Source organism: Arthrobacter sp. zg-Y1110 (assembly GCF_025244865.1).
Classification (GTDB): domain Bacteria; phylum Actinomycetota; class Actinomycetes; order Actinomycetales; family Micrococcaceae; genus Arthrobacter_B.
Genome location: NZ_CP104272.1, coordinates 969,364 through 1,027,034, shown reverse-complemented (window position 1 = coordinate 1,027,034; position 57,671 = coordinate 969,364). Strand labels below are relative to the sequence as shown.

Annotated in this window: 41 protein-coding genes and 1 tRNA gene (2 of these 42 only partly in view); 13 read left to right on the top strand and 29 right to left on the bottom strand. The window is 66.3% G+C overall.

Features of this window, described 5'->3' with window-relative positions; all coding sequences use genetic code 11:
* The 3 genes from N2K99_RS04775 to N2K99_RS04765 form a co-directional block, all read left to right on the top strand.
* Nucleotides 1-1,390, top strand: partial view of a LamG-like jellyroll fold domain-containing protein gene (locus N2K99_RS04775; protein WP_227934030.1) — the 3' end only. The gene continues 1,679 nt to the left of window position 1, outside the view; only the last 1,390 of its 3,069 coding nucleotides appear in the window; the start codon falls outside the window, past its left edge; the stop codon is at nt 1,388-1,390.
* Between the two features lie 48 nt (nt 1,391-1,438).
* Nucleotides 1,439-2,170: a hypothetical protein gene (locus N2K99_RS04770; protein ID WP_227934029.1), complete on the top strand. Its 732-nt coding sequence runs from the start codon at nt 1,439-1,441 to the stop codon at nt 2,168-2,170.
* 68 nt (nt 2,171-2,238) lie between these two features.
* The gene (locus N2K99_RS04765; RefSeq protein WP_231711919.1) at nt 2,239-3,705 is read left to right on the top strand and encodes a polysaccharide biosynthesis tyrosine autokinase; all 1,467 of its coding nucleotides are present in this window, start codon (nt 2,239-2,241) and stop codon (nt 3,703-3,705) included.
* 102 nt (nt 3,706-3,807) lie between these two features.
* On the opposite strand, the gene N2K99_RS04760 is transcribed toward N2K99_RS04765, so the two are convergent.
* The 4 genes from N2K99_RS04760 to N2K99_RS04745 are packed head-to-tail and all read right to left on the bottom strand — an operon-like array spanning nt 3,808 to nt 8,568.
* The gene (locus N2K99_RS04760; RefSeq protein ID WP_227934027.1) at nt 3,808-5,043 is read right to left on the bottom strand and encodes a hypothetical protein; all 1,236 of its coding nucleotides are present in this window, start codon (nt 5,041-5,043) and stop codon (nt 3,808-3,810) included.
* Nucleotides 5,043-5,843, bottom strand: coding sequence for a CDP-alcohol phosphatidyltransferase family protein (locus tag N2K99_RS04755; RefSeq protein ID WP_227934026.1), 801 nt, complete (start codon nt 5,841-5,843; stop codon nt 5,043-5,045). Before N2K99_RS04755 ends, N2K99_RS04760 begins: the two co-directional genes overlap by 1 nt.
* Nucleotides 5,840-7,276 (bottom strand): O-antigen polymerase, encoded by a 1,437-nt coding sequence (locus N2K99_RS04750; RefSeq protein WP_227934025.1) that lies wholly within the window; start codon nt 7,274-7,276, stop codon nt 5,840-5,842. Before N2K99_RS04750 ends, N2K99_RS04755 begins: the two co-directional genes overlap by 4 nt.
* A complete protein-coding gene (locus tag N2K99_RS04745) occupies nt 7,273-8,568 on the bottom strand; it encodes a glycosyltransferase (protein ID WP_227934024.1) in 1,296 nt (431 codons plus the stop codon). Before N2K99_RS04745 ends, N2K99_RS04750 begins: the two co-directional genes overlap by 4 nt.
* Before the next feature lie 547 nt (nt 8,569-9,115).
* On the opposite strand from N2K99_RS04745, the gene N2K99_RS04740 reads away from it, so the two are divergent.
* On the top strand, nt 9,116-9,931 hold the full coding sequence (locus tag N2K99_RS04740; protein ID WP_227934023.1) for an SGNH/GDSL hydrolase family protein: 816 nt from the start codon (nt 9,116-9,118) through the stop codon (nt 9,929-9,931).
* A 20-nt stretch (nt 9,932-9,951) separates the two neighbouring features.
* Here N2K99_RS04740 and N2K99_RS04735 read toward each other — a convergent pair whose 3' ends face one another.
* The 12 genes from N2K99_RS04735 to N2K99_RS04675 all read right to left on the bottom strand — a co-directional run bounded on the left by N2K99_RS04735 (nt 9,952) and on the right by N2K99_RS04675 (nt 30,895).
* Entirely contained in the window at nt 9,952-10,578 is a 627-nt protein-coding gene (locus N2K99_RS04735) for an acetyltransferase (RefSeq protein ID WP_227934022.1), read from the bottom strand.
* Between the two features lie 150 nt (nt 10,579-10,728).
* Nucleotides 10,729-12,312: a sugar transferase gene (locus N2K99_RS04730; RefSeq protein WP_227934021.1), complete on the bottom strand. Its 1,584-nt coding sequence runs from the start codon at nt 12,310-12,312 to the stop codon at nt 10,729-10,731.
* A gap of 332 nt (nt 12,313-12,644) precedes the next feature.
* Nucleotides 12,645-15,392: a LuxR family transcriptional regulator gene (locus tag N2K99_RS04725; RefSeq protein WP_227934020.1), complete on the bottom strand. Its 2,748-nt coding sequence runs from the start codon at nt 15,390-15,392 to the stop codon at nt 12,645-12,647.
* The gene (locus N2K99_RS04720) at nt 15,389-18,136 is read right to left on the bottom strand and encodes a LuxR family transcriptional regulator (protein WP_227934019.1); all 2,748 of its coding nucleotides are present in this window, start codon (nt 18,134-18,136) and stop codon (nt 15,389-15,391) included. Before N2K99_RS04720 ends, N2K99_RS04725 begins: the two co-directional genes overlap by 4 nt.
* Before the next feature lie 295 nt (nt 18,137-18,431).
* On the bottom strand, nt 18,432-20,675 hold the full coding sequence (locus tag N2K99_RS04715) for a LuxR C-terminal-related transcriptional regulator (protein ID WP_227934018.1): 2,244 nt from the start codon (nt 20,673-20,675) through the stop codon (nt 18,432-18,434).
* A 287-nt stretch (nt 20,676-20,962) separates the two neighbouring features.
* Nucleotides 20,963-23,659 carry a LuxR family transcriptional regulator gene (locus N2K99_RS04710; protein WP_227934017.1) on the bottom strand — a complete coding sequence of 899 codons (2,697 nt, stop codon included), beginning with the start codon at nt 23,657-23,659 and terminating at the stop codon, nt 20,963-20,965.
* Between the two features lie 29 nt (nt 23,660-23,688).
* A complete protein-coding gene (locus N2K99_RS04705; protein ID WP_374200066.1) occupies nt 23,689-26,292 on the bottom strand; it encodes an AAA family ATPase in 2,604 nt (867 codons plus the stop codon).
* Between the two features lie 442 nt (nt 26,293-26,734).
* Complete coding sequence (gene pth / locus N2K99_RS04695) at nt 26,735-27,322, bottom strand: aminoacyl-tRNA hydrolase (protein ID WP_227924292.1); 588 nt, start codon at nt 27,320-27,322, stop codon at nt 26,735-26,737.
* A gap of 66 nt (nt 27,323-27,388) precedes the next feature.
* Nucleotides 27,389-27,997 carry a 50S ribosomal protein L25/general stress protein Ctc gene (locus N2K99_RS04690; RefSeq protein WP_227934016.1) on the bottom strand — a complete coding sequence of 203 codons (609 nt, stop codon included), beginning with the start codon at nt 27,995-27,997 and terminating at the stop codon, nt 27,389-27,391.
* A 255-nt stretch (nt 27,998-28,252) separates the two neighbouring features.
* Nucleotides 28,253-29,236, bottom strand: coding sequence for a ribose-phosphate diphosphokinase (locus N2K99_RS04685; RefSeq protein ID WP_104104432.1), 984 nt, complete (start codon nt 29,234-29,236; stop codon nt 28,253-28,255).
* Complete coding sequence (glmU, locus tag N2K99_RS04680; protein ID WP_231709611.1) at nt 29,236-30,660, bottom strand: bifunctional UDP-N-acetylglucosamine diphosphorylase/glucosamine-1-phosphate N-acetyltransferase GlmU; 1,425 nt, start codon at nt 30,658-30,660, stop codon at nt 29,236-29,238. The genes N2K99_RS04685 and glmU overlap by 1 nt, the downstream gene beginning before the upstream one ends.
* A gap of 163 nt (nt 30,661-30,823) precedes the next feature.
* Nucleotides 30,824-30,895, bottom strand: a tRNA-Gln gene (locus N2K99_RS04675).
* A 127-nt stretch (nt 30,896-31,022) separates the two neighbouring features.
* Between N2K99_RS04675 and N2K99_RS19065 the strand changes: the two genes are divergently transcribed.
* Nucleotides 31,023-32,111 (top strand): TetR family transcriptional regulator, encoded by a 1,089-nt coding sequence (locus N2K99_RS19065; RefSeq protein WP_308036433.1) that lies wholly within the window; start codon nt 31,023-31,025, stop codon nt 32,109-32,111.
* Nucleotides 32,112-32,134: 23 nt separating this feature from the next.
* On the opposite strand, the gene N2K99_RS04660 is transcribed toward N2K99_RS19065, so the two are convergent.
* The 3 genes from N2K99_RS04660 to rsmA are packed head-to-tail and all read right to left on the bottom strand — an operon-like array spanning nt 32,135 to nt 35,897.
* A complete protein-coding gene (locus tag N2K99_RS04660) occupies nt 32,135-34,030 on the bottom strand; it encodes an ABC-F family ATP-binding cassette domain-containing protein (RefSeq protein ID WP_227924289.1) in 1,896 nt (631 codons plus the stop codon).
* Nucleotides 34,031-34,036: 6 nt separating this feature from the next.
* Nucleotides 34,037-34,993 carry a 4-(cytidine 5'-diphospho)-2-C-methyl-D-erythritol kinase gene (locus N2K99_RS04655; protein ID WP_227924288.1) on the bottom strand — a complete coding sequence of 319 codons (957 nt, stop codon included), beginning with the start codon at nt 34,991-34,993 and terminating at the stop codon, nt 34,037-34,039.
* A gap of 19 nt (nt 34,994-35,012) precedes the next feature.
* The gene (rsmA, locus tag N2K99_RS04650) at nt 35,013-35,897 is read right to left on the bottom strand and encodes a 16S rRNA (adenine(1518)-N(6)/adenine(1519)-N(6))-dimethyltransferase RsmA (protein WP_227924287.1); all 885 of its coding nucleotides are present in this window, start codon (nt 35,895-35,897) and stop codon (nt 35,013-35,015) included.
* Between the two features lie 249 nt (nt 35,898-36,146).
* On the opposite strand from rsmA, the gene N2K99_RS04645 reads away from it, so the two are divergent.
* Nucleotides 36,147-37,361: a helix-turn-helix transcriptional regulator gene (locus N2K99_RS04645; RefSeq protein ID WP_227934015.1), complete on the top strand. Its 1,215-nt coding sequence runs from the start codon at nt 36,147-36,149 to the stop codon at nt 37,359-37,361.
* Between the two features lie 30 nt (nt 37,362-37,391).
* Here the strand turns inward: N2K99_RS04645 and N2K99_RS19060 are convergent, their stop codons facing one another.
* Nucleotides 37,392-38,483 carry a resuscitation-promoting factor gene (locus N2K99_RS19060; protein WP_269436619.1) on the bottom strand — a complete coding sequence of 364 codons (1,092 nt, stop codon included), beginning with the start codon at nt 38,481-38,483 and terminating at the stop codon, nt 37,392-37,394.
* Nucleotides 38,484-38,911: 428 nt separating this feature from the next.
* Nucleotides 38,912-39,847: a TatD family hydrolase gene (locus tag N2K99_RS04630; protein ID WP_227924285.1), complete on the bottom strand. Its 936-nt coding sequence runs from the start codon at nt 39,845-39,847 to the stop codon at nt 38,912-38,914.
* A 192-nt stretch (nt 39,848-40,039) separates the two neighbouring features.
* Between N2K99_RS04630 and N2K99_RS04625 the strand changes: the two genes are divergently transcribed.
* From N2K99_RS04625 to N2K99_RS04615, 3 genes are all read left to right on the top strand, one after another.
* Nucleotides 40,040-41,104: a MoxR family ATPase gene (locus tag N2K99_RS04625; RefSeq protein WP_227924284.1), complete on the top strand. Its 1,065-nt coding sequence runs from the start codon at nt 40,040-40,042 to the stop codon at nt 41,102-41,104.
* An 82-nt stretch (nt 41,105-41,186) separates the two neighbouring features.
* Nucleotides 41,187-42,533 (top strand): DUF58 domain-containing protein, encoded by a 1,347-nt coding sequence (locus N2K99_RS04620; protein ID WP_227924283.1) that lies wholly within the window; start codon nt 41,187-41,189, stop codon nt 42,531-42,533.
* Nucleotides 42,530-44,872 carry a DUF3488 and transglutaminase-like domain-containing protein gene (locus N2K99_RS04615; RefSeq protein WP_227934014.1) on the top strand — a complete coding sequence of 781 codons (2,343 nt, stop codon included), beginning with the start codon at nt 42,530-42,532 and terminating at the stop codon, nt 44,870-44,872. Before N2K99_RS04620 ends, N2K99_RS04615 begins: the two co-directional genes overlap by 4 nt.
* A 95-nt stretch (nt 44,873-44,967) precedes the next feature.
* Here N2K99_RS04615 and N2K99_RS04610 read toward each other — a convergent pair whose 3' ends face one another.
* Together N2K99_RS04610 and rsmI are read right to left on the bottom strand one after the other, a co-directional pair.
* On the bottom strand, nt 44,968-46,449 hold the full coding sequence (locus N2K99_RS04610) for an NAD-dependent succinate-semialdehyde dehydrogenase (RefSeq protein WP_227924281.1): 1,482 nt from the start codon (nt 46,447-46,449) through the stop codon (nt 44,968-44,970).
* A 168-nt stretch (nt 46,450-46,617) separates the two neighbouring features.
* Complete coding sequence (gene rsmI / locus N2K99_RS04605) at nt 46,618-47,496, bottom strand: 16S rRNA (cytidine(1402)-2'-O)-methyltransferase (RefSeq protein ID WP_227934013.1); 879 nt, start codon at nt 47,494-47,496, stop codon at nt 46,618-46,620.
* Nucleotides 47,497-47,710: 214 nt separating this feature from the next.
* On the opposite strand from rsmI, the gene N2K99_RS04600 reads away from it, so the two are divergent.
* Both N2K99_RS04600 and N2K99_RS04595 read left to right on the top strand, forming a co-directional pair.
* Nucleotides 47,711-49,201 (top strand): dolichyl-phosphate-mannose--protein mannosyltransferase, encoded by a 1,491-nt coding sequence (locus N2K99_RS04600; protein ID WP_227934075.1) that lies wholly within the window; start codon nt 47,711-47,713, stop codon nt 49,199-49,201.
* Nucleotides 49,202-49,245: 44 nt separating this feature from the next.
* Nucleotides 49,246-51,054 carry a long-chain fatty acid--CoA ligase gene (locus N2K99_RS04595; RefSeq protein WP_227934012.1) on the top strand — a complete coding sequence of 603 codons (1,809 nt, stop codon included), beginning with the start codon at nt 49,246-49,248 and terminating at the stop codon, nt 51,052-51,054.
* Nucleotides 51,055-51,133: 79 nt separating this feature from the next.
* On the opposite strand, the gene N2K99_RS19055 is transcribed toward N2K99_RS04595, so the two are convergent.
* Together N2K99_RS19055 and N2K99_RS04585 are read right to left on the bottom strand one after the other, a co-directional pair.
* Nucleotides 51,134-52,882 (bottom strand): TIGR01906 family membrane protein, encoded by a 1,749-nt coding sequence (locus N2K99_RS19055; protein ID WP_312847329.1) that lies wholly within the window; start codon nt 52,880-52,882, stop codon nt 51,134-51,136.
* Between the two features lie 78 nt (nt 52,883-52,960).
* Entirely contained in the window at nt 52,961-53,953 is a 993-nt protein-coding gene (locus tag N2K99_RS04585; RefSeq protein WP_227934011.1) for a stage II sporulation protein M, read from the bottom strand.
* 54 nt (nt 53,954-54,007) lie between these two features.
* Between N2K99_RS04585 and N2K99_RS04580 the strand changes: the two genes are divergently transcribed.
* Entirely contained in the window at nt 54,008-54,808 is an 801-nt protein-coding gene (locus N2K99_RS04580; RefSeq protein WP_227924277.1) for an RDD family protein, read from the top strand.
* Nucleotides 54,809-54,818: 10 nt separating this feature from the next.
* On the opposite strand, the gene ahcY is transcribed toward N2K99_RS04580, so the two are convergent.
* The 3 genes from ahcY to N2K99_RS04565 form a co-directional block, all read right to left on the bottom strand.
* Nucleotides 54,819-56,285 (bottom strand): adenosylhomocysteinase, encoded by a 1,467-nt coding sequence (gene ahcY, locus N2K99_RS04575; RefSeq protein ID WP_227924276.1) that lies wholly within the window; start codon nt 56,283-56,285, stop codon nt 54,819-54,821.
* Between the two features lie 37 nt (nt 56,286-56,322).
* On the bottom strand, nt 56,323-56,508 hold the full coding sequence (locus N2K99_RS04570; RefSeq protein WP_227934010.1) for a Trm112 family protein: 186 nt from the start codon (nt 56,506-56,508) through the stop codon (nt 56,323-56,325).
* A gap of 97 nt (nt 56,509-56,605) precedes the next feature.
* Nucleotides 56,606-56,995, bottom strand: coding sequence for a DUF3499 domain-containing protein (locus N2K99_RS04565; protein ID WP_227924274.1), 390 nt, complete (start codon nt 56,993-56,995; stop codon nt 56,606-56,608).
* A 140-nt stretch (nt 56,996-57,135) separates the two neighbouring features.
* On the opposite strand from N2K99_RS04565, the gene N2K99_RS04560 reads away from it, so the two are divergent.
* Complete coding sequence (locus N2K99_RS04560; RefSeq protein WP_227924273.1) at nt 57,136-57,648, top strand: metallopeptidase family protein; 513 nt, start codon at nt 57,136-57,138, stop codon at nt 57,646-57,648.
* 7 nt (nt 57,649-57,655) lie between these two features.
* Here the strand turns inward: N2K99_RS04560 and N2K99_RS04555 are convergent, their stop codons facing one another.
* Nucleotides 57,656-57,671, bottom strand: partial view of a DUF5719 family protein gene (locus N2K99_RS04555; RefSeq protein ID WP_227934009.1) — the 3' end only. Its footprint extends 1,691 nt past the window's final position; only the last 16 of its 1,707 coding nucleotides appear in the window; its start codon lies off the right edge, out of view; its stop codon occupies nt 57,656-57,658.

Here is a 57,671-nt window from a genome sequence, read left to right as displayed (position 1 = left end):
GCTTTCCGGCGACACCAACAGGGCCACCAGCTTCGACGGTGTTGACGATTACGTCTACGGCCCGCAGCGGGTCACCCCGCCCAAGGTGTTCAGTGCCGAGGCCTGGTTCCGTACCGACACCACCACGGGCGGAAAGATCTTCGGCTTCGGCAGCGGCCAGCCGCGCCGAAACAATACTTCCCCCGGCCTAAGCAACAGCTACGACCGCCACGTCTACATGAACAACGCCGGCAACCTCATCTTCGGGGTCTGGAACGGCAGTGCCCAGACGCTTATCTCTCCCGCGACCTACAACGACGACGCCTGGCACCATGTAGTGGCCACCCAAGGACCCGACGGCATGGTGCTCTATGTCGACGGCGAGCAGGTGGGTGCGAACGACGTGACCACCAACGAATCAGTCGCCGGTTCCTGGCGGGTCGGCGGAGACCAACTGGGCTCGACCTGGCCGCAGATGCCCCGCAGCCGGTATTTCCAGGGCAGCGTTGATGAATTCGCCGTCTACCCCTCGGCCCTGAGCGAGGCCATGGTGCAGGCGCATTACGCAGCCGCGGGCGGAGGCGCTCCGGCCCCGGACAGCACGCCGCCGTCGGCGGTGGCTGGTGCAACTGCCACCCTCTCCGGAACCGCCGTGAACCTGGGCTGGACCGCTGCCACCGACAATGTGGCAGTCACCGGGTACCAGGTCCACCGGTCAGCTGTGGAGGGTTTCACTCCGTCCGCAGGAACCCTGCTGGCCACGGTGCCCGGGACGGCGCTCTCCTACGAGGACAGGGAACTGGCACCAGGAACCTACCATTACCGGATCGTGGCCGTGGACGCGGCGGAGAACAGCGGACCGGCCTCGGCACCGGCCTCCGCAACAGTTCCCGACGCCGAAGTCCCTGCGGAGCCGGTCACGCTGACGTTGACGCCGTCGGCGGACACCTATGTCAATCAGTCAGCGCCGAACTCGACGTTCGGTTCCCCCGTCACCATGGCCTCCCGCGGCAGCCTAGGCTACACCTCGTATGTGCGGTTCCTGCCCGGCGCCGAGGTGCCGGACGGGATGCGCCTGCAATCGGCCACCCTCCGGCTCTACACCACCACCGAGTCCATCGCGGGATCACTGGACCAGCACACGATCCACCCCGTTACCGGCAGCTGGTCGGAGGCGGCAACCAGTTGGAACACCCGGCCGGCATTGGCGTCGACCCTGCTGGGCAGCATTGCGCCTCTCGCTGTCAACAGTCCCTACACCGTCAACCTTGATCCGGAGGCCATCTCCGCGATGCTGGCCGGATCCGTGGACCTGGGCATCACCAGCACCGGTACGGACAATGCGTGGTTCTACACCAGGGAAGCATCATCCACCCGCCGTCCGGTCCTGACCCTCGTCTTCGCCCCCTGACATCCGGCCGGCGGGCACAGGTTCCGCCTAGAAGAGAAAGCACATCGAATGAAAACAGGTCTCGGTAAACCCGTGGCGGCACGTCTGCTCGCCGCCGGGCTGTTGGTTCCGTTGCTGGGGACGGCCACAGCCTGCAGTTCCTCCGACCCCGGACAGGGAACCCCGAAGGCTACGGCCAGCTCCATCCCCTCCGCGCCGTCTTCCCCGTCCGGCGGCGGCAGCGCTGCGGGCGAATCCCCGTCCGGCGCCCCGTCCGCGGCCCCTGGCGGGGAGGAACAGCCCACAGGCGAGCAGTCCCCGCAGCCGGCACCGCAGCCCACGTTCAACGACGCCGAGAAAGTCTTCCTTGAGGGCAAGGTGCCCGAGGGCGTTGATCCTAACGCCGTGCTGCAGGTCGGCCAGGAACGATGCGACGTTCTGTTGAGCGCAAAGGCGTCCGATCCCGAGGCCGTGGTCAGCGAGCTGATTACGAATCCCTCGGCCGAGATGACCGACGCGATCAATGCTCTGTGCGCGGACCTGCTGCCGGAGCTCGAGGCATCCGCACTCGGATTCCCGGACGGGGTCTTCAACGTGGGCGAGCCCGCACCGCACGCAGAAGAACCCTCCATTGCTCCGGGCACCTACCGTGCCTACACAGGCATCGACGGATGCAGCATCTCGATCTATACCGGGTCCGGCGCGCTGATCGGAAACTACGACGGCTCCGCACCGGTCACCATCGGGACAGATGCCGCGCGGGTGGATTCCAGCCAGTGCCACTCATGGTTCCGCTCATGAGGCGCCGGATCCACCAAGCACCGCAACCAACCAGCCATCTTATCCAAGGGAAGGGGTAACCAATGGATATGCGCGAACAGATTCTCGTCCTGCGACGAAATTGGATGCTTATCGTTTCATTCGCTCTCATTGGCCTGATCACGGCCGCCGTGGTGTCTGTCATCATGCCGAAGGCCTACACCGCCAACAGCAGTATCTTTGTCTCGACCCAAAACGTGGAGTCATCGGCCGAACTGCAGCAGGGCAGTGTCTTCGCACTGGCGCGCGTTCAGTCCTATGTGGATTTGGTTCGGAAGCCGCAGGTCCTGGACCCGGTGATTGAAAAGCTCAACCTTGACACCACCGCACCGGAGCTGGCAAAGAACGTCAAAGCCTCAACCTCCCGCAACACCGTGCTCATTGAGATCGAAGCCGTCGATTCCTCTCCTGAGCGCGCCGCGGAGATTGCCAATGGCGTCGTCTCAAGCCTGATTGTGTCCGTGGCAGACCTGGAGCGTCCCACCAACGGGCTGCCCTCGCCGGTCCGGCTGTCCTCAGTGGACACCGCGCAGGCACCTGTCAGCCCATCCAGCCCCAAGACTTCCCTGAATCTGCTGCTCGGCCTGCTTTACGGCCTGGCCACCGGGTTGGTGGTAGCCATCCTGCGGAACGTCCTGGACCGGCATGTCCGAACGGAAGCCGATCTGCGCAGGTCCACCTCACTGGCGCTGCTGGGCGGTATCACTGAATCGGCGACCCCCGGGGTCTCCTCCGCACCGTTCGTGCTCGGCGGCTCGGGCAGCGATGCGTTCCGCCAGCTGCGGACCAACTTGGAGTTCGCCGCCGTCGGGCATGAGATGCAGTCCGTAGTCGTCACGTCGTCCCAGGCCGGAGAAGGCAAGAGCACAGTGGCGTTGAACCTGGCGCTGAGCATCGCGCAGAGCGGCCGCAGCGTCCTGCTGGTCGACGCCGACCTGCGCCTCCCTTCGGTGGCCGCTGCCACCGGCCTGGAGCAAACCGTGGGACTGACCACGGTGTTGATCGGGCGTACCAACCTCTCCGATGCGGCGCAGCACTGGGGCAACGGCGGCTTGTCCGTCCTGACCTCGGGTCCGTTGCCGCCAAACCCCACGGAGTTGCTGGGTTCGTCCACCATGCAGAAGCTGATCGGGGAGATGGAGGAGGCATACGACGTCGTGATCTTTGATGCCCCGCCGGTGTTGCCGGTGGCCGACGCCACTATTCTGACCCGGTACACGGACAGCCTGCTGCTGGTGGTCGGTGCCACAAAGGTCAGCCAGCACAATCTGTCCAAGGCAGTTGAACAGCTGAACCTGGTGAAAGCCAACGTCATCGGGGTCGTCCTGAACCGCATACCGCGGAAGGGCCCGGATGCGAACTCGGCGTACCTCGCCGGTTACGGAGCGGTTCCTGCGTCACCGTTGGACGGAGAGCAGAGCGGCCAGCCGTCGTCGCCGATCGCCGAAGCTGAAGCTGCTATCGTGCACGGCGGTGAGGGCCGCAGCGCCCGCCGGAAGCACCCTGTAAAGAGCTGACTCCCGTCCCCCGCGGTCCCGACGGACCGCACTGTGTAATGCGGCAGGCAGAGGCCCGGCACCTGGTCACCCTGATCAGGTGCCGGGCTTTTTGCCGGGCGTCTACCTGCTGGAGACCTGCTGCGCCGTCGCTGCCTCAGCTCTGCTGCGGCGCCTGACGACCAGGCTGAGCAAGCCGCAGACCGAGGCCAGAGCGACGGCGCCCGCAAAGCCCCACGCTGTGGCCGCCACTGATTCCGTCAGGGCGAAACAGAGCGGCAGTACGAGGGTTAAGCCGGCAAGGACTGCACGCATAAGCGTGGAAAGCCGGTTGGCCTCGGAGGCCCGGAAATAGGCCAGCATGATCGTGTAAGGGACCATGGCCAAATAGTGAACTGCATACGGCCAGCGCAGCTCCGTGGCGTTGGACCAGGTATCACCCAATACAAATTCCCCGGCAGCATCAGGCAGAAGCAGCACGGCAGCACCCCAGGCCACAGCGAGTACGCACACCACCGCGGAGGCTTCCAGCATCCGCCGCCGGAACGCTGCCGTCCCCCGCGAGCGCACCAGCTCTGGAATGATCGCCGTCTTCACTGCACCGAAAACGGTGTTCAGCGGCGAAAACAGCAGCTGCGCCGCACGCAGGGCCCCAACACCGGCGGCACCCAATGGAAAGACCAGCAGATACAGCACCGCGAAGCTTGAGGCGTTTAGGGCAGCGAACTCTGCCAGGTAACGGAATGCGCAGTCCCGGTTCAGCCACAGCCAGCGTGCTCCGGCGATCACGGCCGGAACACTGCGGGCAAGTATCAGGCCAACGACCAACGCTGCGACCGCACCCGCGATCCACCATAAGAGCACCGGAACCAGGGACCAGCCAGCGTTCGCCGCCAGCAGCATGGCAGGAATGGACAGGCCCGCCCAGAGTCCGTCTATGGCCAGCGCCCGTGCGGGCAGTCCCTGACAGATGAAGAGGTACCGCAGGCTGTCCTGCAGCAGGATAAACGGTGCTGCCAGCGCCATGATCATCCACAGGAGTGCGTCCTGCCCTTCTGCCAGGCCAGCACCTCCCAGCAGGAACAGTGCCGCGGGTACGGCCACGAGCACCGAGCCGCCGAGGCTGGCGGCGATAACCTGTGCGTTGAGGGCACCGGTGCGCGAGTAGCGCACCAGCAAAGTTTCGCCCACGAATGCGCGCTGCGCTCCGAGGAACAGCAGCAACCCGGCGTACGCGAGCGAAAACTGGCCGAACTCGCCGGTGCCCGCCACGTTCGCCGCTACGGCGACGGCTACAAAATTGGACACACTCGAGACGCCCTGGTCGGCGAAGGTGGCGAAGCGTCGCAGTGCTCCCATTAGCGCAGCCGGAGGAGCTTGGACCGCCAATGCCGCACAAACGCCGCACCGAGCACAACATGCGCGGCTGCCAGGATGAGGTAGACGGTGAGGAAGACCGAAGGCTCGGGCACCGCCAGGAAAGCCAGGCACGTAATGCCATAATCCGCCGGGAGCATCACCACCGAACGGATAAACAGGCGCCGGTCAGCATCCGGCTTCGCGTCGGCGGCTGGTCCGGAACCCCCATCCGATCCGGCGCCAGGACCGGGATCCGTCCGGGCGTTCCTCGCCAGCTGGTCGAAAAGCATTCCCCCGAAGAAAATCACTGAGCTGGCCAGCAGGAAAACACCGCAGCCGAGAGCCAGCAGCACGACGTCGTAGTCCGTTGTCCGCGCCAGAAAGCAGAAAGCGGCAATATGCATTACCGTTATCCGGCCGTTGTCCAGCAGGTGGTCCAGCCACTCACCATAGGCCGAGCTGCTGCCCTGTAACCGGGCCAGCTGCCCATCCGCGGAATCAAGTACATACCCGGCCGCGAGCAGCAGGCCCGCCAGTGCGGCCGCCGGCTCGGGCTGCGCCCACAGCGCCAGCCAGACCAATGACCCGTAGGTGAGGACCGCTCCGGCCCAGGTCACGTGGTTGGGGGCAACCCGGGTGCTCCGAAGGGCCGCTGCGACCGCGCGGCCGGCCGGCCGGTTCACGTAGAGCAGATACAACGGAACGCCCTTGCGGGTTTTCTGTGCCTGTCTCAGCTGGTCAAAGGACGCACGGAACCCCGGGCGGTCCGGTGCCTGGGGCAGTGGCAGGGGCCCGCTCATCGTGTGCTCCTTTCGCGGCCGTTGGCCACCGTGGTCAGGATGAGGATGGAAATCGCCAGGATCATCAGCCGGCCCATGGACTGAAGCAGCGATCCGCGCATCAGGATGAAGAGGTAGCCCGCAAAGATCGAGATCCCCAGATACCCGACGGACCCCATGCCCAGTACGTCCGCTCGGTACGCCGTGTCCAGGCGGCGGGCCAAGACGCCGAGGCCGACGAAGGCCAGCACCACGCCGAGCAGTCCGAAATTGATCCAGGCCTCCGCCCAGAGCGGCGCCGACAGGTTGAGATTCGAGTTGTTCATCCAGATGCCCACCTCAACACCGGTGTCGTACGGCTTATCCGGCCAGCCCACCCGCGGCACCCAGAAAAGCAGCGGCCCAAGCGCCTGCATACCCCAGGAGAGTCCGTGGTCAGCGGTATAGCCGAGGGTGTTGGCCAGCATGGTGAACTGGTCATAATCCTTCGTGGCAATCATCGTCCACACCGAATCGACCTGCAGCGGCGCCTGCGTACCGGCGGCCCGGCGGGTGATGTCCGACAGCGGGAAAACGAAGATCGAGGCAAGTGTTCCGCCCAGGATGGCAAGGTTGAACAGCGCCTTGCGTCCCCGGATCAGCGGGAGGACCAGGCCGAACAACACAGCCAGGACCCAGTAGCGTGAGTTGGAAATCGGGTTGTTTACGACGACGTTCATCAGCACCAGCGCCACCATGAGGATGACGTCAAGGATCGCCAGCGCATGTTCCCGGGTACGCACCACGTGAATGTAGAAGATAAGCGCGCAGAGGTTGGCCACCGACCCTGCGCCCGAGATGATCGCCCGCAAGGCCTGGCCGCTGTCCGGGTTGATCGCATCAAGTGCCGCACCGGCCTCCTGCCGGCTGAGGAAAAAGACGGCCACACCGCCCACTTGGACGATATAAAACAATCCCGCTGCCAGCGCAGCAATGGAAAATATGCGCAGGACCCTGATGCCGCGCAGCCTGTGCACACGCATCCTGGTCATATCTGCCGGCGGCCGGCGCAGCCGTGAGTGGTAGGCGATGTCGAAACAGACGCACCCCAGAAGGGTGAGCAAGCTGGCCCCCGTCAGCATCTGGTCATCCACTTGGATCGCGAGGGCTGTGGACCGCCCGGTGGTCAACTGCGCGAGCGGTGCCACCCCCATACAGGTGTAGACGAAGATCCAGAACACACCGGAGACGGGGCGGATCGCCCGCTGGCTAAGCACGAGGGCAAGTTTCACGGCGGCGTAAAGCACGACGGCGTAGCGGATCAGGAAATCCGTGTCGGTGTAAAAAACGTTGCTGGCGCCGCGGACCAGCAGAGGGAGCACCACGCCAAAGGCGAGGAACGCCACCATGGCGGCGGCGGACCGAGCGCTCGAGCGCTTCTCTATCTCGGTACCGGCGGGCAAGAGGGTTGTCACGGCTGCCTTCCCTCCGACGCGGCTACGCCGCGATAGGTTGTGAGCAGGTCTTCGGCCAGTGCGCGGGTGGACCAGTTATCCCGGTGAACCCTCCGGGCGTTGCCACCTATCCGCACGCGGGCAGCGGGGTTTCGTGCCAGCTCAAGCATCGCGTCCCGAACGGTGGAAACATCCGGCTCCACCACCACGGCGGCGTCCTGCCGGGCCATTAGGGGAGCCAGTCCGCACTGCACAGTGAGGATCAGGGGTGTGCCCAGCGCAGCCGCTTCAAGCACCGTCATGGGGTATGGCTCGGATAGGGCAGGCAGGACGTAGGCCGTGCACGCCGCCATCCGCGCCTGGACGCCGGCCGCCGGCAGCTCTCCGACGAACTCGAAACGGTCCGCGTGCCGGGATGCAGCAATCAAGGCGCGCACCTTCGCTGCTTCGCCCTGATCAGGTCCGACGACGACGAACCGGGCGTCCAGTCCCGCGTCCAGGGCCTGTATGGCAGCCTGCACGAAAACCCCGGGCTGTTTGCGCGGTGCAAGCCGGGCCGCGAACAGGAACACGGCCGTGTCCGGGTCCGACCATCTTTGCCGAGGCTCCGCCGACGCATTCACGACACGGTGGAAACGGGCAGGATCCACTCCCAGCTCAGTCAACCCCCGTTCCTCGTCCTCGGTGAGGGTCAGCCAGAGAGTCGGGATCCGCAGGATGCGGCGGGTGATCAGCAGGTCGAACGCCCGCAGCAGGGGGCGCCGGGAAGGCTGGAGCATCCCGTGCGCCTGGGCCACAACCGGTACCTTGGCCCGGACCAGCAGGAACGCCGAAGCGCAGGTCACGAAGTCCCGGCAGAGGTGCACGTGCGCGACATCGGCCCCTGCTGCGGCCCTGCGTACGTAGCGCGGCAGTGCCAGACTGACCGGGGCCCGCAGCCCGGCTCCCGGTGCGGGCCGACGCATCCGGAAGAGGCGGGGTACCACCGCCGGCCGGCCCCGGTCCGCCGGGATGGACGGAGCCTGCGGCGCCGCGGCGCCGGCGTGCGTAGCCGGCGGAACGCCTAACCAGCCACCAACCAGGTCGACTTTTACTCCCAGTCCGGCCAGAGCATCACTTTGCATCTGGGCCACTACCCATACGCCGCCGGCTGCCGCACCCGCGAGCCCGCCGATCTGCAGGACGGCCGGGACCGGACCCGAACGGTCCCGTCGCCGGTGCTCTTGAATAGCCGGGCTCGCGGCAGGTCCGTCGGCGGTCTTGGGCACGGAGGTAAGCAGTCCACCGGCGGCACCCTGACCCCTCGCCTTCACTTGCCGCTCCCCTGGTCTGCGGGAGAGGTGGACCCCGCGTTTCGCTGCTGCCCGGCCCGGCAGTCTCCGTCCACCTCGGGAATTCCGCGAATATCGGTAAAACCGAATGAGAGGAATGCATTCTGCACCGCCCGGTGGCCAGATTTCAGCCCCCGTCCGGCAAAACGGCAATAAGCAGGTGAATCAAGGGCAGCACGCCGCATAAAACTCTCCGGAGCATATTCCCCGACTACCCGCCCGCCCCAAATCCCGACGTTTTGATACCGGCCTCGCTTTTCCCGCTGAACTCCGTTATTAACGGAGAAGCGACCGAAAGATGCACGGTATGGCGCGGCAGTCGCAGCGGTTCGACCCATTCGCGCGGCGCCCTGAAGGAATGTTTGACCGGACGTCCCGTGTGCTCCGTGGAACATTACAGAGGCATTTCTTGCATAGCTTGTATCGCTCAAAAGATAAACAGGTATTTTACTCACGTACTCCCCCTGGATTAAGTATTTATGGACCGAGTTAGTATCAATTTCCGGGACTATTCGATTACGATTCAGGAATGCCTACTCGACATGGACGCCACATATCCAAGCGCCGTTCCCGGAGGAGACGGCAGGGCCGGAAGTTCGTCTGGTTCCTGGTCCTTGCCGTGACTGCCGGACTGGTTTCGGCGTACGCACTTTCCCAGGCCCCGGGGACCACCAGCCGGACTCTTTCCCCGCGTCCGTCCTCGACGTCCACGCCCGGAAGCCCCGGCACTGGCGAGGTTTTCGCAGATTCCGTGGTGAAAATCGATGTCCTGGGCGATTCCTACACGGCGGGTTCCGTGGAAGGCGGCCGCGGCGCGGCAAACTGGACCCGGCTGGTCGGCACCCGGTTCACGGACCGCGGCGATACCGTCGAACTGAACGTCATGGCGCAGCCAGGGTCCGGCTACATAGCCCGCGGCAACGAGGGTCTGGCCTTCCGGGAGATCGCCACTCTCCGGCTGAGGGAGGATACGGATGTCGTCCTGGTTTTCGGCAGCAGGAATGACGGCCTCCAGACGGACGATGCCATGTACGCGGCTGCCAAGTCGCTGTACTCGGATGTCCGGGACCGTGCGCCGGGGGCCCGCATCGTCGCCGTCGGACCCGTCTGGCCCCAGGACACCGCTCCGGATTTCATCCAGGCCAACAACGAGGCCATGGCTCGGGCCGCCAGCGAGGAAGACGTCCGTTACGTTGATGCCCTGGCGGCCGGCTGGTTTGCCGGCGACAACACCGGATTGATCAGTGAAGACGGTGTCCATCCCACGGACGTTGGCCATGACTACCTGGCGGGGAAGATCTTTCCGCTGCTGGAGGACGCACTGCGCGAAGTCCGCGCCGCGTAGCGGGTACCCGGCTGCGGTCCTCACGACGATTTCCGATCCACGTTGCTGCTCTCCGACGCGGGGAGGAACCGTTCCCCCAGCTCGGTCGGTCCGACGGCGCTGCCAAAGACCTGTCCCGGCGCGACCGCCCCCTTGACCACGGTCATTGGCTGGATGACTGCGGACTTACCGATTCGGGCTCCCCCCAGCACCATGCAGCGTGACGTGACCCAGGCGCCGTCGTCAATCCGGATGGGGCTGGTCACCAGCCCCATGTCGGTACGGACCCGGTGGCTGCCCGTGGTCAGGAAACTTTCCTGCGATATGACGACGTCGGCTCCGATCCAGATGTTGTCCTGGTTGTGGAACCACACGCCTTCACCGATCCAGGACCGGGGGCCGATGTGGAGTTTCCACGGTGACTTGACGCGGGTGCGCGGACGGAAGATCACACCGTCGGCAATCTCTGCCCCGAAGGCCCGCAGCACAGCGACCCGCAGACGGGAACTGATCTGCCACGGGTTGGTGACAAAGACCAGTTCACACGCGGACCACAGAGCCACCGCATACAGTGGCTTTCCCCAGGATTCCTTGGATCCGGGCGCCTTGGACAAATCGATGACGGCGCCGTCGTCCTCCCCCTCCGGACGGGGTTTATGCCGCAGCATCGTGCGGCCTCCGGCGTATCCCCCGGGATTGCCGAGGCCGGTCCCCCCGGGAGGAGACGACCAGCCGTGATCCGCCGGGTCCGGTAACGAAACATTCCATGGTTTCCGCTTTCTGCTTAGGGAGACCAGCCGAAGCCGGCGGGGAACGCTCTAGTAGGCGCCCACTGGCCGGCGGAGCATCTGCACCGTCCGCCAGAGAATGATGAGGTCGCCGGCAAGCGACCAGTTTTCGACGTAGTACAGATCCAGCCGGACGCCGTCTTTCCAGTTCAGTTCCGACCGCCCGTTGATCTGCCACATACCGGTGAGGCCGGGCTTGATGTAGAGGCGGCGGTGCACCCGGTTGCCGTACCGGGCCACTTCGCGGGGCAGCGGGGGCCGCGGGCCGACCAGGGACATGTGTCCCATGAATACGTTCCAGAACTGGGGCAGCTCATCGAGGGAGTACTTGCGCATCCATCGACCCACCTCGGTGACCCTCGGGTCGTGCTGCATTTTAAAGAGCACGCCGTCTCCGTCATTACGGTCCAGCAGTCCGGCAAGATCGTCTTCGGCGGTTTCCACCATTGACCGGAATTTGTACATGAGGAACTTCCGGCCGCCCCGCCCTACGCGTTCCTGGCGGAAGATGACGGGACCGGGACTGTCCTTCTTGATCAGCACGGCCAGGATGAGGAAGATCGGCAACAGCACCAACAGGGCCAGCCCGGAGAGGGTTATGTCCAGGGTCCGTTTCATGGCATGCCGGGCACCGGCGTACTGCGGGAGCTCGACGTGCATCAGGGGCAGTCCCTCCACCGGGCGGGCGTGAATCCGCGGGCCGGCCACATTGGTCAGTCCTGTGGTGAGGATCAGTTCCGTGGCTGATTCCTCCAGCTGCCAGCCAAGCTCCTGTACATACCTGCTGCCGCCCTTGGTGGGACCCGCGACAATGACGGCGTCGGCACCCACGCGCCGCACGGCGTCGACCACCGAGTGCTCATCCGACACCACGGGAACACGCGTGCCGTCCACTTCCAGCCAGGTCCGCGGCTTTCCAGTCAGCGCCACCCCCACCACCTGGTAGGCGGCCCGTGACTTCTTCCCGATCTGGTGGGTCACGTAGCGTACGTCCCTCGGCCTGCCCAGAACCAGCACTTTCGAGAGGTAGCGACCGCGTTGCCGCTGGCCGGCCAGCCATTGCCGCAGGAACCACCGGCTACAGACCAACCCGGCAGTGCCGGCGAAGAGCACGAAGCCGAAATAGCCCCGCGCAAGGTCGAACTGGAAAGCTACCGAGGCAAGGGCGAGCCCGCCCAGAAGGGCCACGGTGGCATTCACCAGCCGCTTGTATTCGTCGGTGCCCATTCCGGTTATTCGTTTATCCCGGGTCCGGTAGACAGACAGGGCCAGCAGCCAGGCGCAGCCCGTGACCGCCGCTACCACCAGGTAGCTGGTCTCGAACACGCCGACCGGCAATACGGCGGGCTCCAGCCCGAACCGCACGAGATAGCCGCCAAAGACAGCAGCGAACACAATCAGTGCGTCACAGACCGAAAGGATTCGGGCGTAACGGCGGTTCCAAAGTACTGCTGCGCTCCTGGTACGCCCGGTCCTGCTGAACGGCTTGGCCGTGGTGAAACTGGGAAAGACGAAAGGCTGCGCCGGCAGCACGGATCCAGCTGCATCGCGGACCTGCGCCATGACGGAGCCGTCGGAAAGCGCCCCTTGAGGACCTGTGGCGGAAAAAAGCACCAGATCGGGCGCCTTGCGTTCCGATACCGTTCGTTCGGCTGCCCTGTGTTTTGCCTCGGCATGCACAGCGTTCGGCGCCTTACGACGGAGCTCTTTCGGCAACAGACGAGTGCCCATTTTCCCCCCATAACGAGACCGTCGTCCCTTTTCCGTTCCAACGTCTACTCAGCTGACATCAACTTAGGAGCGGCAATGCATGGCGGACACGCGTAACGGATACTCAACTGAGCGGGCGGAACTCGCCCTGGAAAGCGGCGGTACCTGCCTTATACGCGGTACCTGTACGTGTACGTATTCCGGCACGCTCCGAGAGCGGCTTTCCGGACGGTCGATTACAGCAGAGGCGCAGTTCGGTGGCCCGGTTCCAGGGCGCGGTAGGCAGATTCCAGATCCGCCCGCCGGCTGATCCCCAGCTTGACGTAAATCCGGTACACATGCCCCTCCACGGTCCGCTGGGACAGCGTGAAGTGGCCGGCAATGTCCTTGGTAGTTGCCCCGGACAGCAGCAGTGCCACAATCTCGTGTTCCCGTCGGGTGAGCCGGACCAGGTGCAGAGACGGACTCAGGTAGGAGACGGTTACTCCCGCCAGTTCCTCCCGTCGCCGCCGCAGCTGCTGGATAAGGGCGCGCTGCCGGCGCAGGTTTCCGTGGTTTCCGTAGAAGCGGATCGCATGGCCGATGCTCTCCACGGCCACCAGGTACTTTTGTGCTCCGATCGCGTCCTCGGCGGCGGCAACCATGCGGTCCGGATTGCCGGAGGCGACCGCCGCGGCATAGGCGTGCAGGGCCTGGGCCTCTGCACCCTCGAAATCCGCCGTCAGCTCGGCCAGCCGTCCAACCTGGGTCAGGTCCCCCACGGCAAGGCACAGTTCCAGGATGTCCTTTTCGCTGCTGCGCAGCCCGGCCGCCCGGGCCTCGGCCGCCAGCACCGCCAGCCTGCCGGAAGTGGGGCCCTCGGTGGACTGGGAGGCCTCAGCAGCCGCCGCATAAGCCTGGGCGGTAAGCCACAAATGCCGGGGACCCGGGTAGCCCGCGGCGGACACCTGAGTGTCCAGCCCGGCAGCAGGAGTTCCATCTCCGACCACCGTCGAGGCGTAGCAGGCCAAGCCGAGGGCGTAGGGAAGCATCAGCTCGGGGTCCTTGTCGCGCAGCGCTTCCACGGCAGGGCGCAGCCTCTGCAGTCCTTCGTGCAATCTCCCCCGGTGGATTTCGAGGGCGGCCTCAAACACGCCCAATGTTCCTCCCAGCACGGTCAGCAGAGGCTGGGGTCCGGTGTGCATCTTGGCGATCAGCTGTTCCAGCTGGGCAAACCGGCCGCCGTGGAGCAGGGCGAGGGCATGGCGCACAAAAACGAACCCGGAATAGCAGCGGAACCGGCCGGCACTGCCTGCGAGGAGGTTCGCGGCGGCCTGCGCCTGTTTCAGTGCCGGTCCCACCTCGCCGCACGCCCCCAGCACTTCCGCATAGAGCCCGTGGATGATCAAGGCCCGCTCGACGTCGTCGGCGGACTGCGGTTCTTCCCCGTCGCCGGCGAGGGCGGCCAGCCGGGTGCGGGCTTCGGCGTAGTCCCCGTTGAGCACCAGTGCCGCGGCCGCGAGCACTCCAGCCCCGGCGGACACTCCGGGCGGCGTTCCGGCGGACGCCATCTCCCTTGCGGCCATGACGGTGGCCACCTCGGTCCATCGCTGCGCCAGGGCATTCAATTCCTCGGCGTCCGCGTTGCTCTGGCGGAGCATCAGCGCACTTGTGAAGGCAGCTCGCTGCAGGCTCCGCTGATCCCAGGTATCGCCCGCACCCGTCTTGAGTGCTTCCAAATGGGTCCGGGCACGTCCGTAGCTGCCCTGTTTGGCAGACGAAATGGCAAGCTCCACTTCTGCGGCCTTCCGGAACGCAGGCAGGTGGACGGCGGCAGCGAAACGCTGGCCGCGTGCTGCGTCCCACATTCCGTTTGCTGCACGCGCCGCCGCCAGCAACTCCTCGGCGGAAAGCCGTTCGCCGCAGTCGAGTGCCCACTCCGTGTACCTCAGCAGGGTGTCCAGGCGGGCCGGTTGCACCGTATCCAGCAGCGATCCGGGCTCGTAGCGGCCCAGGACCCGGGCACGGATTTCGGCGCTGCGGGCGGCCGGAACGAGGCTGCGGATGATCTGCTCGTGCAGCGGCTGCACCAGATGCACGGATTCATCCCGGTCCGGCAGGATTTCGAGGATCCCGTCGATCAAGAGCGAGCGGACGGCCTCGTCGTCGGACACCGCCGACACAACGGACCGCGGCAACCGTTCGGCGAGCGCCACCGTCTCCAGGACATTGCGTTCTGCGGGGCTGCGCGAAGCCAGCATGCCCTTGACCAGATCCACCAGCGAGGTGTCGAGGCTGTCGGGCTCTTTCCCCAGATACCAGGCACCGTTCACTTCCAGAAGCCGCTGCTGCCGCTGGGCCCGGGTCAACAATTCCTTCACGTAAAGCGGGTTGCCGCCGGACATCCGGCTCAACAGCGTGCTCGAGGCCTGGAGCACGGGGCCTCCGAGGACGCTGACGCAGAACTCGTGAACGGCGTGCCGGGACAGCGGCCCCAGGTCTATCCGGGCCAGCAGACCGTCCCGGGCCAGTGAGAGCAGCTCATGGATCCGCGGTGCCCGGGCGCGGGAAATGACCATCAGACGTAGTTCTCCGGACATGGCCAGCTGGGTCAGCAGGTGCGCGCTGGCCTCGTCTATGTGCTGGGCGTTATCCACCACCAGCAGGGTCTGCATGCCGCTGGTTTCCGTCAGCCGCTGGAAATGCGCCCGCACCGTCCGCAGGACCGCGAGCGGGGACTCCATTTCTGCAGCCGTGGCGGAACCCAGATACGTGGACAGGATGCCGTACTGCATCCGGGACAACACCGGGGACCCGCAGACATAATACGGAACCATGATGGAGCTGAGGCGCTCAGCCGCCAGTTCGGCGAGGGAGGACTTGCCGATCCCCTCGGCTCCCAGCAGGACGACGCCGCGCAGCCCCGGGTCCAGGAGCCTGTTCGTCACCTCTGCAAGTTCACGTTCGCGGCCGAACAATCGGCGGCCCTGTCCCCAGTGCGTCATTTCTTCGCCCCTGATTGCTCGGCAATAGTTCGGGCCAGTTCCCGCCGGCTTCCCACATGGAGTTTGGAGTACACCTGATAGAGATGTCCTTCGACCGTCCGGACCGAGATGCCCAGTTCCTCTGCGATCTTTTTGTTGCTGGTGCCCGCCACGGCCTTCCGGGCAATGGAGCGTTCCCTGGCGGTGAGTGCTCCAAGGAATTCGTCCGCGGCTTCGGTCGGAGAATCGGGAGCTGCCACCCGGCGGCTGCGGTGGATAAACCGGACGGTGGCGCGGTCCCCGGCTCCGGAGGCAATGCTCAAGGCATGTTCCGAGATTTCCCGGGCCAGCAGCACATGCCCGACCCCGGCGGCCACCTCAGACGCCCGCAGCAGCACCTGGGCGTCCCCGTTGCCCAGCCCCTTGGCATAAAGCTCGCACAATGAGGCGAAGTCCCCTTCCTGGTTGGCCGCCACCGAGAGGACGTCATCCAGGCTTTCCTCATCGCCCAGCCGCATGGCGGTGAACCGGGCCAACAGTTCATAGGCGTAGGCCCCCCGCCGGTGGTCCTGGGCCGCGAGCGAGGAAAAACGAGAACTGCCGGTCTCCGATCCAAGCGCTGCTTCGGTCAGGGCCGCGAAGTGCCGGGCACCGCGGCGAACCGTCCAAGGGCCGCCGTCCGCCGCCGAGCGCTGCACCTGGAGGTACCGGCGCGCTTCCTCGCTGCGCCCCTCCAAAGCGTGGCAGTACGCTGCCGCGGCAGCGGCGAGCGGAAGGAACGCCGCGGGTCCGCTAACCGTCAGCTGGCTGACCCCGGGGGTCAGTGCGGCGAGCGCCGGTTCCGGCTTGCCGGCGAAGGCATGCAGCAATCCTTCAGCCAATTCCGCGTACGTGCCCTCCATGCCCTCGGCGGCAGACCGCTCAAGCAACCGCTCGCAGGCGGGCAACGCCCCGGTGAGCGCATAGGTATGCAGCAGCCTGCTGACCACGCGGGCACGGTTACCGGCAGTAAGCTCCGCTCCTTGGAGCAGCCGCTCCACCTTCCCCGCCTGCTCGACGGCGTCATCCTGGCGGTTGGTCATGCTCCACGCCTCGGCCTGCCAGGCGGCACGCAGTATCCGGAAGCCCGCATCGGGGATGTCCAGATCAGCCAGGTAGCTGGCGTTGGCCACGAACCGGCCATGAGCGGAATGGCATTCGGCACGGGCCAAAGCAAGTTCCCTGACCAGATCGGCAGTATCTCCCCCATTCCCGTCACGGAGGTCAGCGATCTCCCGTTCCGCCTGCTCAAAGAGATCCGTATGCCGCATTCGGGCCGGCTCCGCGGGAGCTTCCGCGGAGCGGGGATCGCGCAGTCCGGTGGCTTCAATGCACATCACCTTGCCCTCAGCGAGCAGCAGTCGGATCCGGTCCTGGCCGGACGGAACCGAATCGCTGCCGCGGAAGCGCGCAAGCACCCCCATTGCTGCCCCGTATTCGCCCTGGGCTGTGCGTGCACGTGCAAGTTCGACGACGGCCCCGGCGCTTTCCTCACCGTGTATGACCTCCGAAAGCAACCGGACAGCTGTCTCCGGCTGCCCCGAGGCGGTGGCAAGACGGGCGGCCCGAAGCACCAGCTCCAGGGCCGGCTCTTCGCCGATGGCACTCAGCCAGCGGGCCAGGACGAGCGGATCCAGGACGAGGCCGGTGTTCAGCGCCGGTGCAAGTTCCTCGAAGAGCTGCCGCTGCCGCGCCGGTGTCAGGCTGGCCCGCACGGACCGTGCCACTACGGGATTGGAGATCAGCACGTCAACAACGGGACGGGCATCGAGTGTCACGATTCCCTTTTCCTGCAGCGCGTCCAGATCCGCGTTGTCCAACCGTGCAAGGACCACGGGCAACGGGAGCGACTGCGCCATTGACAGCAACTGGAGAAGTTTGGTCTGGGCGGGCGGCAGGTCGGCGAGGTTGCCCATGACAGCTGCAGCCACCCGCCCTCCGCGGATTTCTTCACCCGGGGCAAGGATCCAGCTTCCGTTATGCAGTTTCAGCCGTCCCGCATCCTGGAAGTCTGTTCGGGCCAGTGCCAGCAGATGCGGGTTCCCTCCGGCGTGGTCGTGGACTGCGGCTGCTGCTGCCCGCGAGACCGTACCGCCCAGCAGGGAACCGAGGTAAGCAGCGGTTTCGGGTACGCTCAACGGCTCAAGATCCACCCGCTCCAGGATGCCGTCCCGCCAAAGGCCGGCAAATTCCGCCGGAGCCGAACTGAAATCGCGGAACGCCACGAGCATGCCGGCACTGCGGTTAAGCACCATCTGGGTAAGCACCATGGCGGAAAACTCGTCCAGCTCCTCTGCGTTGTCCACGGACAGGAGCACCGGCCGGCCCCCGGAACGTTCCGACACCAGCTGCGTGAGCCCGCGCAGGATCATCACCGGATGGCTGGAAAGCTCCGGATCCAGGTCCGAGAGCAGGAACGTCAGTGCGCCAAACGGTGTCCGCCCCGCAAATACCGAGCCGCGGACCTGCACGATGTACGTGTCTTCCTGCAGGTTGCGGAGCACGTGCTGCATTACGGCGGTCTTGCCGATACCGGCCTCTCCCACAAGCAGGCATCCGGTTCCCTGCGCGCCTCCGGACAGGTTCTGCAGTATTTCTTCCAGTACCTGTTCCCTGCCGACGACGGCGGGCTGGGCCTGCTGTCGGGCGTCCGTGCCCGCTGCCGCGTCCGGCGTATCTGCGGCGGTAAGACGGGGAAAGGCCGGCTGATCATCATGAGGCTGCACTTTGAGACCCGTTTTCTGTCGGTTAACGTTCTTCGGTTCACGTACAAGCGGTTCTGGAACACGTTCGGCAGGGAGCTGTCGCATCCAGGCACCGTTGGTGTGCGGATTCCGCGTAGGACTCGGCCCTGCTGCCGTGCACCAGAGTAGAAAGGGTGCGTGTGCGCTACACGAGTAGCACTCCCTAGTGATGCCACTTGGGTTACTTGGAAATATAGTGCCGGGGCAGCTCGTGCCTACGTGGTTTTTCCGTACAAACCACCCGTAACGCTGCCAACACTGGGCAAGGGGCGACTCATCAGTTACGGGGGCGCTCCGCCTCGAGGCACTCCCTCAGTTCTGCCCGCCCCGAAACACGTAGTTTCTGAAAGATGCGGCCAAGGTGCCAGTCCACTGTTCTTGGCGAGAGGTGCAGGCCACCGGCCAGCTGTGAACTGCTCTTCCCTGCTGCTGCCCCGAGTGCCAGCTCCCGTTCAAAGTCGGACAGTTCCGGTAACCGGTCGGCCACCGAGTTGGCCGCCCGCAGCAAACGGTAACTGGCGTTCTCAAGTCGACGCGCTGCACGGAGCCGCACACGGTCAGACTGCGTGCGTGCCAGGCGGACTGCCTCGCCGGCTGCCCCGTGTGCCATCAGATACTGGCCCAGGCCGTGCGCCCTCTCCGCTGCCCTGAGCAGGCTGGCGGGACGGAGCGCCGTGAGCCCCTCGGCCAAATCCAGGTACATCTGCGCGGATTCCCCGCTGCAGCCGGCCGCTGCCTCGCGCAGTTCCTCGGCTGCCCCGGGCCTGCCGTGCAGTGCCGCAGCGGCCAACACCGGCATGGCCTCAGGAAAGCCCTCGGGTCCTCCGTCGGCAGCGACCGTAGTGAACTCCCCGTCGCCTCCGGGGATCGTCACTCCGTGAACGGCGCACAACCCGGAAAAGCTTCGGGTGAGCGCGGTTTGCCAGTCGAAGGTCCGTGCGCCGGCGGAAGGAGCATTGGCACCGCCCGTACGGTGCCCGGTGCCTGCGCCGGCCGCCGAAAGGTAGCCGCGGGCCGCCTCGCCGTCGTCAAGCAGGACGCATGCATAAGCCGCGGCCGTTTCCGCGAGGGGAACCAGGTCCTCTGTTCCTTCTTCTTCCTCGAACTGCACGATCGCCCGCTGCAGGAAATCCAAGGCGCGGTCGGCGCGGCCGCCCAGGACCTGCACGATGCCCTCACACAGGTCGTTGCCTCCTCGAAGCTCCATTCCCTCGACTGCCTCGCCTGTTTTGGCCAGGACATCGGCAGCATGCCGCAGCTCGCCGCAGCGCAGGAACACGCAGAACAGCTCCGACAGGAGGTCCCGCCGCCAGCGACCGGTTATTCCACACCTGTCCGCCAGCTCCAGCCCTGCCTGCGCGGCTGCGCTGGCTTCCGTCCACCGGCCGGAGCGGGACAATTTCCCTGCTTCCTGCGCTGCTACCCATGCAGCGGCCATTTCCGCAGCATGTGAGGGTTCCCGGTTGTCTTCGGCTGCCTGCTGCCCCTGGGCCGACGCGAGCCGGGACCGGATCTCTGCAGCGCGGCCCGGCGGGACCAGTGCCGCCGCAGCCTCGGCGAGCAGCGGATCCTTGAACCGAAGGATACCGGCCGATCCGGAGGAGACCAGGAGATCCTGTTCCAGCCGTTCCACCGCTCGCGGGTCGGCAACCTGCAGGAGCAAAAGAATAGGCACGGCACCGCTGACCGCGAGCACGTCTGCAGCGAACCGTTCCGCCGTGGACAGCCCGCCGGTCTCCGCCTCCACCCGCTCGGCCAAGGCACCGGAATATGACACCGATCCTGTCCATACCCATATTCCACGGCGGCGAACCACTGTCCCGGCGTCCATCTGTTCCCGTAGGAACACGGCAGAAAGCAGCGGGTTGCCCCGGCTCCGCGACTGCACCTGGGCCACCAGCCGGCTGGAAACCGTTCCCCCGGCCAGTCCTTCGAGCAACACCCGGGTTCCGCCGGGACGCAACGGCCCCAGGGCTTCCCTGTGCACTGACTCTTCGGACCACCATCGGACGAACTCGCTGGTGCAGGCGGAGAGATCCCGGACAGTTGCCAGCATCAGGGCACTGCCTGTCCTGCACAGTTGGAGAAGGACAGCGACGGTTGCCGCATCCATGTCCTCAACGTTTTCGATTGCAAGAACAAGACGCCGTCCGGCGGCCTTGCCCTGAAAGACCCGCCGGAGGAATTGGAGCACGTAAACCGGATCGGACAGTGACTCAGGCGGCAGCTCGCTGAGCAGCCAGAACAATCCGGCGAAGGGTTTTTCTGCCCATGAGGCCGCCCCGCGCAGCTGCAGCACCGAATAGCGGTCGCCGAGGCCGGCCAGGATGCCGGCCATCGCGGTGGACTTGCCTGTTCCTGCTGCCCCCGTCAGCACCACGCTCTGGTCTTCGGACAATGCTTCAAGGGCTCCTGCAACCGCGTTTTCCACCTGCGCCAGCAGGGGTTCGCGAAGTTGGTTTCCCGTTTCCCTTCCAGGGTCCCGGCTGCTTGGAGTCAGGGTGCGTCCGGCAACTTCCATCGAACGTCTCCTTCACCGGCGTCGTGCAGGCTTGGCGTCACGCGCATAGTGCGGGGTGCGGGCGCATGAATGCGCCCGGGAAGGAGCCGACGGCGGCTGGGGGGACGCCCCGGTCTCAGAGGGCATCGACGCCGCCGGCTCCGTATGTGGGACCCGAGGTACCGGTGCGGCAGAACCGGATGGAAACCCGCTGCCGTAACCAGGTTGAACCTTGAGTAACATGCACAAGGCTACGAACCCCGGAATGGCGGCGCCCGAGTAAAACCTACTGGTGTTCCTTGCGGAAATTACTCGGCCGGAGTGGTCCGGTTCCAGCCTCCGGAAGGGCGGTCAAGCAGGGGAAACCGTTCCCTCAGTTCTTCCCGGCGGCTGATCCCCAGTTTTTCGTACGTCCGGTAGATATGCCCTTCGACCGTACGGACGGAAAGGTTCAGCGAGCTGGCTATTTCGGCGTTGCGCTGGCCGGCGGCGACCAGGGCTGCAACGTCGCGCTCCCGCCGGGTCAGCTCCGGAAGCATGCCGCGGTTCCCGCCGCCGTGCCGTCCGGTCAGCCGGTGGATCCGGTTCAACAAGGCGCGGTCGTTGTTCCTGCGGGCCAGCCGCTGGGCTTCGAGCAGGCATTGCCGGGCCAGCTGCAGGTCAAGCTCCGGCTCCGGGTCCGAGGCCAGTGCCACCAACGCCGCACTGTCCTGGTCGACGACGGCCCGGGTCACCCGGTTCAGCACCAGAGCCTGCGGTCCCTCGAATCCCTCCGTCACCTTCAGCAGCCGGCCTGCCTCGGAAAAGTCCCCGAGCCGCATGGACAGGTGGCGCAGGGTGAACTCCACCGCTGTGAAGGAACGCTCCTGCGCCGCAGCCGCCGTGTCGCGCAGCTTTTGCAGGTAAGTGCCGTCGGAGTCCAGTGCGAACCGTCCCCCGGCGAGAATGCCCTCGGCCAGAAGCCGGTATTGCTCCGGTCCCCGCGGCGGAGTCCTTCCCGCGGCGGCCAGCAGCCGTCCGGCGGCTTCCCGTTGCCCAAGGCTCGCAGCGGCAAAGGAAGCCATTGCCAGGGACAGCGGAAGGATTCCTTCGGGATCGTTGCCGGTCGATGCTTGAACTGCAGCGGAAAAATCCTTCACGGCCTCGTGCAGGGCATTGGAACGCAGGTGGCTCAGGCCCATCGCAAAATCGGCGACACCGCCGGAATGCAGCAGCGTGCGCTGAACGGGTGAATCCGCGGAGGCAACGGATCGCTGCAGTTGTTCCCATTCCCCAAGCCAGAGCAGCGCGGTGAGATGCCGGTGCAGGATAAACGGGCCAAGGAGCTTTGAACCGGCAGTGGCTTCCGGTAACAGTTCCATGGCAGCGGTGCTGTGAACGAGCGCGGTTTGGGCGCGCCCCGTTGCCACTTGGACCTCGGCCGTCATCGCTTCGGCAAACAGAATTGCCTCGGTGTCTGCGCTTTCATGTGCTTTGCGGAGCACCTCCGCCAGTTCCAGTTCCGTTTGGGCGTATTCGCCCGCCCAAACCCGGGACAGCAGGCGGAGCATCTGTGCCCCGCAGCGGGCCGCCTCAACCGCTTCCGCCGGCTGGCTCCCGGACAAGCGGTCTATTGCCCGGTTCCACTGGCTGGCCAGGGGAACCTCCCAGCCGGTCCCGGATGTGGACTGCTGCGCCAGCTGGACGTGCACCATCATCGACTGCTTCACGGTGCGAAGGTCCGCTGCCTGTTCGAGTGTCCCTTCCAACGTCGCCGTCGCCTGGCCCGCTTCGCCGAGCAGCAGCAGTGCACGCGCTTCCTGTACGCGTGCCGGTATGCGCAGCGCCCCTCTTCCGGCAGCAGCGGCAGCCCTCAGCGCCAGCCGGGGATCGGATCGGTTGTTTGCCGTTTCTGCGGCATACAGCAACTCCTGCTCCGGGACCTGCACCCCGAGCGCCAAGGACCATGAGACAAGGTGGAGCTGCCCCTCCTCCCCCATGTCCACGCCTGCCAGCACGGCCTGCAGCTGTTTAAGCAGGCGCGCACTGCGGGCAGCCGGAACCATCCCCCGGACAACTTCTCCATAGATCGGGTGCAGCGGACGCACAACCTGTCCGGCGTCGGACGCCCCCGACACCATCACCAGGAGGAAATTCGCCAGACGGTCCACGGAGGCATGCAGCCCCAGCCGGAAGGCAAGCCGCAGGGGCAGCGGTTCAGCAAGCGAAATGATCTCCAGCGCCGTGCGGTCTTCCGGGCCCAGACCCCTGATCTGGGCCTTGACGAGGTCTCCCACGCGTCCTCCGACGGGCGTCTCGCTGTCCGTCGTTCCCCAGATGCCCTGCCGCTGGACCAGGAAACCGCTGCGCACCGCCTCATCAAGCAACGCGAGCAGGTACATGGGATTTCCACCGGTGAGGCGGGCCAGCTCAACCGCGGCCGTGGTGCTGACCTGGCCTTGGAGCTCCTGCTGGCACAGCTGAAGGACCTCCAGTTCGTCCAGCGGCAGGAGGTGGTGGCGGGTCACCTGACCATCCCACACGTGCGGCAGCACGCCCGAAATGTCCTGGAAGGTCCGGGTCAGGACGAGCAGCCTGATGTGGCGGGCGTCAAGGAGCTGGACGAGTAGATCGAAGCTGGGACCGTCAATGTCGTGCGCGTCGTCAACTACCACCAACGGTGCCGGGCCCGGCAGGACCGCGGGTGCTCCGTCCGCGGGTGCCTGGGGAATGATGCGAGCCATCAGGGCACGCATCACCGCAAGGGCAGACCCAGTCTGCCCTTGCGCGAGGTCAGGCAGGAGGGCAGCCAGTGCACCGTACGGCACGGACTTCAGGGCGGGGCTGGAGTACACCCAGTAAACGGGCATTTCTGCCTGCATCTCCTGGACGGCAGCCGTTGCCAGGGCAGTTTTGCCAAGCCCGGCTTCCGCCGCCACGGCGGCACCGTGGCCGGCGGGGCGGCGCAGGCTCTGGAGCACGGAGGCGAGGACGGTATCCCTGCCCGTCAGCGACCGTGCGTTCAACCCGTGCATCCCATTCCCCCCGTTGGTCCCTAGGCCAGGATCTCGGAGAGCTCGATACGGCCGGAGACATGGAGCTTCGCGAAGATCTTTCCCAAGTGCCACTCGATGGTTCGGGGAGACAGGTTCAGTTCCCTGGCTATCTGCGTGGTGGTGGCCATCGTAACCGCCCGATGCGCAAGATCTGCCTCGAATTCACTCAGTTCTGCCAGCGTTTCTGCGCGGCCGCCGGAATGCTCCATGCGGCGCATGCTCGCATTTGCCACTTCACGGGCGGTTCTTGCCAGTCTTTTCCGCTCATCTGCGCTGCACTCTGCCAGGCTGTGCTCGACAGCCCTGGCGGCATCCCGTGAGAGCAGGTACTGCCCGCAGTCGAGGAACCCCTTTGCCGCAGCGACCAGCCGGACCGGATCATCGTTAAGCAAACCGGCAGCGAAGTCCGCCATCCGCTCGCTGAACCTTCCGCTCACGTCCTTGGATACCCTGATGACATCGGCGGCAGCGTCCCTGTCACCGGCCCGCACAGCTGCAGACAGGAACAACAGCGCCGGTGCCGCGTACCCTGCCGCGTGTGCGGACGCAGCTTCGGCGCGCAGGCGTCCGCAGCGGATTCCGTCGTCACCATCGGACAGGATAGAGAAATAGCGGAGCAGGAACCCCCGGAAGTAACTGGGAGATTGCCTGCCGGCGGCTGCCTGCCGAAGCAGCTCGGCGGCTTCCGGGCGCCGCTCACGATGGATATAGGCCGTCAGGGTTCGGGCCAGGGGAAGCATGTCTTGCGGGTCGTGGACGCGGAGCTGCCCGATAGCGCCGGTTAGCGCATCCCGGGCCATGCCCTCCTGTCCTTGCCAGGCAGCCAGGACGGCCACGGCCAGTTCACCTGCGCTGCCCTGGTAGGAAGGGCGGACCCCGGTCGCGTCGAAGGCCTCGACGAACGTGGCAGCCCGGTCCAGCTCGCCCGAAAGGACATAGGTATCGAATATGCGGGTGCATGCTTCCCCGGCGTTCCCGCCATTGACCGCGTAATTCTCCGGCGGCCCCAGCTGGTCGAGGATGTGCAGTGCTTCATCGGTCCGCCCGGCCAGGGCGAGGACATGGGCGGACAACGCGGCTGCCTGCATCCGGGTGGCCTGCCCCAGTTTCCCGTCCCCGGCGAGGCTGGTGAGCCGCTCCGGGACCAGCGGAAGGCGCCCCCCGTCCGCAGCCAGTGCGCTGCGGGCCAAGACCAGCGCCGCTTCCAGCTCCGGCGATTCCCCTTCTGCCGGGCATGACTCCTCAACCGCGGCAAGCGCCTCCTGCGGGTCTCCCGATCCGGGAACACGGGCCAGGGTATAGCTGTAAAGCAGCATCAACGGCACGAAGCTGGAGCGCTTCTCCGAGGCCAAGCGGGGCTCGGCTTCGCGGAAGACGCGGAGTACTTTGTCGAGATGGCCCACACTGTGCAGGGCGCGGACCTCTTCAAGAACCATTTCCTGGCCGGGCGTTTTCGGGGCCACCGCCCGGACAAACCGGAGCGCGGCCGCTGCATCCGCACGGTCGTTGGCCGCACGTGCGGCGCGGAGGGCGTCCGCCGGACGAATCTCCTCGCCGCAGGACAGGGCCCAGCCCAGGAACCCGGTCAGTTCCTCGCCGTCCATGTCCGTTGGGTCAATCCGGACTCCCACGTCTTCCCACAGTTCCCGCCTCCGGCCGGGCGCCATGCTCGCCGCTATCACTGACCCCGGATTTCCACCTCCGAGCCGCACTGACGGCGGATTGCCGCCAACAGAGATAATCTGCTGCTCTTCGAGTGCCTCGACGGCGGTTGCCGGTACCAGCTCCAGGACGCTGGACAGAGGCAGGCTGACGCACAGTGCCAGGACCTCGACCAGCCGGCGTTCGTGTGCACCCAGCCGGTCCAGCACGGTGTCGAAAACCTCGCTGACCTCGCCGGTGCGGACGAAGGGGGCGGTCCGGACCCATACGGCTTCCCGCCGCACCAGGGTTCCGGAGCGCACCTGTGCACCTGTCATGAGCCGGATGAGCCGGGGGCTGCCCAGTGTTTCCTTCCACATTGTGCCTGCGGCAAGGGAGGAAACGGGTCCCCCGAGCAATTCCTGCATCAGCTGGCGGGTCTGCCGCTCGGTAAGCAGTTCAAGGTCGACCCGTTCCAGCAGCCCTTCGCTCCAAAGGCCCACCAGCTCATGGTCCGTTTCCCAGTCGATGGACGCCGCCGCCAGCACGGCAATCTTTCCCCGCCGAAGCAACTGGGACAGCACCATGATGGAAAACCGATCCAGCCGATCCGCGTTGTCCACCGTGACCAGCACGCGGTTTTCCCGTGCCTCGGCGTCAAAGGAGCGGCTAAGTTCCTGCAGCAGCTGGAGCGGATCCTGCTCCGCGCCTTCGGGCAGGCCGCTTATGAGATAGGCCAAGGCTCCGTAAGGAGTCCCGGCGGCGATGGCCGTACCGCGGACCGGAATTATATGGAAGTCTGCGCGCAGGCGGTCGGCTACGGCGTGCAGCACGGCAGTTTTCCCGGCGCCGGGTTGACCGAGGATGACGGCTCCGGCTCCGCCGGCAGCAAGTGCCGAACACAGATCGTCAAGAAGCTCAGTTCGCCCGATCAGCCCGGCGACAAGTGAAACACTTTCCATCAGCCAGCCCACGCCCCCCACAACGCCTGCACGGATCCGGATGCCGGATGCCGCGGCTATCGGTAGCAACCGCTCAGTGGAATGGAGCTTACGCGCGTGCGCAGGCGGCGTCTAGATACAAATACATGTATTTGGACGCGCCCGCGCTGAACGCGTCGAGCAGGCGTGGAACTGGGCCATGAAAACTGGGCCCTGGAACATCAGGCTGGGGCGGACATGTCTGACTGGGCGGAAATTCGAAAGAATAATTCGGAAGAATAAGGGACCGACGCCGGGATGGGGGTGGCCCAGTCTCGGAGGCCTCCCGACGTCGGCCCCGCTTTGGGAGCCCTTGAGGCTGATTCCATTTTAGGCCCGGTAACCGAACCGAAACAATGGTCACCCGGCATTCGGGACGCTGGAAAACTACTCCATTCTGCCCCGCTGCTACCTAGCTCTGAGGTCAGGCGCCTGCGGCGTGAAATTTCTGCTGAGCGGTGGTAAGGCCCTCGGACAGGAGGAGCTCCACGGCATCGGCGGCGTCGTCGACGAGGAACGGAAGCTCCTTGGCCTCGGTACCGGAGAAATCCTTGAGCACGTAATCCGCGGTGTCCATGCGCCCGGGCGGGCGTCCGACGCCTACCCTCACACGGAGGTAGTCCTTGGTGCCCAGGGCCTTGCTGATGTCCCGGAGACCGTTGTGTCCGCCTTCTCCCCCGCCGAGCTTGAGCTTCACGGTGTTGAAGGGGATGTCGATCTCGTCATGCACCGCCACCACGTGTCCGGGGTCGATATCGAAGAACCGCGCCAGGGAGGAAACCGGGCCGCCGGACAGGTTCATATAGGTCAGCGGCTTGGCCAGCACTACGCGCGGACCGCCGATGCCGAGGCGTCCTTCGACAATGGACGCGTGCGACCGGTGGGTCTTGAACTTTCCGCCCATCCGGGAGGCCAGCTCGTCGAGGACCATCTGGCCGATATTGTGCCGGTTACGGCTGTAGCCGGGCCCGGGGTTTCCGAGCCCGGCTACAAGCCAGGTGTTGCTGTTCACTACGGGTACTGCTCCTTCACTAAGAACCGGACGGCTCCGTTACGGGGAGCAGACCCCGGAAGTGGGTTACGCTTCAGCGCCGACTTCAGCAGCTGCAACAGCAACCTGCTCGTCGGACGGAGCGCCCAGGTCCTGAACGGTGGGCTCGGAGATGTTGATGATCATGGTCTCGGGATCCAGCAGGAGCTCGACGCCGGCAGGCAGGACGAGGTCGGAGGCGTAGATGTGCTCGCCGGCCTTGCGGCCTTCGATGCTGACCACGATGGTTTCCGGCAGGTCGGTGGCGTCTGCGGCAACCAGGACGGTGTTGGCTTCCTGGTTGTAGACGGAATCGCCGGCAGCCAGTTCGCCTTCAACGTGCACGTTGACCTCAACCTCGACCTTTTCACCCTTGCGGACGGTCAGGAGGTCGATGTGCTCGATGATCTGCTTGATCGGATCGCGCTGGATGTCGCGGGCCAGGGCCAGGTGCGACTCGCCGTCGACATCGATTTCCAGCAGGGCGTTGGAGGTGCGGACGGCCAGCGTGGTGGCCTTGGCCGGCAGCAGGATGTGCATAACATCGGCGCCGTGGCCGTAGATGACTGCCGGGATCTGGCCTGCGACGCGGGCCTTGCGGGCTGCACCCTTGCCGAACTCGGTGCGGACGGTTCCTGCGAGCTTCTGCTCAGACATTGCTACTCCTGTAAGTGGTGTTCCGTGGTTGCCTCAGGCGCCGGTTTCGGAACAGTGCACCGTACGGACCGGATAACGGTCCTTTGTACGATCAGAAGTTGCCAGCCACCGTCGATAACGGAGTTCGTCCGGAGTTCTCCGGGCCGCTCCCTCGCCTAGGCATCGGTCTCAATGCTACCAGCACAAGTCCGCCCGCCCGAACGGCACTTGAGGTGCGGTCCGGGCGGGCGGTTGGGTTCACCGGTGCTGTAAGTGCTAGGCCTTGCCGTCGAAGAGGCTCGTGACGGATCCGTCCTCGAAGACTTCCTTGATGGCCCGGGCAATCAGCGGGGCAATCGAGAGCACCGTCAGCTGGTCAAAACGCTTGGCGGCCGGAATCGGCAGGGTGTTGGTGACAACTACCTCGCGGGCACCGGATTCTGCCAGGGTCCGCGCGGCCGGGTCGGAGAACACTGCGTGCGTGGCGGCGATGATGACGTCCTTGGCACCGGCTTCCTTGAGCACGCGGACAGCGCCGGCAATGGTGCCGCCGGTGTCGATCATGTCATCGATCAGCACGCAGGTGCGCCCTTCAACCTGGCCCACGACCTGCTTGGACACGGCCTGGTTCGGGACGGTGAGGTCGCGGCTCTTGTGCACGAAGGCAAGCGGCGCGCCGCCCAGGCGCTCGGCCCACTGCTCGGCAACGCGGACGCGGCCGGTGTCCGGAGACACCACGGTGACGTTGGAGACATCCACACGGGTGCGGATGTAGTCGGCCAGCAGCGGGATGGCCATCAGGTGGTCCACGGGACCGTCGAAGAAGCCCTGGATCTGGGAGGTGTGCAGGTCCACGCTCATGATGCGGTCTGCGCCGGCGGTCTTGTACAGGTCCGCGATCAGGCGTGCCGAGATGGGTTCGCGGCCGCGGCCCTTCTTGTCCTGCCGTGCGTACGGGTAGAACGGGGAGACCACGGTGATGCGCTTGGCAGAAGCCCGCTTCAACGCATCCACGGTGATCAGCTGTTCCATCAGCCAGTTGTTCATCGGGGCCGGATGCGCCTGGATCACGAAGGCGTCGGTGCCGCGGACACTCTCACCGGGACGGACGTAGATCTCGCCGTTCGCGAAGTCATAGGACGCCAGCGGGAGCAGGTCGGTGTCAAGACAGCGTGCAATCTCCTCCGCCAGCTCCGGGTGTGCCCGGCCAGTGGCAAGGACAAGCTTCTTTTCACCTTGTGCGGTGATCTCGCTGCTCATTAATGATCGCTTTCTCGCGTGGGGGAATCAGTTTCGGAGGAAGAAGTGTTGGTGGTGGAAGCCGCGGCGGCTGCAGCGGCGGCCGTACCGGGGCGCTTATCCAGCACCCAGCCGTCGAGGTTGCGCTGAGGCGCCACATTGATCGCCAGGGCACCGGCGGGGACATCCTTGCGGATCACCGTTCCGGCTCCACTGTACGCTCCGTCGCCCACCGTGACGGGTGCCACGTACATGTTGTCGCTGCCCATGCGCACGTGCGAACCGATGGTCGTATGGTGCTTGTTTACGCCGTCGTAGTTCACGAAAACGGAGGCTGCACCGATGTTCGACTGCTCGCCGATGGTGGCATCCCCCACATAGGAAAGGTGGGGAACCTTGGACCCGGCGCCGATGTCGGCGTTCTTGGTCTCCACGAAGGTTCCGATCTTGCCCTTCGCGCCCAGCACCGTTCCGGGGCGCAGGTACGCGAACGGTCCCACACTGGTTCCGGCACCCAGTACGGCATCGCTGCCGTGGGTCCGCACCACTGAAGCTCCCTCGCCCACGGACACGTTGGTCAGCGTGGTATCCGGTCCGACGACGGCGTCCCGGGCGACGCTGGTGGAACCGTGCAGCTGCGTGCCCGGCAGCACCGTGACGTCTTCAGCGAGAGTCACTGTGGAGTCGATCCAGGTGGTGGCCGGATCAACGACCGTGACACCGGCGCGCATCCACCGATCCAGGTTGCGCCGGTTGTGTTCTGCGTTGAGGGCAGCGAGCTGGACGCGGTCATTGGCGCCCTCCACCTGCCAGGTGTCGTCGGTGACAACGGCGCTGATGCGTCCGCCCGCCGCGCGGGCGATGCCCAGGACGTCGGTCAGGTACATTTCCCCCTGCGAGTTGGAGGTGGTCACCGATTCGAGCGCGCTGCGGAGCACCGCGGCGTCGAAGGCATAGATGCCGGAGTTGATCTCGTTTACGGCACGCTGCTCGTCGGTGGCGTCCTTGTGCTCGACGATGCCGGTCACGGTTCCGTCTGCTGCCCGCAGGACCCGTCCGTAGCCCGTCGGGTCCGCAAGCCGCGCGGTCAGGACGGTCACGGCGTTGCCGTCCGTTTCGTGGACGGCCACCAAATTGCGAAGTGTCTGCGCTTCAAGCAGCGGGGTGTCCCCGTAGGTGACCACGACGGTGCCTTCGAGCCGGGCGACGGCGTCCAAGGCCGAGAGTGCCACCTGGACCGCGCGGCCGGTGCCGGGAACCTCGTCCTGGTCGACGATGACGGCCCCGGGCGCCTGTTCGGCGGCATGCCCGGCGACGAGGTCCCGCTCGTGGCGCACCACGACGGCCAGGAAGCGGGGGTGCAGCTCGGAGGCTGCGGCGAGTGCATGGCCGAGCATCGAGATGCCGCCCACGGGGTGCAGGATTTTCGGGGTCCGGGACTTCATCCGCGTTCCGGCGCCGGCGGCGAGGACAATCACCGCGGACAAAGCGCCGGCGGAAGCCTCATTGGTTCGGACATCGTTGGTGGTCACGAAAATGGCGCTCCTCGGTGGTACGGCCGGCGTATATCGGCTCCGCGGCAGCCCGTCACAGGTCCACCGCACAGCGTTCCGCCCATAGGATTCGAACCTATACTCCACGGCTCCAAAGGCCGGGGTGCTGCCATTACACCAGGGCGGATCATGTGCACGGCTAGCCGCGCACACAAGAGTTTAGTCTGCCATGGGAGCCGATGCGTTCGCGAGTTGAGTCCCGCAGGCGCGGCGTTGCCGCCGAGCAGGCAGCGGTGCGTGGGTAGACTGGTCCGGTGGTAAAGACTTCCGCCGGCGGTACACGCCTGCGTATGACCGGCGTCCAGCGCCGCGCCCAGCTGATCGAGGTGGCACGCGGGCTGTTTGCCCTGCGCGGCCTCGACGGCGCGACCATCGAGGAAATTGCCGCCGCGGCGGGTGTTTCCAAACCGGTCGTCTACGAGCATTTCGGATCCAAGGAAGGCCTCTACACGGAGGTGGTGGACATTGAGTTCCGCCGCCTGCTGGAAGTGATGACCGAGTCACTCAGCGCCGACGCCGGCCCCCGGGTGCTGCTCGAACGGGCCGCCTACGCCTTGCTGGACTACATCGAGAACTACACCGACGGTTTCCGGATCCTTACCCGTGATGCGCCGCCGTCGCAGCCGGAGGGGACGTTTTCCACCCTGCTGTCCCGGATCACCCGCCATGTGGAGCACATCCTGTCCAAGGAGTTCGGCAGCCGCGGCCTGAGCGCCGAGGTGGGCGGGATGTATGCGCAGATGCTGGTGGGCATGGTGGCCATGACCGGCCAGTGGTGGCTGGACACCCGGACCCCGGATAAGGCCACCGTGGCCGCGCATCTGGTGAACCTTTCCTGGAACGGCCTCGCCGGCCTGCAGAAGGATCCCCGGCTTTCCCACATGCCCCACCTGCCCGCCGGCACCGCTGTGCCGGAGGCCGGCTACGGCGGGCAGGCCCCGACCGTCCTTCGGCTTTCCGCGGTCCTGGTCACCGACGACGCCGGCCGGATCCTCCTGGTGCGCAAGCGGGGCACCTCGCGCTTCATGCAGCCCGGCGGAAAGCTCGAGCCCGGGGAAAGCTTTGCGGAAGCAGCAGCCCGGGAGGTGGGCGAGGAACTCGGACTTTCCGTAGCAGCCGCCGATCTCGAGGATCTGGGCCGCTGGTACGGTCCGGCGGCGAATGAGGAAAACACCTTCATTGACGCCGGCCTGTATGCCTGGACCCTCCCCGCAGACGGTCCGCAGCCCGCCGCCGCGGCGGAGATCGAGGAACTGCTGTGGGCGGCACCCGCGGCCGCCGCGGAACGCACCGATCTCTCGCCGCTGCTGAGCACCTACATCCTGCCGCGGCTGCTGGGCTAGCTGCCGCCTCAGGGCAGCGGTTCCTACTCGAGGATCTCCGAAGCCTCGAGCCACTGGATTTCCAGCTCCTCCTGCTCGGCCGCCACGGCCTGCAGCTTGGCGTTGAGCTCGCCGATGAGTTCAAAGTCCGCGCCGCCGGCCTTCTGGGTCGCGTCGTTCATCTGCGCGTTGATCTTTTCGGCCTGTGCGGTGAGCTTGCTCAGCTGCCGTTCGATCCGGGTGAGGTCCTTCTTGGCCGCCCGCTTTTCAGCTTCGGACGCACCGGAGCCGGCCAGCGCCGTCGTCGTTCCGCCCTGGGCGCCGGCTGAAGCAGCCGCGGAAGAGCCGCCGGGACGCGTGGCGCCGGCCGCAGCGGCGCGGGCCGCCTGAGAGGAGCCGCGGGCAGCAGTGGACGCCGAGGAATTGGCGGCCAGGGCTTCGCCGCGCAGTTCCAGGTACTGGTCCACGCCGCCGGGCAGGCCGCGCAGCTTGCCGTCGCCGAGCAGCGCCATCTGGTGGTCGGTGACGCGTTCCAGCAGGTACCGGTCGTGGGAGACGACCACGAGCGTGCCGGGCCAGCCGTCCAGCACGTCCTCGACGGCAGCCAGCGTGTCGGTGTCCAGGTCATTGGTCGGCTCGTCGAGCATCAGCACATTCGGTTCACCCACCAGCAGGCGCAGCAGCTGCAGCCGGCGCCGTTCGCCGCCGGAGAGCTCGCGCACCGGTGTCCACTGGCGCTGGGCGCTGAAGCCCAGCTGCTCGACCAGCTGGCCGGCGGACAGTTCGCGGCCGCCCACGTTGAAGACCCGCTTCTCGTTTTCAATGACCTCGATGACGCGCTGGTCCGCTACCTCATCCAGTTCCCGGACCTCCTGCGACAGGACGGCGGTCTGGACCGTCTTGCCGCGCTTCAGCCGGCCCGACGTAGGCTCGATGTCGCCGTTGAGCAGGCGCAGCAGGGTGGTCTTGCCGGCACCGTTGACACCCACCAGGCCCAGCCGCTCCCCCGGGGCCAGGCGCAGGGTGATGTTGCGGAACAGGTCGGTATCCCCGAGCGTCAGGGAGACGTTCTCCAGGTCCAGGACGTCCTTGCCCAGGCGGGCGGTGGCCATCTTGTTCAGGGACAGCGTGTCGCGGGGTTCGGGGACGTCCGCAATCAGGTTGTTCGCGGCCTCGATGCGGAACTTGGGCTTGGCGGTCCGGGCCGGGGCGCCGCGGCGCAGCCAGGCCAGTTCCTTCTTGACCAGCTGCTGGCGCTTGCCTTCCACCACGGAGGCCATCCGGTCACGCTCGGCGCGGGCCAGCACGTAGGCGGCGTACCCGCCGTCGAACGGATCCACCATCGCGTCGTGGACTTCCCAGGTCCGGGTGCAGATTTCGTCCAGGAACCAGCGGTCGTGGGTGACCACCAGCAGGCCCCCGTCGGAGGGCCGCCAGCGCTGCTTCAGGTGCCGGGCCAGCCAGGCCACGCCTTCGACGTCGAGGTGGTTGGTGGGCTCGTCCAGCATGATGACGTCGTCGTCGCCGGTGAGCAGCTTGGCCAGCGCCACGCGGCGCTTCTGCCCGCCGGACAGGGAGGAGACCTGCGCGTTCCAGTCCACTTCCTGCACCAGGCCGCTCATCACGTCACGGATCCGTGCGTTGGACGCCCATTCGTAGTCCGCCGCGTCGCCGACGATGGCCTGGCCGACGGTCAGGTCCCCGTCCAGTACGTCCGTCTGGTCCAGGTAGCCCACGGTGACATCACGGCGGCGGGTCACGCGGCCGTCGTCGGGGGTCTGCCGTTCGGCCAGCAGGCTCATCAGGGTCGACTTGCCGTCGCCGTTGCGGCCGACCATGCCGATCCGGTCGCCTTCCTCGAGGCCGAGCGAAACGCCGTCCAGGATGGTGCGCGTGCCAAAGGAAATGCTGAGGTTTTCAGCACCAAGCAGGTGTGCCAATCGGTACTACTTTCTGTGCGTCTGAGGTGCGGTGGTGTCGGCAGCCGTCACGGCGCCGTCGGCCGGCCCGTAAACGGCCAGGGCCGAGTGGCCTTCGGTGCGCAGTGCGGCGGCCAGGGCGGTCGCAGCTGCTTCATCCGCGGCCAGGAAGGCCAGGGTGGGGCCGGAACCGGAAACCATGCCGGCGAGGGCGCCGAGCCGGGTCCCCGCTTCAAGAACGGTCCCAAGTTCGGGTGCAAGCTCCAATGCCGCCGGCTGCAGGTCATTCTCTAGAACGCCTGCCAGCGCGGCAGTGTTCCCGGCGGCGAGGGCGGCGAGGATCGCCGGGTCAGCTTCGGTGGGCTCGGCGACGTCGGTTCCCGTGCGGAGGCGGTCGACGGCGGCGTAGACCTGCGGGGTGGAAAGCCCGTAAGGTGCCGGGACGAGGACCCAGTGCAGCCGGTGCGGTGCCGGTACCGGGGTGAGCCGGTCCCCCACGCCGAGCCCGGCAGCAGCACCGCCGAGCAGGGCAAACGGTACATCGGCCCCGAGTCCGGCAGCCAGGCCGGCCAAGTCAGCCGGAGACAGGCCCGCGTTCCACAGCTCATTGCAGGCGACCAATGCGGCGGCGGCGTCCGCAGAGCCGCCTCCCATTCCGCCTGCCACCGGCACCCGCTTGGTGATGTGCAGGTGGACTCCGGGATGCTCCCTGCCGATCCGGGAAGCCACGGCCCGGGCGGCACGGGCGGCCAGGTTGTCCCCGTCCAGGGGTATGCCCCCCTGCGGAAGGCGGCCGTCGGGATCGCTGAGCGTCAACCGGATCCCGTCGGTTTCCAGCGCCGTGGCCGTGACCTCCTCGAAGAGGGACACCGCAAGGTAGACGCTGGCCACGCTGTGGTAACCGTCCGGACGCAGCGGTCCCACCTTCAGGGACACATTGATCTTGCCGGGGGTCCGGACAGTGACGGAGCGCGGTGCGGCCATCTCTTCGGTTTCCTTTCGCTCAGGCAATGAGCGGCTTCCGTGCCTCGGCGATCCGGGCAAATGCCGTGATGTCCAGGACCTCGCCGCGGGCGCTGGGATCCACTCCCGCAGCACGCAGGGCCTTTTCGGCTTCGGCAGGACTGCCGGCCCATCCGGCCAGGGCGGCGCGCAGGGTCTTGCGGCGCTGCGCAAAGGCAGCGTCGATAACCGCGAAGACCTCTTGCCGGGTGGCACGCGTCTGCGGCGGTTCGTGCCGGACAAACCCGACCAGCCCGGAGGCGATCTTGGGTGCCGGCCAGAACACGTTCATGCCGATGACGCCGGCCTTGCGCATCTGGGCATACCAGGCGGCTTTCACCGAGGGCACCCCGTAGGTCTTGGAGCCGGGCTTGGCCGCCATCCGGTCCGCCACTTCGTCCTGGACCATGACCAGGCCGTGCTGCAGGGACGGGAAATGCTCCAGCAGGTGCAGCACCACCGGGACGGCCACGTTATAGGGCAGGTTCGCTACCAGCGCGGTCGGCTCCTTGGGCAGCTCGGTGATCCGCATGCCGTCGCCAAGCACAACGTGCAGCCGGCCGGCCGCTTCCGGCCGCCGCTGCGCCACCGTGGACGGAAGCTTTCCGGCCAGGACGGGATCGATCTCCACAGCCACCACCGACTCCGCTGCGTCGAGGAGCCCGAGGGTCAGTGACCCGAGGCCGGGGCCGACCTCCAACACGGTTTCCCCTGGAGCGATGTCCGCCGCAGCCACAATCCGGCGGATGGTGTTTCCGTCAATAACGAAGTTCTGGCCGAGGGTCTTAGTGGGGCGGACTCCGAGTTCCTCTGCCAGCGCCCGGATATCCGAGGCACCGAGGAGTGCGGGAACTGGTGTTCGGGGGGCAGGTTCGGATTCTCTCACCCAGTAATACTAGCCGAGCGGGCGTGTCCGCCGACGCCGCGGGTACCCCGGTGCGGCCCTCCGGTCCACTCCCCTCACCGTCTTCCCGCTGCCTGAGTGGTGCGCCTCGAAGGTGCGGGAATCGAGTTCGCCGTTTTGCCTTCCATAAGCGGGGACTGCTCTGCCGACGGCCGGTTTCCACCGGTAGCATCGAGCGCATTGCCGGCACCGGTTACAGAGTGCCGCACCCGGGGATCGGCGGTATCGACGATGGGCAAATCATTCGGTGAAAAGCTGCGTTCGGCGCGGCAGGAGCGAAACCTGACGCAGGCCCAGCTAGGAAACGGGGCTTTTCGGCCCCGTGAGATCTCGCTTCTGGAAGTCGGCCGGAGGGAACCCGTTCCGGGTGCGGTCAGCCTGCTCTCCGACCGCCTGGCCTCGGGCGCGATCCCGGGCCGGCCAGGGCAACAGACGGCCCTGTTCCTGGAGCTTTCCGCCCGGCAGGCGCTGGATGAGCGCGACTACGGAGCGGCATGCTCACTGGCAGATGCCGCAGCGGATGCGGCACTCGCGCAGGGGCATCCGCGGTCCTGGTGGGATATGACCTATCTGGCAGCCCGCTGTCTTTGCACCACGCACGCCTACCGGGACTGCATCGGGAAGGCGTTCCTGCTGGCCAGCCATCCCCTGGCTGCGGAGTACCCCGGCCTCCGGGCACAGGCGGAAACACTGCTCGCCACCGCCTTCCAGGGCGCCGGCGAACTGGGCTCGGCTGTGGCCCATGCCCGCAGCGCCGTGGCGCGGGTGCAGGAATCCAGGCTCGGTGCGGCTGCCTTCCTTGACGCGTGCGGAGCGCTGGTCACCGCACTGGCCGAAGCGGGCGGACTGGACGAGGCATGGACCTACTGCCGCACCCTGCTGCTGCCGCTGCTGGAGACGGGGGTTGGCAGGCAGATCGAGGGTAAGGCCCGCTGGGCAGTGGGCACTGTGGCCTTTCGCCGCGGGGACATCTCCACCGGGCTGATGCACCACCGTACTGCTGCGGACCTCCTGGAGCCGGGCGTCGACGTCGAGCTGTGGGCCCGCTTCAATAACGCCACCGCTGCCATGCGGCTCGGGGCGGGCATCCACGATAACGAGACGCTGACCTGCATAGAGCATGCCGAGGCGGCCATGTCGGTAGTCGGACTGGACGGTCCCGAGCGGCTGGAAGCGGACCACAGCCGGGGAATCTGGCTGGACCTCAACGGCGAGCATGCGCGGGCTGTCTGGATGCTCTCGGACGTGTATGCCCACCGGGGTGAGCTCTCACCCCAGGACTCGGGCGAGCTGGCCCTCCACCTCGGCCTGGCCTTGGCGCGAACCGGCAGGCCCGACGCCGGTTCCGCCTATCTGGCGGATAGCGAACAGCGCTTCCGCTCGGCCGGAGCCAAGGACCGCGCAGCTCACGCGGCGGCCCTGGCCCACGAGATGGCGACCGGGTGAGGCAGGGCAAGCCGGCGTTGAGCAGTTGGGTTAGAGCAAGCCGAGCTTCGAGGCACAGGAGGGCCAGTGGCCCCATCCGCCGTTGGCCCGCAGCTTCTCGGCTACCGCGATCTGCTGCTCCGGGGTGGCGTCACTGGCAACAGGAGCGTAGGCACCGCCGCCGGCACCCAGCCAGCTGCCGGAGCTGAACTGCAGGCCGCCGTAATAGCCGTTGCCGGTGTTGATATGCCAGTTGCCACCGGATTCACACTGCGCCAGGGCGGCCCAGGTTCCGGAGGCTGGTGCCTCGCCGCCGCCGGCACCCGGAGCGGCGGCAGGCTTGGGTTCAGGGCGCTTCTTGGTGCCCTTGGCGACGGCCTCGGCTACCGGTTCCCTGGTCATGCTTTCCTTCACGAGGGTACGGCTGACTTCCTTGCCGTCTACGCGGGTGACCGAGAAGACACGGGAACGTTCCCCGTCCACTCCGGCAGTGGTGACCTTCTTTTCGCCTTCCAGCAGGTCCGCGTTGGGAACCTCGGAGCTGGTAAACGGAACCGGTTCCGTGACGGTTTCCTCAACGCCGGCGGAAACACGCGTGACCTTCAGGCCCATGCCGTCCACCAGGCCGGCGCTCCGCGGAGCCGAAACCTGGTCCGCGGTGCCGAGCTGCACCCCTGATTCCTTCAGCAGGTCCCGCACGGTTCCCGCTGTGGTGCTGTGTTCGTGGGTTTTCCCGTCCACGGTGACAAACACCGTCTTGGGAGTGGAGATCGAGATCCTGCCGTCCAGCCCGTCCAGCGAGGTATCCATCGGGGCGGAGACTGCGGAGTTGGTGGCCACCCGCAGCTCCGAAACCAGGTCCTCGACGGTTTCGCCGGTGGTGTGGACCGTGGTCCCCTTGCCGTCCACCACGACATCCACTGCGAGGGCCCGCTGGACTTCGATGGTGGCGCCGTCTTCCAAGGCTGCCGTTGGCTCCGGTGTCACCCGATCAACGGAGGTTACAGTCACATCGGCCTGTTTGAGTACATCCGCAACGGTACCGTCGAAGGTCTGCACCTCCTGGCTCTTACCGTCGATGGTCAACACCACCGACTTGCTGGCGCCGACAAAGGCGACCATGCCAAGCAGGAGGCACACCATAACGGTTGCCTGGCCAACGAGCTTTATCCCACGCCTTGCAAGTGTTCTTGCCACGAGATTCCAAACGGTCAAAGAATCCGGGCACGGGGACTTTAAGCGCCGTGCGCATTCCGTTGCACCTGCCGGAGGGCAGGGAAACGAAACGCGGCCAGGCACAGGCTTGGCGAACAAAACCAGAGCCGCAGCAGCGAACTGAAGCGGACATGGTTTCACAGGTCCGTGCCGCCGCTCGGCGCCATGGGCCCGCAAATTGTTGCAGTTTGCAGTGTTTATGCAGTGTTTATGCAGTGATAGTCCGGATGCCTTCCCCGACCCCGGCTAATTGCTCCCTACCGTAACCGAACCGTGATGTGAGGGCAAACAGGGGTCCCCGGGTAGTTTGGCGGCCCGCGGCGCGGCACGATCCTCGGCGGGTGCTTCCTGGTGTCCTACTGCTCGGCCCAGGAGCCGTAGGCCCGGACAGTGTTCGCGGCCAATCCTGCTCCCAGCTCGGAAAGGTCGACACCCATGCGGTCTGCCATGGACCGCACCGTATACGGGACCATGTAGCTGGCGTTGGGACGCCCGCGGTGCGGGTGGGGCGTCAGGAACGGAGCATCCGTTTCGACCAGCAGCAGGTTCCGGTCCGCGATCGAGAGGGCCTCGTGGAGATCGTGCGAATTCTTGAAGGTCACAGTGCCGGAGAACGACATGTACCAACCGTTTTCGTTGCAGATACGGGCCAGCTCGCGGTCCCCCGAGAAACAATGGAAAACCACCGTGTCGGGGGCTTCCTCCTCCTTCAGGAGGCGGACGACGTCGTTATGGGCATCGCGGTCATGGATCTGTAGTGCCAGGCCGAGGCGCTTGGCGATGTCGATGTGCCGACGGAACGAATAGTGCTGCCGTTCCCGGCCGTCTTCCCCGGTCCGGAAGTAATCGAGCCCGGTTTCGCCGATTGCCCGGATGCGCGGATGGGCTGCGAGCGCCTCGATCTCGGCGAGTGCCGGCTCCAGCGTCCCTTCCGCTGCCAGCACGGGGGCGTCGTTCGGGTGGATGGCCACTGCACCAAGCAGGCGCGGATCGGCGTCGACAGCGGACGCCGTGAAGCGGGAAGACTCGAGATCGGTGCCCACCTGGACGGCACCTTGGACGCCGGCCGCCTCCGCCGCGTCAAGGGCAGCGGCGAGGGCAACCGTAAAATCACCGGCAATCTCACCGGCGGGAAAGTCGAAATGCGTGTGGTTATCCATTACGGGCACGGGCAGCGGCTCAGGCGCCGGCGGATAGCCTTTGCCCTTGTGCCGGACGGTTCCGGCGTCTTCGGCGGACGGGAGGTAAGCCGTCGGTGTGCTGCCGGGGACAAATCCACTTCGATTAATCATGTTCTTAAGCCTAGGTGAGCTAGTAGCCTGATCAGACAAACTGCTGTTGGAGCTCCCGCAGGTCGAATCGAATCAGGCCGAATCAGGTCGAATCAGGTCGAATACGGCTAGCGGGGCCTACTCGCACCTGCCGTGTCACCGCAGGTGCGGTCTGGTTGCTGCAGCTGCAACCGCCGAGTATGGAAGGTGTCCATGGACGCTCCGATCCCGTCTGCCGCCGCAGCGTCCCTTAACGGCTTTCCTTCCCGGCCATCGGCCACCACGCTCCATTCCCCTCCCGCCACGGTCGACGCCGAATCCTTCTCCGAAGCGGCAGAGGGGATCCTGGCCGCCGTGAATACGGTGATTGACGGCAAGGAGGACGCGGCCCGGCTGGTGCTGACGGTCCTGCTTGCCGAGGGGCATGTGCTGCTCGAAGACGTTCCCGGGGTCGGCAAGACGATGCTCGCAAAGACGCTTGCCCGGACCATTGACTGCACAGTCAGCCGTATCCAGTTCACCCCGGATCTGCTTCCGTCTGATGTCACCGGTGTGTCCATCTATAACCAGGACAGCCACCGGTTCGAATTCCGTCAGGGCCCGGTGTTCGCCAACGTGGTCATCGCCGATGAAATCAACCGGGCTTCCGCAAAGACCCAGTCCGCTCTGCTGGAATGCATGGAGGAGCACCAGGTGACCGTCGACGGCGGCACCCACCGGCTCTCGGCCCCCTTCATCGTGGTTGCCACGCAGAATCCCATCGAGATGGAGGGGACCTATCCCCTGCCCGAGGCGCAGCGGGACAGGTTCATGGCCCGGCTTTCCCTGGGCTACCCGGACGCGCGTTCCGAAGTGGAAATGCTTGGGAACCATCAATCCGGCTCGCCCCTGGACAGCATCACCCCCGTGGTGGGAATACGCGAGGCCTCGGCCATGATCGCCAGGGTCCGCGACATCTACGTTTCCGACGCCGTCAAGGAGTACACGGTTTCCCTGGGCCGGGCCACCCGTGAACACCCGGATCTCCGGCTGGGTGCCAGCCCCCGGGCCCTCCTGCAGCTGCTCCGTGCGGCCAAGGCCTATGCAGCGCTTGAAGGCCGGGATTTCGTGCTGCCTGACGACGTGACGAGGCTGGCGGATCCCGTCCTCGCCCACCGGCTCCTGTTGCAGCGCAAGGCCGCCGGAGCGGGGATCAGCGCCACGAGCATTATTGCGTCCATGATTGCGGCTGTGCCGGTTCCGCGGTCCGCCGGTACACCGCAGCGGCTGCACCGCTAGCCTCCGCTGACGGTTTCGCCCGAGCCTGTTTCCCGCCGCACCGAGTCCGCACTGAGTCCGCACCGCCGAGCGAAAGGCTCCCATGGACACCTCATCCGTTACGAGGTTTTTCACCCCGCGCGGCTGGGGCCTGGCGTGTGCCGGGGCGGTGGCGCTCCTTGGTGCAATCAGCCTGGGCCGCCGGGACCTGCTGGCACTCGCTGTCCTGCTCATCGCGCTGCCGGTCCTGGCCGCAGCACTGCTTCGCCTGTTCAAACCCGGCTTTGAGGTCGAGCGGACGTTCTCTCCCCCGCTGGTGGAAACGGGCACGGCGGCCACGGTATCGCTGCGGGTGCTCAGCCGCGGAACGCCTGCGTCCGGAGCACTCATACGCGAGGGACTGCCGTTCCGTTTCGGACCCAGCCCGGTGTTCCGGTTTCCGTCCGGTTACGCGGCGGAGAACGGCTCCAGTACCTATGAGTACCGCCTGCGGTCGAGCCGTCGCGGCCTCTACGGCATCGGCCCCGTAACCGCGGACTTCGTCGATCCCCTGGGCCTGGCACGGACAATGCACACGCTGGGCGGAACCGACCGGTTGGCAGTGGCGCCGGCCCCGCTTGAGCTTCCGCCGTCGTCGCTGTTCGGTGCCATGGGCACCGACGGCAGTGCGCCGAGCAGGCGCCGCGGAACACCCAGCGAAGATGATGCTTCCACCCGCGAGTACCGCCATGGAGATCCCATGCGCCGGGTGCACTGGCCGGCGACGGCCAGGCACGGGGAGTTGATGGTCCGGCAGGAGGAACCGGTGACCGCTCCGACCGCTTCCATCGTGCTGGACCAGCGCCTGGCCTCCTACGATGACGGATCACCGCTGAATCCCGAGAACGGCGAGCTGCTGACCTCGGAAACATTCGAATGGGCGGTTTCGGCTGTGGTTTCCTGCGCCGTTTTCTTCTCCGAGTCCGGCTACGGCGTGCGCTTCACCGACGAGCTCTCCCGGCCCGGGCTGGCCCGTTCCCCGTCTGCCGTAGACGGCGGCGAGACCGACTTCCGCGGGTTTGACGGGGTACAAAACCTCGCCGAAGGGTTGGCCGCCCTGGGCCTGGAATCTCCGCCGCCCGCGCCGGCGGCCCATCCCCGGGGCACCGATGCCGCTGCCCCCTTTGCCGCGCTGGACGTTTCCGGCCAAGCGCCCGGCCCCCTGCTCGTTGTCGCCGGCCGGATCGACACTGCACAGGCGCATACGCTGGCTCCGGCTGCCCGGTATGCCCGCCAACCGCTGGTGCTGCTGGTTACGGATCGGCCGGCCGCCCTGCGTCCTGTCCTGCAAATCCTGCGGGAGGCCGGATGGATTGCCGCGGCAGTAACACCGGCAACTCCGGTACCCACGGCCTGGTCCCTCCTTGACCGCGACCCGCAGGGCGTCCACGCCGCCGGGGGGCGGGTATGAGTGCCCTGCTAAGCCGCCCGGAGGCCGCACCGGCGTCCGGCCACCTGCAGGACGCTGACCCGGCACCCCCGGGCGACCGCCGACCGGCCAACCTTGCGGTAGCCGGGGCAGGAGCGCTGGCGGTCCTGCTTTGTTCGCTCAGCGTGCACGGGGTCATCGAAGGCTGGTCCTGGCTGCCGCCGCTTTTCTTCGCCGTCCTCGTCCCGCTGGCGGCCACCGCAGGTGCACGGCGGCTGAAGGTGCCGCAACCTCTGGTTCCCGTGGCAGGAATGGCTGTCCTGGCGTGCACCCTGACGTGGCTGTTCGCTTCATCGGCGTCGTTCCTGGGCTTCCTGCCCGGGCCGGGCACCCTTGCCCGGGCGGATGCACTGTTGGCCGAGGCGCGGACGGTTGTCCTCACCGAAGTCACCCCCGTGCAGCCATTGCCCGGCATCCTGTTCCTGTGCTGTGCCGGCATCGGGCTGGTAGCCGTCCTGACGGATACTCTGGCAGCCACACTGCGGATGCCGGCAACGGCCGGGTTGGGCCTCTTTGCAGTGCTGCTGATCCCGGCAGTGCTGAAACCCGCGAGCCTGGGAGCAGGATATTTCTTCCTCGCAGCGGTCGGATACCTGCTGTTGCTCACGGTCAGTGCCCGCAGGGAACAGCACCGACCCGGCATCCCGCGGACCTGGCTGGCACGCGGAACGGCAGTTTCGGCATCTGCCCTGGCATTGGCGCTCCTGCTGCCTCCGGTGTTGCCGGGATTCAACGACGGCGCCTTCCCGGAAGGCACCAGATTCAATTTCTTTTCCGGCAGCACCGGGCTGAACCCCATAGTCACGTTGGGCAATGACCTGCGCCAACCCCAGTCCGCAGGCCGGATCACCTACGCAACCTCGTCGGTCGAACCCGTGTATCTCCGTTCCACTACCTTGGAGGATTTTTCCGGAAGCCGCTGGGCTCCCGATGTGCGCGAGGACGAACGCCGCGAGGGCGTGGCAACCATGTCGGGCGGCGCCTACGTAACGCCGAGGGGAAGCCAGGCCGAGGCGGTGGTAACGCGGATCAGCTCCAACACGTATGCGAGTCCTTGGCTGTTGGCCCCCTACTATCCGCTGGGCGTTACCGGTGCCGAGGGAAGCTGGTCCTGGGATCCCAAGACCATGACCGTGCTGGACGACGATTCCGACGGCGCAGCACGGCAGGATTACCAGGTGCTGAGTATCGCGGCCGAGTTCACGCCGGAGCAGCTGGCGGCGATTCCCGAGGCTGACGCCACAAGCCTGGACCCCGTTTTCACGGACCTGCCCGCAGACCTGCCCGGAAACATCCGGGAGGCAGCCGCGGAGGCAGTCGGGGACGCCGCCACTCCGTATGCCAAGGCCATGGCCATCCAGAGTTATCTGCGCGGGCCGCAGTTCACCTATTCACTGGAGGCACCGGTGGAGGGCGGCTACGACGGGAACGGGATTTCGGTCTTGTCCGAATTCCTCGAGCGGAAGGGCGGTTACTGCGTGCATTTCGCCGCAGCCATGGCCGTGATGGCCCGGCAGGAGGGCATCCCCAGCCGGATGGCCCTGGGATACGCCCCCGGCCAGGCCACCGGCGAGACCCCGGACGGGACCGGCCCCAACGGAGAACCGCTGCGCGAGTTCGAGGTCGATTCCACGGACGCCCATGCGTGGCCCGAACTGTATTTCGAAGGAGCCGGCTGGGTCCGCTTCGAGCCCACCCCTTCCCGCGGATCGGTGCCGGACTACGCCCAGCAGCAGCGGACGCCGGGCAGTGCCACTATTCACGACGACGACGATCCCCGGGTCCCTGACGCGCTTGCGACGGCGCCGGCCGTCCCGCAGGCGGAAGCTCCGCTGGCACCCGAAACCGTGCTCGAAGCCGGCGACACGGGCACGACGGCGTGGCTGGGCGCCGTCCTCGGAACACTGGCGGCAGTGGCTGCACTGCTGATGCCCTGGGCGATGCGGCGACGCCGTGCGGCCCGACGGCGGAAGGCCGCCGCCGATGGCTCCCGTTCTGGACCGGCCTGGGACGAAATAGCGGATCTAGGCATCGATTACGGGTATCCCGGCCGGACCTCCGACACTCCCCGGACGTACGCCCGCCGGTTGGCAGGCGAGGCCGGCTTCTCCCCGCAGGCGGAGGAAGCCCTGACCCGCATCCGTCTCGCATTCGAGGAAGAGGCCTACGCCGGGGCGGGCCGCGGCGGACGGGGAGCCGCCCCGACATGGGCGGACCTCGAAACAGTGCAGGACGAACTGCGGATCGGCACCAGCCTGTTCGGGCAGCTGCACGCGCGGTTCCTCCCGCCGTCGCTGGCCATGCGGTTTCGGCACGACTGAGCACACAGGCACGACTACACCCACCTGCACCGAAAAGCGGCAAAAAGAAACCCAGTGACACCGGCGGCGTCACTGGGTTCCTTGTTGGCGGTTACCTACCCGGCGTAGGGGTCGGCGATCCCGATGTACTGCGTGTAAAGGTATTCCTCGATGCCTTCGGCACCGCCCTCGCGGCCCAGCCCGGACTGCTTGACTCCGCCAAACGGTGCGGCGGCGTTGGAAACCACTCCGGCGTTGAGTCCCAGCATGCCGGATTCCAGCTTTTCGCCGATCCGCAGTCCGCGGTTCAAATCCCGGGTGAAGACGTAGGACACCAATCCGTATTCGGTGTTGTTGGCGAGCGCCACGGCTTCGTCTTCAGTGGAGAAAGTGACGATCGGTGCCACCGGACCAAAGATTTCTTCCTTCAGGATCCGGGCATCCGGGGCAACGTTCTGCAGGACCGTGGGGCGGTAGAAGTAGCCCGGGCCGTCCACGGGTTCCCCGCCGACCAGTGCCACTGCGCCGCCGTCGACCGCTTCGCTGACGAGGGCGTGCACCTTGTCCCGCGACTTGGCGTCAATCAGCGGCCCGATCTTGGTGTCTTCTTCGGTACCCCGGCCGGTAGTCATGGCACCCACCCGTGCCGCGAACTTCTCTGCGAACTCCTGCGCCACCGTGTCCTGGACGATGAAGCGGTTTGCCGCCGTGCAGGCCTCGCCCATGTTCCGCAGCTTTGCGGTCATGGCGCCTTCCACGGCTTTGTCCAGGTCTGCGTCCTCGAAAACAATGAAGGGGGCGTTTCCGCCGAGCTCCATGGAGGTCCGCAGGACGTTCTCGGCTGCATCCCGGATAAGGCCCTGGCCTACGGGCGTGGAACCGGTGAAGGAAACCTTCCGCAAACGGGAATCCTTGAGGATGGGCCCGGTGACGTCGCCGGCAGAGGTGGTGGAGACAACGTTCAGCACCCCGGCAGGCAGCCCGGCTTCCATCATGACGGCCGCGAAGAGCTGGGAGGTCAGGGGGGTCAGCTTGGCGGGCTTGAGCACCATGGTGCAGCCGGCCGCCACAGCGGGGGCGATCTTGCGGGTGGCCATGGCCAGCGGGAAGTTCCAGGGGGTGATCAGCAGGCACGGCCCCACCGGCTTCTTGTTCACCAGCAGCCGGGATTTACCGTCGGGAGCGGTGCTGTAGCGCCCGGAAACCCGGACGGCTTCCTCGGAGAACCAGCGCAGGAACTCCGCGCCGTACACTACCTCGCCGCGGGCTTCCGCCAGCGGCTTCCCCATTTCCAGCGTCATCAGCAGGGCGAAGTCCTCGGCGCGTTCCGTCACCAGTTCAAAGGCACGGCGCAGGATTTCCCCGCGTTCGCGGGGTGCCGTCCGCGCCCAGGCATCCTGTGCGGCTGCGGCGGCGTCCATGGCCAGCGCACCGTCTTCCGTGGAGGCATCGGCAATGCTCATCAGCACCTTGCCGGTGGCGGGATCTTCGACGTCGAACGTGCGGCCGCCGGATGCCTCCCGCCACTGGCCGTCAATCAGCAGGCCGGTGGGGACCTGCGCCAGGAGTTCGGCTTCACGGTCTGCGGGAATACCCATAGGGAATGCCTCCAAAATCATCGGAACCGCCTCGGGCGGCGTGCCCGTGGTCTCACTAAACCGTAGGCTTCGGCTGCACTGCCTGTAAATGCGGGTATGCACTACCTTCCCCGGCAACTACTGTGCATCTGCCCAGCGTTCCCGCGGCGTTGTCCCGGGCCGGAGTGCTTAGCTGCGCGCTTCCAGCACCGCCGAATACAGTTCGCGCTTGCTGATCCGGGCATCCTCGGCCACGGCGGCGACGGCGTCCTTAAGCCGGATGCCCTGCTCCACCAGGGAATTGACGGCGGCCACGTGGTCCGCCGCCTGTTCCGGTGCGGCGTCCGGTGCGCCTTCCACCACCACGGCGATTTCGCCGCGCACATCCCCGGCTTCCGCCCATTCCAGCAGCTCGCGCAGGGGCCCGCGCAGTACCTGTTCATGCAGCTTGGTGAGCTCGCGGGCGACGGCGGCGCGGCGGTCCCCGCCGAAGGCGGCGTCCAGGGCACGCAGCATGGGTTCAAGGCGGTGCGGAGCCTCGAAGAACACCATGGTCCGCTGCTCGCCGGCCAGCTTCGCGAGCCGGCTGCTGCGTTCCCCGGGCTTCCGGGGAAGGAAACCTTCGAAGCAGAAGCGGTCCGTCGGCAGGCCGGAAAGGGCCAGCGCGGTCAAAACCGCTGAGGGTCCGGGGGCGGCGGTGACGGTCAGCCCTTCGGCGGCTGCAGCCTCCACCAGGCGGAAGCCTGGGTCGGATACGGCGGGCATGCCGGCATCGGTCACCATCAGGAGGGTGGCGCCGCCGCGGACCATCTCCAGCAGATCGGCAGTGCGGGAAGCTTCGTTGTGCTCGTGGTAGCTGATGATCCGGCCCCGCGTGGTGATGCCGAGGGCGCTTACCAGCCGGTGCAGGCGCCGGGTGTCCTCCGCGGCAATGATGTCGGCGCTTTCCAGCAATCCGATCAGCCGGTTGGTTGCATCGCCCATGTTGCCGATGGGCGTTGCCGCCAGGACAATCTGCCCCGGCCCTGCGGCGTCGTTGTTCGCGGTGCCTGCCATGGTGCCTGTCATGCTGCCTGTTACCTTGCTCGAGTCCACCCTCTAACCCTACGCGACAGGCTATAGAGTGGTGCGCGTGAGTCTCTCCGGTTCCTCGACGACCCGCCGCGAGGCACCGGCCCCGGTCGAGTCCCCACAGCATGCTTTCACCTTCGATGCCCTGCGGAACCGCCTGCTGGGCAGCAGCCTGGTTCCGCTGGGGGCGGCCGGCTGGATCCTGCCGCTGATGATGGCGGTACTGGGCGGTGTGCTGCGCTTCACCCGCCTGGGTGAGCCCGGTACCCTGGTGTTTGACGAGACCTACTACGTCAAGGACGCCTACTCGCTGCTGCAGTCCGGCTATGAACGTGCCTGGCCCGAAGATGCAAACGACTCCTTTGCTGCGGGCCAGCCCCAAGTCCTGCTCGATGAGCCCGAATATGTGGTGCATCCGCCTGTCGGCAAATGGATGATCGCTTTCGGGATGGCACTTTTCGGATCGGACAATTCCTTCGGCTGGCGCTTCGGCGCCGCGCTGACCGGCGCCCTTACTGTCCTGCTCCTGGGGCTCATTGCCGCACGGTTGTTCTCCTCGGTGAATCTCGGCGCCCTGGCCGGGTTGTTCCTGGCCGTGGACGGGCACCATCTGGTCCATTCCCGCACCTCCCTGTTGGATGTCTTCCTGACGTTCTGGGTTGTGGCCGCGTTCGGCGCGCTCCTGCTGGACCGAAGGGACGGCCGGCTGCGGTTGGCACGTGCCCTCGCCCGCACGGCCGGCACCGGCGCCCCGGACCGCCCAGACTCAGGCGGCGGGGCACTGCTGTACGGGCCGTGGCTGCTCTGGCGCCCCTGGCGGATCGTTGCCGGCGTCTGCCTCGGCCTCGCTGTAGGCACCAAGTGGTCAGCCCTGGCCTTCGTTGCCGTCTTCGGGCTGATGACTGTCCTCTGGGATGTCAGCGCCCGGCGGGTGGCAGGCGTTCGCCAGTGGGAAAGCGCCCTGTTCCGGGACGGCGTGCCGGCGTTCCTCACGATCATCCCGGCCGCGTTGATCACCTACGTGGCCAGCTGGAGCGGGTGGCTGTTGTCCGACGACGCGTACAACCGGCAGTGGGCCGAGGAGAACCCGGACGAAGGCTGGAGCTGGGTTCCTGCTCCGCTGCGTTCACTGGCCGAGTACCACCGCAGCGCCTATGCCTTCCACAACGGACTCAGTTCGGAGCACAGCTACTCCTCCACCGCCTGGACCTGGCTGTTCATGGGCCGCCCCACGTCGTTCTTCTACGAGTCCTCTGCCGAAGGCGACGCCGGCTGCGCCGCGGAGAGCTGCTCCACGGCGGTCACCTCCGTTGGCAATCCCCTGATCTGGTGGGCTGCCGCCCTGTCGCTGCTGGTAGTGCTGTTCTATTGGGCTGGCCGGCGGGACTGGCGGGCCGGTGCGGTGCTGTCCGGAGTGGCGGCTGGATACCTTCCGTGGTTCGCCTATCCTGAACGGACAACTTTCTTCTTCTATGCGGTGTCCTTTGAACCGTTCCTCGTCCTCGCCCTGGTCTACGTGCTGGGCCTGATACTCGGCCGGCCCGGGGACAGTCCACAGCGCCGGCGGATCGGCATCCTGCTTACCGGCTGCTTCGTCGCGGGGGTCCTGGCGCTCTCGGCATATTTCCTGCCGGTCTGGACAGCGGAAACCATCCCGTATTCTGGCTGGCGGCTGCGTATGTGGATGCCCAGCTGGATTTAGTCTCATTACCCATGTGCTCAACGCACAGAAAGAGAGGGTCATAAGTGCGCGAGTCCGCCACTGACCTCCTGGTTAGCCTTCCCGAAGATTCGAATGTTACGGATCTCCTGCTCCAAATGCATCGAAAAGATCCCGCCCGCGTCCTGTACGCGGTCAAGAACGGCGACAGCTGGGAAGACATCACCGCCGCGCAGTTCCTCGCAGAAGTTACCCGACTGGCCAAAGGCCTGATCGGATCCGGTGTCCGTCCCGGCGACAGCGTTGCCGTCATGTCCCGGACCTCCTACGAGTGGACCGTGGCGGATATGGCCAACTGGTTCGCGGGGGCCGTCACCATCCCGATCTACGAAACCTCCTCCCCCTCCCAGGTCGAGTGGATCCTCAAGGATTCCGGTGCCCGGCACGTGTTCGTGGAGGACGCACGTAAGGCCGACATCGTGCTGGCCGCCGCTTCCGCCCTTGAAGGGGAATTCTCCATCTGGCTGATGAACGACGGCGACGGCGCCGACACGTTCACCGGCCTCACCGCCGCGGGAAGCAGTGTCAGCGACGACACGCTGGAAACGGCCCGCAGTACCGCGAACCTCCGTGACACCGCGTCCATGGTGTACACCTCCGGAACCACCGGGCGGCCCAAGGGCTGCGAAATCACGCACGGCAATTTTGCCCTCTTCGGCGTCAACGTCATTGAAGTCCTGCCGGAAATGCTGAAGGTCCCCAACCCGACCACGCTGATGTTCCTGCCGCTGGCGCATGTGCTGGCGCGCGCGGTCCAGGTGGGCTGCCTGCACGCGGGCGTCAAGGTGGGCCATTCCCGCAGTGCGTCCGACCTGATGTCGGACCTCAAGTCCTTCTCTCCCACGTTCCTGCTGGCCGTGCCGCGGATCTTCGAGAAGATCTACACCGGCGCCCAGGCTTCGGCCGAAGCCGCCGGCAAGGGCAAGGCCTTCGAGGCTGCCGCCGCCACCGCCATTGCCTACTCCGAGGCGCAGGACTCGGCCGCCCGCGGCGGCCGCGGCCCGTCGGTGGCGCTGACCGTGAAGCACAAGCTGTTTGAACGGCTCTTCTACCCGAAGGTACGTGCGGTCCTTGGCGGAAACGCTGCCTTCGCCATCTCCGGTGCCAGCGCGCTGAGCCCGATGCTCGCGCACTTCTTCCGCGGCTGCGGGGTCACGGTGCTGGAGGGCTACGGCCTGACCGAAACCACCGCCCCGGCAAGCGTCAACCAGGCAACCCGCACGCGGGTGGGATCGGTCGGCCTGCCCATGCCGGGCACCACCATCCGGATTGCCGACGACGGCGAGGTCCTGGTCCGCGGAGCCGTGGTCTTCAAGGGCTACCACCGCAACCCTGAAGCTACTGCGGACGCCTTCGAGGGCGAGTGGTTCAAGACCGGCGACGTAGGCGTTCTGGACGACGACGGTTTCCTGCGCATCACCGGCCGCAAGAAGGACCTGCTGGTCACAGCCGGCGGCAAGAACGTGGCCCCCGGCCCGCTGGAAGAAAAGATCCGGGAGAACCGGCTGGTCTCACAGGCCATCGTGGTGGGCGAAGGCCGCCCGTTCGTGTCCGCCCTGATCACCCTGGACGAGGAGGCCCTCGCCGCCTGGAGCCGGGAGAACGGCGCCCCGGACGGTGTTGCTGCGGAGGATCCCCGGGTGCAGCAGCTGCTGCAGGAGTCAGTCGACGCCGCCAATGCAACGGTGTCCCGGGCCGAACAGATCCGCAAGTTCACCGTGCTGCCCAAGGATTTCACCCTGGAATCGGGCCATCTCACGGCCACGCTGAAGCTGCGCCGCAATGCGGTGATTGCGGATTACTCCGACGAGGTCGACAAGCTCTACGCCAAGTAGGCACACAGCGGCAATAAAAATCCCCCGTACCGATACCGGTACGGGGGATTTTTGTGCTGCGGGACTGCCGGTGCTCGACCTAGAGTGCTTCGAGGGACTCTGCGTAACGGCGGCGGGCGTCTTCCCGGGCCTGCTGAACGCGTTCCCGGCGTGCCCGGGTCGGCCAGCAGCAGACCAGCACGACAACGCAGGTGAGCAGCACCAGCGCGGCAATGGTGATCCCGGCGTCCATCCAGAACTGGGCCGGGAAGAGCCGGATCAGCGTGTCATCCAGCCGGAAGGTCCAGTTCCCGTTCGCGAAGAAGACGGTATGCAGCTGGGTGAAGAACTGTTCCCAGCCCAGAACGGCGAGGACGACCAGTGCCGCCACCAGGACCAGTGTGACCACCGCACCGGAGAACAGCGACCGGCGGATGCCGCCCGGGCTGCGGCGGCGCAGATAAAGCGCGGCGAAGAGGCTCAGGACCGCCATCACTGTCGCAGCGATGAAGGCCACCGTCAGCACCGTTTTGACGTCGGCCATGTGGCTGACTTCGCTGGCCAGGTACAGCGGTTCCCCGCCGTCCCCGACCAGGTCCCCCAGATACCGGGAGCCGCTGAAGTTGAGCAGGTAGTCCACGGCGTAGGAACCGTAGGTCATCCGGTCATCGGTGGAGAAGCCGTAACTGTCTGCCGGGAAACCGGGCCGATGGTACTCCGCCCACAGGAACAGGGGCGTCGCGACGGCACGGATGGCCGCGGCCAGCACCATGACCGGGAAGAACACGGCAATCATGACCTGCAGGACACGGGCCAGGACGGGCTTGCCCGCTGCTGCCTTCTCCCGTTCCTGTGCACGGCGCTGCGCTTCAGCCAGTGCCGGGTCGACGTCGTCGGCGTGGTCCGCCCTGTCAATGGCTGGCTCCGTCCCGCTCTCCGTCTCGGCAGAGTGGGCAATAACCGGTGTGACGGCAGTCTTTGTGGACTCGGTGGTCTCCGCGGCAGTGCCGTCCTGCACTTCGCCGTCGACGGCGTCGGATGTTTCCGGTTCGCGCTCCGGCGTCGTTTCGGAGTCAGTTATGGAGTCAGTTTCGGAGTCTCCGGACCCGTCGGCTTCATGCCGGCCGGCTTCATGCGCTCCGGAGGGCGCGGCATGCGGAAGGCCCTCCCCTGCTTCCACCGCGCCGGATGACGTTTCAGCGGATGCTGCCGCCGTTTCCCCACCCGCGCGGTCCCTGTCCTCGGGGCCGGCGTCGACGGCGTCGTCGGTGTCGTCGTCGTCGTCGGTGGAGGAATAACCGCTCAGGTCGGGCAGGGTGCTGGCCCGGCGCATGGGAAGCTGGCTGCGCTGGGCAACCTTCGGATGCCCGCCCGGGACGGTTCCACCGGTGCCGGCAGTTCCCGCTGCATCACGGTTTCCGGACGCAGCCGGGCTCTCAGCCGCTTCCCGGTTCCCGAGGTCAGCGTCTTCAACGTCCTCCGGGCCCTCCGGATCTTTCGGGTCCTCGAGCTGCTCCGGCGCCTCCGGGGTCCGCTCGACATCCTCGACGTCCGGCTCTTCGACGTCCGGCTCTTCGGCGTCTACGGGTGCGTCGCCTGCCTCATCTGCTGCAGCCTCCGCATCGGCATCCGCCCGCTGGGATGCGGTGAGGTTATCGAACTCCGCGTCCCAGTCGGCGTGTTCACTGGTCCCGGCGGGTTCCGGGGCAGTAGCGGCGTGGGAGCCCGATCCGTTGGGGGCACTCCCCTGCGGCGGCACTGAAGCCTCGGTTCCGTTGAGCGGCTCCCCTCCGGCCGTCGATCGATGCGTGGGGGTTTCGTCCTGACTTGCCACTGCTTCCTCTTTCACTTCCCTGAACTGTTCTCCGCTGGTCTTACACTCGACCCTACCGGGACAGCACCGGGTGGGCCGCACGCCACCCCGCGGCTAGGCCGTACGCAGATACACTCCGGCGTCGCGCGCCGACAGGTCACCTCGGTGACCGGCCCGGTAGGCCCTTCCGCCAAGGATGAGCGTGTACGCCCAGTACGCCGCAAATACTCCGAACCCGATGGTCAGGCGCAGCCAGGCCGGCAGGGGGCTGGGTGTAACGAAGCCCTCAACCAGTCCCGAGACAAACAGGACCACTACCAGGCCAAGGGCAACCGTCATCAGGGAACGTCCCTCCTGCGCCACGGCGGTCATCCGGGAACGCCGCCCGGGTGCAGCGAAAGCCCAGAAAATCCGCAGCCCGGCGGCTGAGGCAATGAAAATGGCGGTTAGTTCCATGAATCCGTGCGGCAGGATATAGGTGAAAAACACGTCCAGGCGGCCGTGTGCTGCCATCATGCCCGCGGACAGGCCCACGCTGACGGCGTTTTGGTACAGGATCCAGGGCACCCACAGTCCGGTGATGCCGAACGCGACCGCTTGGACGGCGATCCAGGCATTGTTGGTCCAGACCATGCCGGAGAACGACGCCGCCGGATTTTCGGAGTAGTAGTTGACGAAGTCCTCTTCGACATAGCGTCGGACCTCTTCGTCCGACCCCACTGCTGCCAGCACCCCCGGCGTATTGACGGCCCAGAAACCGGTCAGCCAGGCCACCAGGACGAAGGCTGCACCTATCGCAACGGTGAGCCAGCGCACGCGGTAAAAGGCGGCGGGGAGGGAGAAAACGAAAAAGTTCGCCAGGTCCTCCATGAAGTTGGACCGGCTGCCGGTGAACCGTGTCCGGGCGCGGGACAGGCGCATGGAGAGGGAGGCGGAAAGCGTTCCTTCCATGGCCACCGAGCGCACGATGGAAAGATGGGTGGAGGCGCGCTGGTAAAGCCGAAGCAGTTCGTCCGCTTCCGGGCCGCTTAAGCGGCGGCGGGCAGCCAGCTCGTCGAGGCGTTTCCAGTCATCGCTGTGCACGGCAGTGAAGGCATCGAGGTCCACGGTTACACCCTAACGGGTCGGTACAGTAGTCCCCATCACTTCAGGAGGACACGAATGAGCAGCATTGTTACCGGCGAAGCGGTAGTCCTTGAACTCCGTCCTGCCGGCTTCGCCGCGCGGATGGTCAGCGCCCTCATCGACGTCATCGCCCAGGTCCTCGTGTTTATCGGCTTGATGCTGCTCGTTGCGCAGGCCGTCGCGTCGTCGGACCCGGCCCTGGCACAGGCATTGTCGCTGAGCCTTGTGGTGCTGCTGTTTGTGTTGGTCCCGGCGGCGGTGGAAACCCTGACGCGGGGAAAGTCGCTCGGCCGGCTGGTCATGGGGCTGCGGATTGTCCGCGACGACGGCGGTTCGGTGCGGTTCCGGCACGCCTTCATCCGGGCGTTCACCGCGGTACTGGAGATCTACATGCTCGCCGGTTCGCTGGCCTTCATGGTGGCGTTGTTCAATGACAAGTCCAAGCGCCTCGGGGACCTCATGGCCGGCACCTACGCCCTGCGGGACCGGGTGGTGGCACCGCTGCCGGAACTGGTCGCGGCTCCCCCTGAGCTTGCCGGCTGGGCGGACCTGGCCGATATCGGCCGCCTGCCCGACGGGTTGGCCCGCCGCATCTCCCGCTTCCTGGCGCAGAGCGGACACATGACCGGAACGGCCAGAGTAGCGCTTGCATCCGAACTTGCCTCGGAAACCACTGCGTACGTATCCCCGCAGCCGCCGCCGGGCACGCATCCGGAGGCCTACCTCCGGGCGGTCGTCGCCGAGCGCCGGGACCGCGATTACGTCCGGCTGGACCGCCAACGGTGGCAGTCCCGGGCCCTGGCCGAACGGCTGCACCGGATGCCGTTCAGCGACTGAGCCCGGGCAGTCAGTACCGGTAATGCTCGGGCTTGAAGGGCCCGGCCACGTCGACGCCCAGATAGTCCGCCTGGCTCTTGGTGAGCTCGGTCAGTTCGACGCCGAGGGCGGACAGGTGCAGGCGGGCCACCTTTTCGTCCAGGACCTTGGGCAGCACGTAGACCTGGTTGGCGTAGGTCCCGTCGCCGTGCCTGGTGAACAGCTCAATCTGCGCAATGGTCTGGTTCGCGAAGGAATTGCTCATCACAAAGGACGGATGGCCGGTGGCGTTGCCGAGGTTCAACAGCCGCCCTTCGGAGAGCACAATGATGCTGCGCTGCGCGTCAGTGCCTTCGTCGAACACCCATTCATGGACCTGCGGCTTGATCTCGACCTTGCGGATTCCGGGAACCCGGGCGAGTCCGGCCATATCGATCTCGTTGTCGAAGTGGCCGACGTTGCCGACGATGGCCTGGTGCTTCATGGCGGCCATGTGCCTGGCCATGATGATGTCCTTGTTGCCGGTGGTGGTGATGAAAATATCGCCCTGCGCCAGCACGGATTCCAGCTTCGCCACCTGGTAGCCGTCCATCGCCGCCTGCAGCGCGCAGATGGGGTCGATTTCCGTGACGATCACCCGGGCGCCCTGCCCGCGAAGTGCCTCCGCCGCACCCTTGCCGACGTCGCCGTAGCCGCAGACCACGGCAACCTTGCCGCCGATAAGCGTGTCAGTGGCACGGTTCAATCCGTCCGGAAGGGAATGCCGGATGCCGTATTTGTTGTCGAACTTGGACTTGGTGACGGAGTCGTTGACGTTGATGGCCGGGAACAGCAGCTTGCCTTCGGCTGCCAGCTGGTAGAGGCGCAGCACACCGGTGGTGGTTTCCTCCGTGACGCCCCGGATGCCCTTTGCAATTTGGGTCCACTTCCCCGGATGCTCCGCCAGGCTGCGCCGCAGACGGTCGAGGATCACGGTGGACTCGTAGGAGTAGTCCTCGTCGCCGTCCTGCGGGTTTTCCGGTACATACCCCGCCGCTTCGAACTCCACGCCCTTGTGCAGCAGGAGGGTGGCGTCACCGCCGTCGTCGAGGATCATATTCGGGCCGCCGGATCCTTCGGGCCAGGTAAGGATCTGCTCGGCGGTCCACCAGTAATCCTCGAGTGACTCGTTCTTCCAGGCGAAGACGGGAACGCCTGCAGGTTCGGCCGCCGTTCCCCCGCCTACCACCACGGCGGCAGCGGCTTCGTCCTGCGTGGAGAAGATGTTGCAGGACGCCCAGCGGACTTCAGCGCCCAAGGCCGTCAGCGTCTCGATCAGCACGGCGGTCTGCACAGTCATATGCAGGGACCCGGCGATTCGGGCACCGGCCAGCGGCTGGCTTGGACCGTACTCGCGCCGCAGCGCCATCAGGCCTGGCATCTCGTGTTCGGCCAGGCGGATCTGGTGGCGTCCGGCTTCGGCGAGGGAAAGGTCGGCTACTTTGAAGTCAATGCTCACGCTGGAATCCTCACGGGTTCGCGGCGGGTCCGGGCGGTTAGCCCTCCTGCCGAGTGGCGGCGGCCTTCAGCAGAACCGGAATTCCTTCTTCCACGCGGTACCGCACCGGTTCGCCGCTTGCGTCGGGAACGGTCGAAACGAGTTCGTCACCGTCCTGGACGAGGACGGATCCGGTGGCAGGGCAACGCAGGACATCGAGGAGTCCGGCTGTCAGATTGGCCATTAATACAGCACTTCCTTGAAATCGGGTGCCGCGGTGGGCGGCGCATCACAGCCAAGCCTAGCGCCTGGGAGGCAGGTACCAAGGCGCAGGGCGGTGCCTAGTTCTGTTCGCGCAGCACCTTCAGGTGCGCCCGGCGGGTCCCGGGGGTTTCGGCGGGTGGCTCCAGGGTGTGCTTTCCGCTGCGCTGCGGCTCCGTGCCGTCCTCTTCCGTAGCCTTCGCCGCCTGTTCACGTACGGCGTCCACCAAAGCGGAGAGTTCATCACTGGTCGGAGTCCGGGGCTGGCCCTCCAGGTTCAGGCGGACGAGTTCCCATCCCAGCGGTGCGGTAAGCCGGGCGGAGTGGCCGGCACACAAATCGTAACAATGCGGCTCGGCGTAGGTGGCCAGCGGGCCAAGCACTGCAGTGGAATCGGCGTATACGTAGGTCAGCGTAGCTACCGCCGGATGGCGGCAGGCTGACCGGGAGCACTGGCGTAAGGATTCCACGGAGGATCACTTTACCCGTTCCCTGCGCGGCGCCCGTGCAGGCGCGCCGGAGCCGCGGCCCCGGGCCCGGCTGCGACGTAAGACGGTTGCACAAAAAATAAGGGGTCCCCGGGGCTGGGGCCAGCGGTTAGAGTTCTTACATGTCCATGGGATCTTCATTCCGGGTGCGCCTCGATGATGAGTCGAATGCCGCAGCCGCCTCCTCCCCCGGTGCGCCGGCGCGGTCCTTCCGGCAACGGCGGCGCAACCGGCACGGGCGCGGCCTGCGGGGAGACGTGATCCCGCCGCATCTGGCCGGTGCCCGCACGCGCGCGGAACGTTTCGACGAATGGGTACTGGAATCAGCGCAGCGACTGGAACGGCTCTGGGGCGAACGGATCCAGTCCTACCAGTTCGTGGTCGAGGAGATCCCTCCCGGACTTGAGGAGCTGGCGCGTTCCGGCGGACCCATTCCGCTGGGCGCCGGGACAGCCTCCGCGCCGAACCGGCCGCCGGTCATCACCATCTACCGGCACGCCGTCGAAACCTCTGCCCGCTCCCTGGTGCCCGTCAGCGAGCTGGTGCATGACGTCATCGTGGAGCAGCTGGCGATCCTGATGGGAATGGACCCGGAAACCGTTGATCCTGCCTACGGCCGGTTCCGCCCCCTGTAACTGAGGTCTAGTACCCCACACCC

Bases quoted from the DNA above. Each gene is read 5' to 3' on its own strand.
- N2K99_RS04570 (WP_227934010.1), bottom strand. From the start codon at position 56,508: ATGGCCAATCTGACAGCCGGACTCCTCGATGTCCTGCGTTGCCCTGCC.
- N2K99_RS04715 (WP_227934018.1), bottom strand. From the start codon at position 20,675: ATGGAAGTTGCCGGACGCACCCTGACTCCAAGCAGCCGGGACCCTGGA.
- N2K99_RS04610 (WP_227924281.1), bottom strand. From the start codon at position 46,449: ATGGGTATTCCCGCAGACCGTGAAGCCGAACTCCTGGCGCAGGTCCCC.
- glmU (WP_231709611.1), bottom strand. From the start codon at position 30,660: ATGAAGTCCCGGACCCCGAAAATCCTGCACCCCGTGGGCGGCATCTCG.
- N2K99_RS19060 (WP_269436619.1), bottom strand. From the start codon at position 38,483: ATGGTGTGCCTCCTGCTTGGCATGGTCGCCTTTGTCGGCGCCAGCAAG.
- N2K99_RS04625 (WP_227924284.1), top strand. From the start codon at position 40,040: ATGGACGCTCCGATCCCGTCTGCCGCCGCAGCGTCCCTTAACGGCTTT.
- N2K99_RS04755 (WP_227934026.1), bottom strand. From the start codon at position 5,843: ATGAGCGGGCCCCTGCCACTGCCCCAGGCACCGGACCGCCCGGGGTTC.
- N2K99_RS04685 (WP_104104432.1), bottom strand. From the start codon at position 29,236: ATGAGCAGCGAGATCACCGCACAAGGTGAAAAGAAGCTTGTCCTTGCC.
- N2K99_RS04765 (WP_231711919.1), top strand. From the start codon at position 2,239: ATGCGCGAACAGATTCTCGTCCTGCGACGAAATTGGATGCTTATCGTT.
- N2K99_RS04620 (WP_227924283.1), top strand. From the start codon at position 41,187: ATGGACACCTCATCCGTTACGAGGTTTTTCACCCCGCGCGGCTGGGGC.
- N2K99_RS04740 (WP_227934023.1), top strand. From the start codon at position 9,116: ATGCCTACTCGACATGGACGCCACATATCCAAGCGCCGTTCCCGGAGG.
- rsmI (WP_227934013.1), bottom strand. From the start codon at position 47,496: ATGACAGGCACCATGGCAGGCACCGCGAACAACGACGCCGCAGGGCCG.
- N2K99_RS04760 (WP_227934027.1), bottom strand. From the start codon at position 5,043: ATGGGAGCACTGCGACGCTTCGCCACCTTCGCCGACCAGGGCGTCTCG.
- N2K99_RS04770 (WP_227934029.1), top strand. From the start codon at position 1,439: ATGAAAACAGGTCTCGGTAAACCCGTGGCGGCACGTCTGCTCGCCGCC.
- N2K99_RS04560 (WP_227924273.1), top strand. From the start codon at position 57,136: ATGTCCATGGGATCTTCATTCCGGGTGCGCCTCGATGATGAGTCGAAT.
- N2K99_RS04600 (WP_227934075.1), top strand. From the start codon at position 47,711: ATGATGGCGGTACTGGGCGGTGTGCTGCGCTTCACCCGCCTGGGTGAG.
- N2K99_RS04580 (WP_227924277.1), top strand. From the start codon at position 54,008: ATGAGCAGCATTGTTACCGGCGAAGCGGTAGTCCTTGAACTCCGTCCT.
- N2K99_RS04690 (WP_227934016.1), bottom strand. From the start codon at position 27,997: ATGTCTGAGCAGAAGCTCGCAGGAACCGTCCGCACCGAGTTCGGCAAG.
- N2K99_RS04615 (WP_227934014.1), top strand. From the start codon at position 42,530: ATGAGTGCCCTGCTAAGCCGCCCGGAGGCCGCACCGGCGTCCGGCCAC.
- N2K99_RS04645 (WP_227934015.1), top strand. From the start codon at position 36,147: ATGGGCAAATCATTCGGTGAAAAGCTGCGTTCGGCGCGGCAGGAGCGA.
- N2K99_RS04735 (WP_227934022.1), bottom strand. From the start codon at position 10,578: ATGCTGCGGCATAAACCCCGTCCGGAGGGGGAGGACGACGGCGCCGTC.
- N2K99_RS04705 (WP_374200066.1), bottom strand. From the start codon at position 26,292: ATGGAAAGTGTTTCACTTGTCGCCGGGCTGATCGGGCGAACTGAGCTT.
- N2K99_RS04725 (WP_227934020.1), bottom strand. From the start codon at position 15,392: ATGACGCACTGGGGACAGGGCCGCCGATTGTTCGGCCGCGAACGTGAA.
- N2K99_RS04630 (WP_227924285.1), bottom strand. From the start codon at position 39,847: ATGATTAATCGAAGTGGATTTGTCCCCGGCAGCACACCGACGGCTTAC.
- N2K99_RS04655 (WP_227924288.1), bottom strand. From the start codon at position 34,993: ATGGCCGCACCGCGCTCCGTCACTGTCCGGACCCCCGGCAAGATCAAT.